Annotated in this window: 40 protein-coding genes (1 of these 40 only partly in view); 19 read left to right on the top strand and 21 right to left on the bottom strand. The window is 40.5% G+C overall.

What is annotated here, in order from left to right:
* Positions 1-109: 109 nt before the first annotated feature.
* Complete coding sequence (gene dacB / locus ACM5QX_RS09125; protein ID WP_414753260.1) at positions 110-1,573, bottom strand: D-alanyl-D-alanine carboxypeptidase/D-alanyl-D-alanine-endopeptidase; 1,464 nt, start codon at positions 1,571-1,573, stop codon at positions 110-112.
* A gap of 228 nt (positions 1,574-1,801) precedes the next feature.
* Positions 1,802-2,710, bottom strand: coding sequence for a ribonuclease D (locus ACM5QX_RS09120; RefSeq protein ID WP_414753259.1), 909 nt, complete (start codon positions 2,708-2,710; stop codon positions 1,802-1,804).
* A 280-nt stretch (positions 2,711-2,990) separates the two neighbouring features.
* Between ACM5QX_RS09120 and ACM5QX_RS09115 the strand changes: the two genes are divergently transcribed.
* Positions 2,991-3,620 (top strand): TMEM165/GDT1 family protein, encoded by a 630-nt coding sequence (locus ACM5QX_RS09115; protein ID WP_010995867.1) that lies wholly within the window; start codon positions 2,991-2,993, stop codon positions 3,618-3,620.
* 65 nt (positions 3,621-3,685) lie between these two features.
* On the opposite strand, the gene ACM5QX_RS09110 is transcribed toward ACM5QX_RS09115, so the two are convergent.
* Complete coding sequence (locus ACM5QX_RS09110) at positions 3,686-4,567, bottom strand: tetratricopeptide repeat protein (RefSeq protein WP_414753258.1); 882 nt, start codon at positions 4,565-4,567, stop codon at positions 3,686-3,688.
* 378 nt (positions 4,568-4,945) lie between these two features.
* On the opposite strand from ACM5QX_RS09110, the gene ACM5QX_RS09105 reads away from it, so the two are divergent.
* On the top strand, positions 4,946-5,941 hold the full coding sequence (locus ACM5QX_RS09105; RefSeq protein ID WP_011317536.1) for a hypothetical protein: 996 nt from the start codon (positions 4,946-4,948) through the stop codon (positions 5,939-5,941).
* Between the two features lie 144 nt (positions 5,942-6,085).
* On the opposite strand, the gene ACM5QX_RS09100 is transcribed toward ACM5QX_RS09105, so the two are convergent.
* The 4 genes from ACM5QX_RS09100 to ACM5QX_RS09085 form a co-directional block, all read right to left on the bottom strand.
* Positions 6,086-7,255 (bottom strand): homocysteine biosynthesis protein, encoded by a 1,170-nt coding sequence (locus tag ACM5QX_RS09100; RefSeq protein WP_414753257.1) that lies wholly within the window; start codon positions 7,253-7,255, stop codon positions 6,086-6,088.
* Positions 7,256-7,549: 294 nt separating this feature from the next.
* The gene (locus tag ACM5QX_RS09095) at positions 7,550-7,978 is read right to left on the bottom strand and encodes an ATP-binding protein (RefSeq protein WP_011317534.1); all 429 of its coding nucleotides are present in this window, start codon (positions 7,976-7,978) and stop codon (positions 7,550-7,552) included.
* 3 nt (positions 7,979-7,981) lie between these two features.
* Complete coding sequence (locus ACM5QX_RS09090) at positions 7,982-9,655, bottom strand: SpoIIE family protein phosphatase (protein WP_414753256.1); 1,674 nt, start codon at positions 9,653-9,655, stop codon at positions 7,982-7,984.
* A 169-nt stretch (positions 9,656-9,824) separates the two neighbouring features.
* Positions 9,825-10,544, bottom strand: coding sequence for a response regulator (locus tag ACM5QX_RS09085; RefSeq protein WP_414753254.1), 720 nt, complete (start codon positions 10,542-10,544; stop codon positions 9,825-9,827).
* A gap of 628 nt (positions 10,545-11,172) precedes the next feature.
* On the opposite strand from ACM5QX_RS09085, the gene ACM5QX_RS09080 reads away from it, so the two are divergent.
* Positions 11,173-11,925 carry a WecB/TagA/CpsF family glycosyltransferase gene (locus ACM5QX_RS09080; RefSeq protein ID WP_011317531.1) on the top strand — a complete coding sequence of 251 codons (753 nt, stop codon included), beginning with the start codon at positions 11,173-11,175 and terminating at the stop codon, positions 11,923-11,925.
* A gap of 371 nt (positions 11,926-12,296) precedes the next feature.
* Positions 12,297-13,043 carry a cell division ATP-binding protein FtsE gene (gene ftsE / locus ACM5QX_RS09075; protein ID WP_414753253.1) on the top strand — a complete coding sequence of 249 codons (747 nt, stop codon included), beginning with the start codon at positions 12,297-12,299 and terminating at the stop codon, positions 13,041-13,043.
* A 186-nt stretch (positions 13,044-13,229) separates the two neighbouring features.
* On the opposite strand, the gene ACM5QX_RS09070 is transcribed toward ftsE, so the two are convergent.
* Positions 13,230-14,000, bottom strand: a complete 771-nt coding sequence (locus tag ACM5QX_RS09070) for an armadillo-type fold-containing protein (RefSeq protein ID WP_414753252.1) — start codon at positions 13,998-14,000, stop codon at positions 13,230-13,232.
* Positions 14,001-14,275: 275 nt separating this feature from the next.
* Complete coding sequence (locus ACM5QX_RS09065) at positions 14,276-14,878, bottom strand: hypothetical protein (protein WP_414753251.1); 603 nt, start codon at positions 14,876-14,878, stop codon at positions 14,276-14,278.
* 428 nt (positions 14,879-15,306) lie between these two features.
* On the opposite strand from ACM5QX_RS09065, the gene ACM5QX_RS09060 reads away from it, so the two are divergent.
* Positions 15,307-16,206: an alpha/beta fold hydrolase gene (locus tag ACM5QX_RS09060; RefSeq protein WP_414753250.1), complete on the top strand. Its 900-nt coding sequence runs from the start codon at positions 15,307-15,309 to the stop codon at positions 16,204-16,206.
* A gap of 547 nt (positions 16,207-16,753) precedes the next feature.
* On the opposite strand, the gene ACM5QX_RS09055 is transcribed toward ACM5QX_RS09060, so the two are convergent.
* Both ACM5QX_RS09055 and ACM5QX_RS09050 read right to left on the bottom strand, forming a co-directional pair.
* Entirely contained in the window at positions 16,754-19,429 is a 2,676-nt protein-coding gene (locus ACM5QX_RS09055; RefSeq protein WP_414753249.1) for a hypothetical protein, read from the bottom strand.
* A 328-nt stretch (positions 19,430-19,757) separates the two neighbouring features.
* Positions 19,758-20,957 carry an MFS transporter gene (locus ACM5QX_RS09050; protein ID WP_414753248.1) on the bottom strand — a complete coding sequence of 400 codons (1,200 nt, stop codon included), beginning with the start codon at positions 20,955-20,957 and terminating at the stop codon, positions 19,758-19,760.
* 925 nt (positions 20,958-21,882) lie between these two features.
* Here ACM5QX_RS09050 and ACM5QX_RS09045 point away from each other — a divergent pair.
* From ACM5QX_RS09045 to ACM5QX_RS09035, 3 genes are all read left to right on the top strand, one after another.
* Complete coding sequence (locus ACM5QX_RS09045; RefSeq protein ID WP_414753247.1) at positions 21,883-24,420, top strand: type II CAAX prenyl endopeptidase Rce1 family protein; 2,538 nt, start codon at positions 21,883-21,885, stop codon at positions 24,418-24,420.
* Between the two features lie 676 nt (positions 24,421-25,096).
* Positions 25,097-25,444 (top strand): Mo-dependent nitrogenase C-terminal domain-containing protein, encoded by a 348-nt coding sequence (locus ACM5QX_RS09040; RefSeq protein ID WP_011317523.1) that lies wholly within the window; start codon positions 25,097-25,099, stop codon positions 25,442-25,444.
* Between the two features lie 22 nt (positions 25,445-25,466).
* Positions 25,467-25,739 (top strand): cupin domain-containing protein, encoded by a 273-nt coding sequence (locus ACM5QX_RS09035; RefSeq protein WP_011317522.1) that lies wholly within the window; start codon positions 25,467-25,469, stop codon positions 25,737-25,739.
* A gap of 358 nt (positions 25,740-26,097) precedes the next feature.
* Here the strand turns inward: ACM5QX_RS09035 and ACM5QX_RS09030 are convergent, their stop codons facing one another.
* The 4 genes from ACM5QX_RS09030 to ACM5QX_RS09015 form a co-directional block, all read right to left on the bottom strand.
* On the bottom strand, positions 26,098-28,503 hold the full coding sequence (locus tag ACM5QX_RS09030) for an NACHT domain-containing protein (protein WP_414753246.1): 2,406 nt from the start codon (positions 28,501-28,503) through the stop codon (positions 26,098-26,100).
* A gap of 545 nt (positions 28,504-29,048) precedes the next feature.
* Positions 29,049-30,212 (bottom strand): response regulator, encoded by a 1,164-nt coding sequence (locus ACM5QX_RS09025; protein ID WP_011317520.1) that lies wholly within the window; start codon positions 30,210-30,212, stop codon positions 29,049-29,051.
* 156 nt (positions 30,213-30,368) lie between these two features.
* Entirely contained in the window at positions 30,369-31,580 is a 1,212-nt protein-coding gene (locus ACM5QX_RS09020; RefSeq protein WP_011317519.1) for an EAL domain-containing response regulator, read from the bottom strand.
* A 15-nt stretch (positions 31,581-31,595) separates the two neighbouring features.
* Complete coding sequence (locus ACM5QX_RS09015; RefSeq protein WP_414753245.1) at positions 31,596-36,821, bottom strand: PAS domain S-box protein; 5,226 nt, start codon at positions 36,819-36,821, stop codon at positions 31,596-31,598.
* Between the two features lie 271 nt (positions 36,822-37,092).
* On the opposite strand from ACM5QX_RS09015, the gene ACM5QX_RS09010 reads away from it, so the two are divergent.
* The 4 genes from ACM5QX_RS09010 (at position 37,093) to ACM5QX_RS08995 (ending at position 40,483) form a co-directional block, all read left to right on the top strand.
* On the top strand, positions 37,093-37,245 hold the full coding sequence (locus tag ACM5QX_RS09010; RefSeq protein WP_414753244.1) for a hypothetical protein: 153 nt from the start codon (positions 37,093-37,095) through the stop codon (positions 37,243-37,245).
* 183 nt (positions 37,246-37,428) lie between these two features.
* On the top strand, positions 37,429-38,325 hold the full coding sequence (locus tag ACM5QX_RS09005) for an MBL fold metallo-hydrolase (RefSeq protein WP_414753243.1): 897 nt from the start codon (positions 37,429-37,431) through the stop codon (positions 38,323-38,325).
* Between the two features lie 28 nt (positions 38,326-38,353).
* Positions 38,354-39,406 carry a tRNA dihydrouridine synthase DusB gene (gene dusB / locus ACM5QX_RS09000; protein ID WP_414753242.1) on the top strand — a complete coding sequence of 351 codons (1,053 nt, stop codon included), beginning with the start codon at positions 38,354-38,356 and terminating at the stop codon, positions 39,404-39,406.
* A 129-nt stretch (positions 39,407-39,535) separates the two neighbouring features.
* Complete coding sequence (locus ACM5QX_RS08995; RefSeq protein ID WP_414753241.1) at positions 39,536-40,483, top strand: aldo/keto reductase; 948 nt, start codon at positions 39,536-39,538, stop codon at positions 40,481-40,483.
* A 240-nt stretch (positions 40,484-40,723) separates the two neighbouring features.
* On the opposite strand, the gene ACM5QX_RS08990 is transcribed toward ACM5QX_RS08995, so the two are convergent.
* The 3 genes from ACM5QX_RS08990 to rimO form a co-directional block, all read right to left on the bottom strand.
* Positions 40,724-41,302 (bottom strand): Uma2 family endonuclease, encoded by a 579-nt coding sequence (locus ACM5QX_RS08990; protein ID WP_414753240.1) that lies wholly within the window; start codon positions 41,300-41,302, stop codon positions 40,724-40,726.
* Positions 41,303-41,395: 93 nt separating this feature from the next.
* Complete coding sequence (locus ACM5QX_RS08985; RefSeq protein WP_414753239.1) at positions 41,396-42,937, bottom strand: DEAD/DEAH box helicase; 1,542 nt, start codon at positions 42,935-42,937, stop codon at positions 41,396-41,398.
* 69 nt (positions 42,938-43,006) lie between these two features.
* The gene (gene rimO / locus ACM5QX_RS08980; RefSeq protein ID WP_414753238.1) at positions 43,007-44,329 is read right to left on the bottom strand and encodes a 30S ribosomal protein S12 methylthiotransferase RimO; all 1,323 of its coding nucleotides are present in this window, start codon (positions 44,327-44,329) and stop codon (positions 43,007-43,009) included.
* Between the two features lie 730 nt (positions 44,330-45,059).
* Here rimO and btpA point away from each other — a divergent pair.
* The 4 genes from btpA to ACM5QX_RS08960 all read left to right on the top strand — a co-directional run bounded on the left by btpA (position 45,060) and on the right by ACM5QX_RS08960 (position 50,793).
* Positions 45,060-45,908: a photosystem I biogenesis protein BtpA gene (btpA, locus tag ACM5QX_RS08975; RefSeq protein WP_041456604.1), complete on the top strand. Its 849-nt coding sequence runs from the start codon at positions 45,060-45,062 to the stop codon at positions 45,906-45,908.
* Positions 45,909-45,985: 77 nt separating this feature from the next.
* On the top strand, positions 45,986-46,969 hold the full coding sequence (locus ACM5QX_RS08970) for a vitamin K epoxide reductase family protein (RefSeq protein WP_414753237.1): 984 nt from the start codon (positions 45,986-45,988) through the stop codon (positions 46,967-46,969).
* Positions 46,970-47,678: 709 nt separating this feature from the next.
* A complete protein-coding gene (locus ACM5QX_RS08965; RefSeq protein WP_414753236.1) occupies positions 47,679-49,892 on the top strand; it encodes a CHASE2 domain-containing protein in 2,214 nt (737 codons plus the stop codon).
* A 664-nt stretch (positions 49,893-50,556) separates the two neighbouring features.
* On the top strand, positions 50,557-50,793 hold the full coding sequence (locus ACM5QX_RS08960; protein ID WP_011317508.1) for a hypothetical protein: 237 nt from the start codon (positions 50,557-50,559) through the stop codon (positions 50,791-50,793).
* 221 nt (positions 50,794-51,014) lie between these two features.
* Here ACM5QX_RS08960 and nadB read toward each other — a convergent pair whose 3' ends face one another.
* From nadB to ACM5QX_RS08945, 3 genes are all read right to left on the bottom strand, one after another.
* Positions 51,015-52,694: an L-aspartate oxidase gene (gene nadB, locus ACM5QX_RS08955; protein WP_041456603.1), complete on the bottom strand. Its 1,680-nt coding sequence runs from the start codon at positions 52,692-52,694 to the stop codon at positions 51,015-51,017.
* 246 nt (positions 52,695-52,940) lie between these two features.
* Positions 52,941-53,369, bottom strand: coding sequence for a photosystem II complex extrinsic protein PsbU (gene psbU / locus ACM5QX_RS08950; protein ID WP_041456602.1), 429 nt, complete (start codon positions 53,367-53,369; stop codon positions 52,941-52,943).
* A 275-nt stretch (positions 53,370-53,644) separates the two neighbouring features.
* Entirely contained in the window at positions 53,645-54,424 is a 780-nt protein-coding gene (locus ACM5QX_RS08945) for a DUF3120 domain-containing protein (protein WP_414753235.1), read from the bottom strand.
* Between the two features lie 245 nt (positions 54,425-54,669).
* Between ACM5QX_RS08945 and ACM5QX_RS08940 the strand changes: the two genes are divergently transcribed.
* From ACM5QX_RS08940 to ACM5QX_RS08930, 3 genes are all read left to right on the top strand, one after another.
* Positions 54,670-55,632 carry an undecaprenyl-diphosphate phosphatase gene (locus ACM5QX_RS08940; protein WP_414753234.1) on the top strand — a complete coding sequence of 321 codons (963 nt, stop codon included), beginning with the start codon at positions 54,670-54,672 and terminating at the stop codon, positions 55,630-55,632.
* Positions 55,633-55,862: 230 nt separating this feature from the next.
* A complete protein-coding gene (locus ACM5QX_RS08935; protein ID WP_414753233.1) occupies positions 55,863-57,203 on the top strand; it encodes a TIGR03279 family radical SAM protein in 1,341 nt (446 codons plus the stop codon).
* A gap of 91 nt (positions 57,204-57,294) precedes the next feature.
* Positions 57,295-57,671: the start of a glycoside hydrolase family 10 protein gene (locus ACM5QX_RS08930; RefSeq protein WP_414753232.1), read on the top strand. The gene runs 2,344 nt beyond the window's last position; 377 of the gene's 2,721 nt are visible here — the first part of the coding sequence; it begins with the start codon at positions 57,295-57,297; its stop codon lies off the right edge, out of view.

The following is a 57,671-nucleotide window of genomic DNA, read 5'->3' as shown; positions in this document are numbered from 1 at the left end:
GTGTAATCGAGCAGTATTGGGGTGCGTCAGTGCGATGGAATCTAACTGTACCCAGAAATTATTTATACTCACATCCCCTACCAAACTTTCCATTTTCACCAAAGTCAAATTAACAACGCTTTATCTGTGCCAATAACACAACTATCTCATCAATGGCTTGGCGCAAAGCACTTGCAGGCTGCTCCGATTGATTCACCATAATACTAAATGCTAAAGGCTCATATTGAGGGCTATTCACGTATCCAGATAAAGATATTGCGCCGCTTAATGTACCAGTTTTAGCTTGTACGATGCCTTCAGCCGGAGTATTACGAAGGCGGTTGCTCAAAGTACCACTTTTCCCCGCGATAGGTAAGGAGGCACGATATACATTGGCGGCTGGTGTTTTGGCTATTCCTTGTAATGTTTGTACTAAAGCCTCAGGAGTGACTAAATTACGACGTGATAAACCAGAAGCATCTATCAAAACATAACCTGTTGGGTCAACTCCTAATTTATCTAAGGTCGCTTTAATAACATCTAAGCCAATATTAGCAGTACTTTTATTTTGCACTCTAGGTTGTTTGAAAGCCAATGCCCTTAACAATGCTTCAGCATACAGATTATTACTATTTTGATTAGTTTCAAACAGTAATTGTGATAAGGGTGGCGACTGTACCGCAGCTACTTCTTGTTGATTATTAGTACTACTAGCAACTAATGTTGTTCCCAAGTTAATTTTTGCCGTTGTGAAGATAGTACGTAAACGTCGCAAGAAATAATAATTAGGATCAACTACAGGTAGTTCTGCTAAATATGGTGTGGAATTGGCTGCTACTTGTCCTTGAATTCGCAGGACTTTTCCTGTTAAATCACGGGTAACTTCAATATAGCTTGGTTGGTTTGCTGCCACTGTTACAGATTTATTTATAACTAACCATTGTCTGCCTTCATTGGGATCATTCCATGATAATTGTGGAGTTTTACCTACAGTTTGAGGAGTCAGTTTTAAGCCAAAAACATTTTGATTGAGAATAAAGCTATTAACTGGCGCACCATAATCTGATTGCACATCTTCCCATTGCCAAGTCGAGTTAACAATATCCCCTTGAACATAAGTATCATCAGCAATTAACTGTCTAATTTGGGTGATACCCTTCTGTTTTAATTGTTCTGCCAATGCTTGCAGTTGAGTATCACTGAGGCTAGGGTCACCTCTACCCACAATAGTGAAGTTACCGTTGGCATTTTCATAAATTGAGGTACGAATGCGGAAGTCTGCACCTAGTTGTTGTAATGCAGCAGCTGTTGTGAGTAATTTCGCATTAGAAGCGGGAGTAAAATATTTCTGAGCGTCTCGGCTGTAGAGAGTCTGCACAGATGACAGAGGTTTGACTAAGATACCCCAGCGCACTCGATTGAAGAGGGGACGATTTACTATTGTATCTATGGCTGTTCCCAATTCCCCAGGGCAAATAGATTTTGTGGTGGGTGTAGGCGCAGTTGGAGTTTGGGCTTTAACTAGTTGTTGGGTAACACTAACTTGAACACTAATAAATAATGCCATCAAGCCAAGAGAAATTTTTCTGGGCATACAGAGTGTTTAAAACTACTTGATGATGATAACTTGCTTATGAATTGAACCAATAGGCGCGAGAGAGCATTATTCTCTAGTGAGAGGCTGTTCAACTGTGCAAAATCAGTATAATTGCGCTTTTATTTCACATTAGACGTAAATTCCTAAATTCTTGTTGTTTGTGCCTCACTGGGGTAAGAAAGCCTATACTGCTCAAAAATGCTTTAATTCTTAGGCTATTCATAGTTACAAATCATCCTGATTTTTCAGGGTTAGCCGTAAATAAGTGTTTTCCTCTATGTCTACAGACAGTCGTTCGAGATTTTCTCCTAAATCTTTTTGTAGCTTCTGAGTTAATGTAACTGGGAAATCTAAACTAATATCTTGGTTTTGTACTAGATTTGACAATTCAGAAAACTGTACTTTTACAACTTTGCGTTGATGACTTGTGAGCTTATAAGTAGAGGTTTCTGATATATTTTGAGCCTGCATAGCTTTTTTTAATTGCTCTTGTAGATGCTCATATTCAGAATTTAACAATTTCCATTGCTCCTCGATTTGGGAAAAGCGTGAGTTGATAGCTGTTATGTCTAGTGTCGCTGGATCAGGGTTACTTTCTATTTGCAAGTCTAATAAACGCCGATGAATTTGAGCGAGATAAATACAATCTAAATAAGCATATTCTATTTGTTCTTCGCTGAGAGGTCGCCGTCCCCAATTGCTACTCTGTTCTTGTTTATCAATATTGTTAAAATTACATAATAATGTAGCTAAACTTTGCAGTTGATAATTTTGCACTGGCAAGAGATGATAAGGTATTTTTTTAGCAATTTCTAAAGTGCAAGTAATATTTTTAGCTTGTTTATTGCCCAGAAGTTTAACATCAAAACTAGCATTGTGAAACACCTTTTCAATATTGGTGTTTACCATAATTTTCTCAACAAAATTAGTGACTAAATCAGGTTGATCAAGTACATCCAAAAGGTAAACGCGATCGCCACTCATATCGTCAGGATCATCTAATACCTGAATCAGCGATAATCGAGGATTACGACTTTTATAGTCAGCAACCTCAGTGTCTATCCATAAAGTAGTAGCTTGAGTATATCCAGCAACTATGGCACGAATTTCCCTGGCATCAGTTAAGTATGGCATCGGTGGATATGTCCTGATATTTGCACTCAACAGCTAAAAATATATTTACAATTCACGTAGGATTGCTATACAATCGTATTCTGATAAGAAGGGGAGTAGCTGCTGGCAAAAGCCAGTACATCTGGATCAACATACTGGCGATGAGCCTGGTTCAGATGACAACTAGAAAATATTTGGAAGCGAGACCTTCACTAAGTTCACATTCAAGATGTGGCTTGGTGGGGTCTTTTGGCATTCATCAAGCTTCACATCGGTAAACGTTTTTCAGGAGCTTGAGAGAGTGTTAACAGCTTTTACCGCAGGTTTATTACTAATTACAGTTTCAGAACTAGGCGATAAAACTTTTTTCATCGCCATGATTTTGGCAATGCACCATTCCCGAAGATGGGTATTTACAGGAGTAGTGGGCGCTTTAGCCGCAATGACAATACTCTCGGTGTTATTTGGCAAAGCTGCTTCTCTATTGCCACCAGTGTATATTTATTACGCTGAAATAACCTTATTTATTGCCTTTGGTCTGAAACTGTTGTATGACGCTAGTAAGATGTCGGCGGCGGCGGATAAAGCTGAGGTGATGGAAGAAATGGAAGAGGCCAAAGCAGCAGTAGAAAAAGCAGATTTACAGCTACCAAAACAAAAAACCCCCTTATCAATTATCTTAGAAGCCTTTGTCTTGACCTTTATGGCCGAGTGGGGCGATCGCACACAAATTGCTACCATAGCCTTAGCCGCCGGCAATAACATCATTGGTGTTACCATAGGAGCTATTTTAGGTCATGCCATTTGTGCGGCGATCGCCGTCATCGGAGGCAAAATGATTGCCGGAAAAATTTCTGAACGTCAACTCACCTTTGCCGGCGGATGCCTATTTTTGATTTTTGGTATTGTCGCCGCTATTGAAGGAGTGTAAAAATTCAACATTCAAAATTCTTATCCTACTCATCAATAACCCCCTGAAAATTGGGGGTTAGAGTTTTATTGCTTCGGAGTACTTTCAGGAGTAGGAACGGGAGGTGCAGTCGGCGTGGGAGTGGGAGATGCGGTTGCTGCTTTATTAATCTCATCTTTGTATTGAGCTGGCGCTAAAGCTAAAGCGCTATCAAACAAAGGTTTAGCCTCGCTTGCTTTTCCTTGTTGCTTCAACAGCATAGCCTTTGCCAAAACTGGGCGAAAATCCTTTGTATCTTTCTGAATTGCTTGGTCAAATGCCGAAATCGCTTGAGGATAACGTTTCTGAGCAGCATGAACATTACCCAGTAGCACCTGTACAGCCACTACATCCACACTCCCCGGCTGGATGGTGTTGGCTTGGTTAGCGTTAGTCAGGGTATCTTGCAACAAGCCAACAGCCGCTTCTGGACGTTGCTGATCTAATAACAGAACTACCATCCCCTGCAAAGCTTTTAAATCACCGGGTTTGGTATCCAAAATGGAGCGATAAGCTGTAGCTGCCCCTTCTTTGTCACCAATTTGCTGTTTGGCTTGGGCTAATAGCACTCCATACTCTGATTGATTAGGATTAAGCTTGGCTAGCTTTTCCAGAGGCTCTATCACCCCCTGGACATTACCTTGTTTTAACGCTAAAAGTTGCAGCCGTGCTTGTAATAAACCCTTCAATGCGGTTTGATTTTCTGGTTCCCGTTGTAAAACCAATTCATATCCACGTACTTCGTCTGCCAATTTGGATTGTTGATTAGAAGCGAGCGAGCTGCCTTGGTTACTAGCACTATTCTGGTTTGAGCGTGACGTATTATCATTCAGCGCCCCAATAATAGGAACAACTGAAACACCTACAAAAGCTAGAACTGCCAGCGCCAAGATAAGTTGAACTATCCACCGATTGCGCGGTTGAGACACGATTTAAATGCCCTCCATATCTATGATCACATTATTATCGATACAAATTAGAAAGTTAAAAATTTCCAAAGTTTGCGGAATACCGTCAAATACCTGTGAATTTTATAACAAACCACAAGTTAGCACTGCTAAAGTAAGTGATGACTTTAGGAGGAGCCATCAGAATAGAAGCTGTGATATGCTTCCGAAACTAGTGTAAAGGCGCTAAATTACAGATTTAGAGTAGAATGACGAGTCTAGCGTCTTTAAAATTATATAGAGCGTTTTCGTGTGATTTTGTGAAAAGCCAATATACTTTCATCAGCCACACAAGCGCTCTTTCTCGATGCTTTAGTAAAATCCCATAATTGGGATGTGTCTCCGCCGCAAGGAGTTTTTATGACTTCCGACCTGATGCCTTCGCCTGAATCTTCCAACTCTTTTGCCTCAGATCAGCCTCAAACTAAAACAGAGGCGGCCGCTAATATTCATATAGCAGCACCCCAGTCCTCTAAGCCTGAAAATTCATCACTCAACACTAGTGAGATTGCCTCAGATGAGAACTTAGCCGATCGCCAGCAACCAATTCCGCCTCCCAGTGAACCAATGCAATACCGAGCCATTGGTTTAGTCCGGGGTCGTTACCGTGCTAGCGATGAACAATTTACCCAAGGTATCTTACTGACTACAGATGGCGTAGAACTCAACGCCGTCCTCCTGGGTCGGATTATGAGCCTAGTCAAAAATCATCTAGACCTAGAACAAGACCATTTGTGGGTAGTTTATCCCCGCACAAGGCAAGAAAACGACACTCTGCATATCCAAATCGTCGGCGTTTGGGAACCAGAAAATCTGGCTAAACATTCGACAGAAGAAGATGAGCAAGATACGCTTTCACAAGAAACCATACCCGAAGAACCAGAAGCAGCTACAAAAGCCCCAGCGCCTTCATCGAATATTCCTGATGGTGGTTTTTCTGTTCGTGGTGAAGTCGTTTATCAGTCTTTCGATGCTAAAAGCTTAGTTGTCAAAATTAAGCAGGCCCCACGGAAACCAACTGATAAGCCCAAATATTTCAAATTGAAACTGCGTGGTGTGTTAACCACCAAAGCCGTAGGGAAGTTTTGGGACTTCCAAGCCAAGCGAGAAGGTGACGTTCTGGTAGTACAAACGGCAGAAGCGATCGCTGACTTGCCCAAAAAACGCCGACCACCGTTTAAAGGCGGCGGCGGTGGTGGCCCCCGTGGTGGTTTCCGAAAACCATTCCCCCCCAGAAGACCAGGAGAAACGCCCCGCCCAGTCAAGAAAGTCGGTGGCGAAACTTCTGCGGTTTCCAAACCCCAACCGAAAGCACCGATTCCCAAGCCGGTGAAGAAGCCCAAGCCGACGGAGTAGGGCAAGGGGCAGGGGGCAGGGGGCAGGGGAGGCAGGGGAGGCAGGGGAGGCAGGGGGAGAATTTACTTCAAAATTTTCACCCAGTACCCAATCCCCAATCACCCAGTACCCAGTCCCCAATCCCCAATCCCCAGTACCCAATCCCTAAAAATCCGTCCAACGGTCTTGAGGCAGAAACGAACGCTCTTGGGGAATCGGGGCTACTGGTTCCGTGAGAGTGAAACTACCTGCCTCAATCCACTGTTTTAACTCTAAGGCTACCTGTCGAGCTAGAAACATACTAGCCAAAGGAGCAGCTCTTACTGTTTTGCCCTCGATGGTGATACGCCCAGATTTGAGTTGGGCGTAACTCACCAAACCAAATGTAGGACGAACACGCCGAGGAATGGAAAAGTCTACTATTGGCGCTACTAAATCTTGGTCTTGAACTGCACAGTGTTCTACAACCTCTTCATTTAACACCGGCAGTGGGATACCTACACCCAACATCAACGAGGGGCCATAGCCTTTGAAATAACAACCCCGCACCCAACGAGCATCCATCTGTTTGGCATCGCCAATTAAAGCTAAAGTTGCAGCCGGGCCAATGGGTGTTTGATTAGCTAAACGCTTTTGTAAGGGAAAGTGTTGAGTCCCTTCCCAAGCCACATAACCAATCCCACCACCTAAGAAAATTCTTGTGCCAATACCAACGAGTTGTAAGTTGGGGTCATTGAACAGGGGAGAAATTGCCCCTGGGTTGGAGTAAACAGCATTACCCAAACGTGGTTGTAAAGGGCCTAGATAAGTATGAAGTGGGCGATCGCCTCCATTCACGCCTACGATAAAATTTTGATAGAGATTACGCGGATTGAATAAATAAAACTGATTTATCGTGTCGCGGGTAATTGTTGTTTCAAAACTCGCTCGCGGATAACAATCAGTCACTTGTCCTTGCGCTCTGACGTGTATAGGTTTACCCGCAATTAAATCTTCGATCACATGACCACCGCCACGTTCTCGGACTTCTTCACCGTCCATCACATCTACAGCACAGCTAGCACCCAGGTATAAATCAACAGCCCCAAAACCACTGTATGCTGGAACACCATCTAACCAGCAACGGCGAATTTTGATTGGTGGATCAGTGTGTCCCAGATTGAGAATAGCGCCAGTTGATTCCATCGGCTCAAAAGTGCCAGTAGTAACTACGTCAACTTCTTGAGCAACTTGACTCACACCAACTTCTAAAACTCTTGCCTTTAATTCCTCAACCGTTAGGACTATCGCCGTTTTACGGTTAATTTTCTCATTAATTTCCGCAATAGTTCGCATTTTAAATGTAGCGGATAGACATTTCAATTATGATGCAGTATGCCTGCCAGATAACTGATTAAATCAGTTTGGCAAGAAAAATCCAATAACCTTCATCAGAAATGTACATCAGCTAGTTATAGATTTACCAATATTACTATTAATGGCAAGGAGTAGAGTTTGGCCTTAGTATTCAGCCAAATTTAAATATAGGAATTGTATTTGATTTTCATTGGTATAGCCTGCACTATGGGCTGACAATTCCCAGTAAATAAGTCAGTTTACAAATCAGATTTTCAAATTACCAAACCAACCTTAATTGTTTGCTAATTCCGGTATAGTAGCTTCTAACTTGAGACAATTAGCCCCATCAACTTGCAACTGATATTCTACTTTATCCATTAAACGATTCATAATTAGCCAACCATAGCCACCTTCTTGCCTATCACCAGGGTTGGGTGGGAAGTAGGTAGACATATCAAAACCTGTGCCGTAGTCCCAAATTTCCAAAGCAATATCTCGTTCTTTAAATTCCAAGCGTAGTAATACTGGCAAATTTGGTTGCTCTTTATGGGCATGACGTACAACATTAGAATAGGCTTCTACTAAAGCTAAACGTAAGCGGCTGGACTGTCTTGACCAATCAACAGATTCTCCTAACTGGATTTTCAAGCATCCCAATAACCAGTGTTCCACTATGTTTAAATAGTTCAAGTCGCTTGGTACATGAAGCTCACTTTTCATAACTTACAAAACCTCCAGAGAGAGTATAGTTTGATCGTCTTCTTGGACGTGATTATCTGCCTGAATACGTGATAGTAAATGGTTGAGAGACAATGGTTGAGGCTCTTTTTGTAAGAGTTGCCACAGACCATCTTGATTCAGCATAGAATGACTTGCTGGCTGAACGCCACCCACGGTTTTTACAGTTTCTAATAAACTATTTGATACCATTGCTTCCGTGATACCATCGCTGGCTAACAGCAGTGTATCTCCGGGTGCCAGAATCAAACTACCCGACTTAGCCTGCCATTTCGGTAAAATGCCTAAAGGTATGCCTCTCACTGTAAGATAGTTAGGTTTTTCTGGTGCGGTTTGATTTGACCAAACCAGGGGATAAATGTGTCCAGCATTTGCATAGACTAACTCTCTAGTAATAGGTGTATAACGAGCTAGCACAAAAGTAATAAAGCAATTGTTACTAATTAAGTCATCACACAAAGCATGATTGAGATTATGTATAACTACATTGGGTTCGGCTGGGATTTCTTGGGCTAATTCTCGTCTTAATACAGAAATTGCACTAGCCATAAATAAAGCAGCAGGTACGCCTTTACCGGAAACATCGCCCACTGCTAACCACACATCACCTTTGGTGGGGTGAACAAAGATTTCAAAAAAATCGCCTCCTACTTCTCTTGCAGGATAGCAGCAAGCTTGTAATTTTGCGCTTTTGATATCCGGTAGAGTTTGGCGTAGTAGATTATTTTGAATTTGCCGCGCCACTTCTAATTCAGCACTAATTTGCTGTTGTTTTTCTTGCAGGCGTTGGTAGAGTTTTGCTTGGGAAACGGCTAAAGCTGCTTGTTCAGCCACACCCGTAATTAATTGAATATCTTCGTCTTGCCAAGGATGCTTTCGTCCCCACTGGTAAAGAGCCAAGACAGCTAATAAGTGCTGTTGGTAAGATAGAGGGACAACCAAGTAGTTACAGGGATTGTCACCGTATATATCTTGGGCAATTTGATAATGGCCGGTTTCGAGTACTTGGGCAATTAAAGTAGCAGGATCAAAGGCGCTATCAGGTAAGTTGTATGCTGGATTTTGATAATAAAACTGATTTGCAGTGAGGCGGTTGTTTTCTACTGGTTTGAGTAAACAACAAGTAGCTTCAAAGGTTTGTCCAATAGTGGCTGCGATTTTTTGCAGCATACTCTCATAATCTAATGACTCTCGAATTGCTGTAGTGACGGCGTTAAATAAAGATTCCCGCCGCAAAGACCGACGCAATTCGTGGGTGCGCTTTTTGACCAACCGATATGTATCAGTAGCTTGCTCAACTAAATTTTTCAGGCGTTCAGGGTTCCAAGGTTTGGTGATGTATTTAAAAACTTGACCAGAGTTAATGGCTTCTACCAAATCTTCCACATCTGTAAAACCTGTAAGTAAAATCCGAATGGTGTCGGGAAATTTTTCTACTGTCAGGCTGAGAAATTCGGTACCGTTCATTTCAGGCATTCTTTGGTCTGAAATAATTACGGCCATTTCGCCTTCTTGAGCTAGAATTTCCAAAGCTTTCCGGGCATGATTAGCTTTATATACGTGAAAGTCTCGCCTAAAAGTACGGTAGAGTAAATCTAAGTTATCTGGCTCATCGTCTACTACCATGAGCTTCAGTCTTTCTACCTTAGTTTCCGTCATATTTGACTTGCTTTTTCGGATACTAAAAATTAGCGAGATATGGCAACTGTTATCTCACTGAGTCGTCAAAAGGCATTCTCAAAAGTAATCTTTGATAAAAAGCTTACTTTCCAGACAAGTATAACTTTACTCTTAGAGTTATTGGTAAATCTTTAAGTCGCTAGTAAATTTAACCTACTAATCCAGAGCGCAAGGCGCGGACAGCCGCCTGGGTGCGGTCATCGGCGCAGAGTTTATTGAGAATATTGCGAACGTGGGTTTTTACAGTGCCGACTGTAATGTAAAGGCGTTCAGCAATAACCGCATTGCTACAGCCTTCGACGATTAGCTGTAATACTTCTAACTCTCTTTCCGTCAGGGTATAGGAGTCGATAGTCTCTAAGTTATCTTCGGTTTCTGAGTTGATGAAAGAATTTTTTGCTTCTGTTATGGTGGTTACTGGTTTTGGAGACTGTTGTTGTGCTTGTTGTAGTACAATTCTGGCGATCGCTGGATCAATCCAAGCGTTGCCATTATAAGTTACCCTAACTGCTTCCAGTAGATTATCAAACCTAATATCCTTCATACAGTAGGAATCAGCCCCAGCTGCGAAAGCTGCCAAAACTGCTTCTTTATTATCACGCAAGGTTAAAATCAATACTTTTGTTGGTAAGTCTGCGCCATTACTGGTTGATTTTAATTCCTTTGTTAGCTCAATTCCGTCTTTATCTGGCAAACCGATATCGACGATCGCAATATCTGGTTGTACCTTTTTTAACATATTTAGTCCTTCTGTCGCATTGGCAGCTTCTCCTACCACTTCAATTTCTTCTTTTTGTAGCAGTGCTGTCCGAATACCCACACGGGTGAGATCATGATCTTCAATCAGCGCAATCCGAATTTTATTCATAGCCAATTTCTACCCGTCACGCTAGCTTAACTTCAAAATCGTATTTATCGAAAATTTTTCATAGATACAGTTTTCAGCAGTTACCCAACAATAAATATAGAATTTTTCGTCATGTAGTCTTGTGCATGGGTGTATGACTAATACACGCTCTCATGAAAACCTTACACTTAAATCATCAAATCGGATAGCTGTACCTCAAATATCAGCAATCTGTCTAAATCGACACATTTAATCTGGTTTCTATTTTGGCAGGTGTCAGACTCAAGATAAACAAACCCTCAGCTAGCTCTGGAGTTGTTGATTGCAGCAAAAAATTTTCATCTTTCAGATATTTTCACGGAAGCTAGCTTGTTTTGTTTGTTAACTATCTTATGTAGTTTTTTCATTAATAATAAAGAACAAAGTTAATTTTTTTAGCGATTTGTCAAAAATCAATGATAAAAGCTTACTTAAGCAGTATAAGCTGTTTTTATCATCCAAAATAAGCAAAATTAGGGTTTTATTTTGCATCTGGAGTTGTCTTAGAAGGCTTATCTGGATAAATTTCCCCCCCTATCAGCCTAGAGGCAACCTATTAAAAAATTTGATAAACTATCGTCGAGAGAATCTGGTGTGAGGCTAAAGGGCTATGTTTCCATCATCTAAAGTGTTTTTAGTACTGGGAATTCCAGTTCATGTAATGAGTGACTATCCGAGTTGGTTACTGGAATGCCTGCGACATGGGAAAGGCGCTCATGTAGTGACACTCAATGCAGAAATGACGATGCAGGCACAACAAAATACATCCTTGAACAACATAATTCAGAATGCTGAGTTGGTAATTCCTGATGGTGCAGGAGTGGTGATGTATTTGCGGTGGCTTTGTTGGCAAAAAGTCCAACGCTGTCCGGGAATTGAACTGGCGGAAACGCTGTTAAAAGCAATCGGTCAAGAGCAAGCCGATAAAACTGTGTTCTTTTATGGAGGAGCGCCAGGAGTAACCGCACAAGCGGCGAATGATTGGCAGCAAAAAATACCTAGTTTGAATATAGTAGGTACTCATTCCGGTTACCATTCTGGGGAAGAAGAAAAACAACTACAACAAACTCTCGCCCAATTACAACCACAAGTAATTTTGGTTGGTTTGGGTGTTCCACGGCAAGAATTATGGATTGCCCAAAATCGTCATTTGTGTCCTCAAGCCATTTGGATTGGTGTTGGCGGTAGTTTTGATATTTGGTCAGGAAGTAAAGATCGCGCACCCGCTTGGTTGGCTAATAATAATTTGGAATGGCTATATCGTTTATATAAAGAGCCTTGGCGTTGGCGGCGAATGTTGGCTCTGCCTCAGTTTGCGGTGAAAGCCTTTGTTTACCGTTTGACTATGAAGGGTGCGATTTAGTACTTCTCTCACCTAGATGATAGTACTTATGCCATTTTGAAGATTACAAGATTTTTAATTTTGAGTTTCGGTTTTGGGATTCCCAGGCATGATTTGGGAATCCTTATTTTTAAGTTAACGTGAGTTCGATAAATTCGGAAGAACCCCTCTCCAAACCTCTCCCCGACGCGGGGAGAGGCTTAAAACTCTGATTATTTGGTACTCAGTTATAGATTTTCAGCCCCTTCCCTTGTAGGGAAGGGATTGGGGTTAGGTTCCGTCGAGTTCACGTTAAGTTAATACTGTTCAGAAAAGGGTAAACCTGCCGAGCTAGGCGGGAGAGAATGAACATTACAGTGAACAGTTGCCCATTGCCTAAGGAAAATTTAGTAATGCCCGTATTAACGAATCCAGTCTCTGCCGAACAGACTATTCATGAAAAAGCAAGTCCAGCCCAAGAGGAAAGTGTTACTACCAGTAATATGGTGCAGTTAAATGGGGTGACCAAAACCTATGCTAATGGTTGCCATGCTTTGCTGGATATTAACTTAGAGATCAAAAAGAAAGAATTTTTATTTATTACAGGGCCTAGTGGTTCAGGTAAGTCAACTCTGTTAAAACTTTTGTATGGACAGGAGTCACCCACCCAAGGAGAGGTGATTGTTAATGACTGTAGTGTCACAAATTTACGGGGCGATCGCTTATCATTATTACGCCGACGTATTGGCATTGTTTTTCAAGACTACAAACTAATTCCCCAACGAACAGTGGCGGAAAATGTCACTTTTGTCTTGCAAGCTCAAGGTTACACCCGCAAAGAAATTCATAGGCGCTTAGAACCTACACTCAAATTAGTGGGTTTGCTTTCTAAGGCTGATTGTTTTCCTGATCAACTTTCTGGAGGAGAACAACAACGGGTAAGTATTGCACGGGCGATAGTGGGAACACCGCCCTTAATATTAGCTGATGAACCTACAGGCAATCTCGATCCCGATAACTCTTGGCAAGTAATGCAGATTCTACAAAAGTTAAATGGTTTTGGGGCAACTGTCATTGTTACTACTCACGACGAGCAATTGGTACGTCGGTGTAATCGGCCTATAGTTCAGGTTCGGGATGGTAGATTGTATCGTAAATAGTCAGACTTTGTATACAACTAGGACTTACGAAGTGTTTTTCTGGCTTTTGTGTCAATAGTCAATAGTCAAAATCAAGGTTTTTGGACTGTGGACTATGGACTATTGACCACCCTCAGAAGGTTTTTTTAGTTCAGTGCGTAAGTCTTAACAACGTCTATAAATTAATTTTGCCCCCTGTCTAATTGATTACAAATTAGAAACTCTTGCCTTAACTTTGGTTGATAAAGGTATGAGAGTTGGCAAAGGACTAGATTGTAATGGTTGTGATTGCTCTAAGGCTTGCCAGCTATCTAAAGCCGCCGCTCGAACTATTGGCTCTTCTTCACGAGCCAGTAGTAACTGTAAGCATTGGCTAATTTCTCGTTGCAGTCCTGAATCAATTTGTTGAGTGGTGATGATTTTAGTTAATCGGCGTAAAGTAACCAACCGCTTTAAGGAGTCTGTTTCTGTAAGATTGAGGAACAACTGCTCCAAGTTTTGTTCTTCTTTACCTGCATAAGATTTGACAAGCTGCCATATGAGTAAAATTATAGTTAACAATGTCCCTAATCCTTGAGCGATCGCCCCAGTAGCTATCCAAGGACTAGGAGAGTCAGCCAAAATCGAAGCGGCCATATAAGTACTGACAGTACTTAGTCCACCAGCGCCTACAGCTATGACTAATCGCCGATTTGGGCCACTAAAAAACTTTTGAATTTCTACCCAATGTAATTGCCAGTCCCATTTTTGCATTGAGTAGACTAATAACATTACGCCAATACCAACCAGCAGAGCTAATAGTAGTTTCCAGTTCCACAACAGCATCGCTACAGTAATTATCAGCAAGCCTAGAAGACTGCTTGGCTCTGAGAGATGCTGAAAAGTCCGCCGCTTGGTGGCTTTAGTCTTAAGCTCTGGAAGCAGCCAGTTGAGAATCTGGTTGATTAATTGCTGCCAAGAAGACAAAGCCTTTACCACAGTGTTTACCTACCTAACATTACAAGATTGTCTAATGTATAAGTTGTACTTGGTATGAGGACAGGATGACTTAGGCTGTTTACTAGTGGTGAGGCTGAATTTTCGCTCCTTACTCAGGACTTATAACGTTTTACCAGCTCACAGTCTTACACACTAAGCATTCGTGCTTTCCCAATACCAAATACTGTAAATCGACAATCAATAATACTCTATAAGAATACCTGGGTTGAAGTGGATCAAGCTATTTTGCTACTAAAAATTGTTCTGGGTTGTTTTTAAACGAAGAAATGAAATTCACTGAGAGTAAATTGACCATCAAATGCACAAAAGGTCACAGAGTGGATGTTCTCAACTGTGATCGATAATAAAGTATTAGGAGGTAAGGCCGAGTCTGAGTTGGCAAGATTGGCGCTGGGAAGTATACTTTGGGCTAATAACTGGCGATCGCGATCGTAAGCAGAAAGTACTAGCCTCTGTGAACTAGTCACACAAGCGCTTACTTGGTTAACAGGACGCAAGAATGTCGCTTCCAAAAATCCACTTTTGGGCGCACCCATCAATACTGTTAAGCCAGAATTAGTTGGAAAAGCTGGGTTTGATGGTTGTATAGCTAGTGAATTATGAAAAATCACTCCCCAACGTTCGTACTGATGCTCTACGACTTCAAAGCACTTTAAGTCTTCTAAGTTCAGACATAGACAGGTTTGTGCATCTATCGTACTAACATCAATTCCTTCTTCCGACTGGCTCCGTTTAACTGAAGCTACAATTTGTTTCTGCACATCAAATTGATTACGTGCAAATTTAATATCTTCAAATCTTGGTACTTTATCTGTTTGAAGAGTAGCCTGCTTGACCACAACACCCCGCCTTACCATTACCTAGAGAATCACAAAACTAATGATAGTTATTTGTTTTATGTGTTAACAAATAAAACATAACTATTGTGTATGAGCGTTGCAGATAGTTTTACACACTCATGATTTATCCGTAAGTTTTCTGTAGACTACCACAAAAAATTGATCCCCAAATATTACCTAAGTGATCCTCGCTACCAGAAGGAAATTTCAGTAAACCTTGCTATCCGGTAGTTATAGGCAAAAAATGTTGTGAGTGATGAAAAAAAAATTACTGAATCTTTACAAGTAAGCCAGTGATTTTACATCTACTTAATCTGACGCTGGCTAGAGGTGTCATCATCCTTGGTTCATCGATAATAGCAATTGTCAGAGACAGAAGGCAGGAGAGCAGGGGGAGGAAAAACTAATGGCAACTGACCAATGACTAATAACTAATAACTAACACTATGTTTCAAGCACCGGGATTTGAGCAACGCTCTATAATTACTTCACTGGGTAAGATGGTGTATTACACTGCCACTGGGTCGCTTTGGCAGGACAATAAGAAGACTGATGACCAAGAAACTTTGGTGTTTCTGCATGGCTTTGGAGGCGGGTCTTCTGCTTATGAGTGGTCGAAAGTATATCCTGCTTTTGCTTCAAGGTATCGCGTATTAGCGCCAGATTTAATTGGTTGGGGTCAATCGGAACATCCAGAACGCAATTATCTAATTGAAGATTATTTAACGACTATTAGAGAGTTTTTTGAGCGGACTTGTACGGGGCCAGTGACGGCGATCGCCTCTTCTCTCACCGCAGCATTTACAATTAGAGTAGCGATCGCACATCCCGATTTATTTAAGTCACTCATTCTTGTCACACCAGCCGGACTATCTGACTTTGGCGAAAACTATTCTCGCAGTATTTTTGCTCAAATAGTCGGTATTCCTCTTCTGGATCGCTTACTATACAGTACTGGAATTGCTACTAGTGCAGGTATTCGTAGTTTCTTAGAACAACGTCAATTCGCCCAAGCTAACCGAGTATATGACGAAATTGTCGAAGCTTATCTAAAATCTGCCCAACAGCCCAACGCTGAGTATGCAGCATTATCATTCGTTCGGGGTGACTTATGCTTTGATTTATCCCTCTACATTCAACAGTTAAACACCCCCACAGCCATTATTTGGGGGCAAAAGTCTCAATTCACTGGACCAGAAATTGGCAGACGTTTGTCCGAACAGAACCCCCTAGCAATTCGAGTGTTTCAACAATTGGAAAATGTAGGATTAACCCCACAATTGGAACTACCAGCAGTGACAATCGGACTCATTGAGAAATTCTTACCTCTACTCAATAGCCATTAAAGGCTGCTCCCTGCTCCCTACCTCTTCATCTCCCCCCATTGACATTTTTGAAATATTCTGAAAGATAGAGGCTGATTACCTTCAGGTATATCTTTTTTCGGTAAATTTTTTCAAAAAAACTGTGTTGCCTGTTACAATATTGTTAAGAAAAGTTGCCCGTTGCATTTTGGGAATACGCAGCCGGGTTTTAACTCTATATGAGAAGACAACGCTAAAAGAATAAACTAGGCCAGCTGTGGGAAGCTGGTCTTTTTTTCCGTAGGTAGAAGTTAGACCTATGGTCGTTTTGCGTGGTGTCTCTCAAAAATTAAATCACCAAACCCTAACAATCATACAGGAAATTTTCAGTAATTTCCACATATTTTCTGATTTTATTCATTTGAATAGACTATGGTTTGTCAAAACTAGTATGTTTTTATTCTGTGGTAAAACACTCAAAAAAGCTCGACCCATAAGAGGATAGAGTTTTTCTCGATTGCCTACAAGGAAGGTGTTAAACCAGAAGTAAAACAACTGACAACTGACACACAGCATAATAAACTCAATATCAAAATCGAAAGCCTCCTTCAAAACGAACCTCAAATCTGTCTCCACTCATTCCAATTCGAGACTCCCAAAAGTTATTACTACCAGGAGTATTATGCTGAATGACCAAGCCATAAGAAAAATTAGAAACTCGATTTCTTATGCCTTTGTCAATATTTCTAAAATTTTGTAAATAACTGCCAACAGACCAATGAGGATTTATTCTTTTTAGTCCATCAAATGTATAGAATAATTCATCCCTGATTTCTACGGAAGTGTTAAACTCTAAACCTGTATTGAACCCCAATTTTCCCTGAATAAATCCTAGCGGTGTAAGACTAGATTGATTATTTAAAAGTAGAAGGGCTGTAGATAGAGAATAGTTTAAGTTTCTATTTTGGTGAGAGAAAAAGTAGCTTAAATTTAGGTAAGCCGGATTCTGAGAATTGGCTGCACTATTCCAGGAAAATTGCAAAGATGGAATGTGGTTAGTAATACTTCGGGTTTTTCCATCTGCATCTAATTCTATATTAGTGTTGATAAAATTCAACACTCCATTAGTGTAAATACCTAGTATTGGTTCTTGAATACCAAAATTATTAGTGATATTAAATGCACTATCCGCCTGCAAATTAAACCAGATTCCAGAACTAAGACTGTAATTCCATTTCCCAGAAGAACCAGCCCATAGAGCTTCTATGGCAGGTAAATATAAATATCCCCCAAAAGTCTGTAAATAAGTATTAATTTGACCATCTTGGCTTAATTCAATGCGGTCAAAAGCAATATCAAACGCACGAATATCAATAGGAACAGATGTTATATTGGCTGAGTTCCAATCTTGAACATATTGCTGACCGTCAGGAGCAGTTAAAGTTACTCGCGTAGCCAAGGAGCGGTTAGGTGTTTGTTGTGAAGAAAAAGGTACGTTAACTGATGTTAAACGACCAAAACTATTATTAGACACGTCGGCTTTAGAAATGAAAGTTTTACCCTCATTCCAAGTACGCTTTCCATCAATTAATTGAACTGCTCGCTGATGATTACCAGTCCGAATTTGCCATAAACTCGAACTATTAGGTGTGATAGTACTAGGAAAAGTCAATTTTCCTGAAACTTGCTCTAAACCACTAGTACGGTTACTTAAAAATAAGGTTATATTCAGTACTTGGTTAATTTTTCGTCTTTGTTCTGGGGTGGATTTTGAGTCTAGATTTGCAAAATTCTCTTGCCTAGATAATCTTTCTTGGGCTTCTTGCAAACTTGCATTTAGATGGGGAAAGTCAATCCAGTTAAAAACACCACCGATTAACATCCCTAGTGTAGAGTTAGCTGTTTGCAATTCGTCTATTTTTATTTCAGAGAATGACAAAGATAAGGAAACTCCAGGATTACTAGAAATATTAGTATAAGTCGCCTTAGGCTCTAAAGAGTCATATTCTAACAGTGTCCGACTATGAGAACGGCTAAAATAAAGTCTGTGCCAGTCATGTTTATTAATTGTATTCCTGATTCCTAAATTACTGCGTCTTTCGCCTAAAGAGACCCAATATAAAGAATTTAAGTAATATAAATTTCGCTGATTTTCACTGATGGAGCTATTGAGTAAAATATTGAATAAATCAAAGTTACCGAATTGCTCTCTGTTACCAACTTTAATCCCCGGATTAGATGTGATTGAAGGTATAAATCTAGTTCTTTGTCGAGTTAGAGGATTTCCCCAAACAAAGCCTGCTTTTTTCAAAGTTTCTTCAGGAATTACGGTTCCGCGAGTCAGACCTACTTCTCCTAATAATGGCTGTAAATCACTTGTAGGAAAATTTTGTAATATTAGAGGATATTTTTCTGTCGTCACTGATGAAATGCTGGGAACAATAGAAGTTATAGAATTATTTGCACTACTTCTATTAATATTAATAGGAGCAGCAGTCACACCCACAGGATTATTAACCTCTGCCGCAACTGATTCGACAGCAAATTGGTTAATCCCAATTTCTTCTATGAGTTCTTGAACACCTTGGGGAAGTGAAAAAACTGCCTGCATCCCCCAAAGTCTTTGAGTTAATCTAATTGTTTGTCTCGTGACACTATCTGTTGATTCTCCTTGATATACGATTCCACTCTGCCAACCTTTAGTTTCTACAACGACCCGATTACCTGGTAATATCCAATAAAGTTGATCTTGTTTAGGAAACTCAGCAAAGGTAAATCTGTTAATTACAGGGTCTTCCGAAGAAAATTTAGTTGATAAATCAATATATCTCGTATCTTTTAGAGGATTAAAAGTCGAGGAATAAAAACTAAAGTTATCTCTAGGATCAATTATCCAAGGGTATTTAGTGGCGCTATTACTCAGTGCATTTAATATAAATAACTCTAAATCTTTTTTAGGTAAAGTTGGAGTTATATTTAATTGAATAGGAATGTCATCTTGAGCAGAGTTATTATCTGGTTTTGGGAGTGGATTAATTGGAGTAGGAAGATTTATTTCATTGGGATTAGGAAAAACTTTTACTGGCTCGTTAGCTAGGGTTGGTGTAATGTTTTTATTCTCCCGAATATCTTGGGCGGAGTTGAGTGAATAATTAACAGCTATTGCTTTTGACTGTCTTTTATAATTGTTACTATATACGATTAAATCAATATTTTTTCGAGTTTTAGCATTGACTCTATTTACTAATAAATAGTTTATCAACAAAGATATGAATATTACTAAATTAATGGGTATTTTTCTATAATTAAGTATGATATCCACCTATTTAACATACTCTATTTCAATAATTACTTTTAAGGTAATTATGAGTATGTTTATACGAAACTTCAATAGAAAAAACTGAAATATACTTGTAACTATTCTGAAGTTGTCGAATGTATGAAAAAACAAATTATCTGTAGTATCTAACTTGTGAGAGATGATACTCTGCCTATGAAGGGTTATTTAAAAATAGTATTCCCATCTTGCTAAAATTATGAAATATATGCAGGAAGAAGATTATCAAATATGAGTTTGTGGCTTTTTCAAATAATTAATCAGGTAATATACGAAATCTTCTGCTTAAAAGAATACAGACACCTACTAATACAAAAGCAAATTCAGCTAATAAAAAAGCACCTATAGATGTGTTCCCTAGTTCTTTGATGAGGAAAGAAACTATGGCTGTACCGCCTGCACTACCACCAAAATATAGTCCTGTACCTAAACCTGCACGACTGGGGTGAACCTTACTTAACACCAAAGGAATCATACTGATAAAAACTAAACTGAAGCTAATACCAAAGGCTAGTATGAAAGCGATCGCCAGTTTATCGCTGTCATTTAATAAGACTAGCCCCATTAAGGCTGTCATTGCACCCAAACCCAGTAGCATAGATTTATTTGCTCCTAGTTGTGCTGTCAAATCACCCAAAGGAACAGAAACGATCGCCGAAACTAACAACATCGCAGAAGCAATAAATTCTACTCTCAGGTTGGGTAGTTGTATTTGTAATTCCTGGGGAAATATTGATAAAAGCAGGTTAAGTTCGATTCCTGTTCCTAAGCCAATGATGAAAATCAGGATAAACATCTGCACAGGAGTTTTAGCTGTTGGTTCTAGGTTGAAGCTAGAGATGTGCAGCGAATGTTTAGGTGTGAATAATTGCAGAATATATGCTGCCAAAATTAAAGCGATCGCCCCCACAAGAAAGGTGATAGATGCACCCATGTTGTCAAGGAGGGTGTTCAAAACTGGACTGATAGCGCCTATTAGCCCCAAGACGAACACTAATACTGCATTCGCTTGGGGTAACTCGCTTTTAGGGGCAAATTGCGTTAAAAGTGCGATCGCCGGGGCGCGGAAAATAATTATGGCGATGACCCAAACAGTCATCAACATCGGCACAACCCAACGTATACCTATCGGTAAATTTTGTTGAACTAACAGTGATACAGCTACAAAAATGACACCAGCTAGGACTACCCCTAGACTAATCATGGGTAAACGACTACCCAAACGCTGCTGAATGCGATCGGACAACCCACCAATCATCGGTTCGATCACAGCTATTAGTAACCCTTGCCATATCCCCAACCAGCCAACCAGTCCGACAAATTCCAATTCCTCTAAAATTCTCGGTTGATAAAACTTGTAAGCCATCCAACTGAAGATGATGGCAGCTAATAAAGCGGCTAATCCCCAAACTTGTCGCCATAAAATTTCGGGGCGGGTATTGACAGAGTTAACCATGATTTTGCCGAAATTTTCTAGATTGGTTGTGGAATTGTATGACAAATTCCCTGATTAAAATCGCATTCAAAAATGCAGAATTTTCTGCTATTTGTACAATTACTCATTAATCCGTATAACATACTAATGCTCAGACCGCTAGTAAGAATGTAGTAAATAATTCACTCAATGACTCATACCATCAATGGAATTTATCTAATAAATCTCTAATGGGAACTTGACTGCTTACAGTAATTTCATTTTTATGACTAGTGACAAAAAATACTCTTATTTTTATGAAAAACATTGATAAACATAGTTTTTACGTAGAAGCGGCTGTTTTTATTTAGGCATTATTTTCCACACAAGCACCTAAATTGGTTATCTTTTTTAAGTTATATCTGTATGAAAAATAACTGACAGTGTCGTTGCAACTACTATTAATAATATTGTCGAAAATTTAATTACATTTTTATATCTGAGGTTTTTATGTTTCAGCATTTCCTTATATGCTTAAGTACTAATCTATAGACATCTGATCATTCTTGATATATAAGACACTTAGAATTCTGAATAAATTCAGTATTTGTAGTTTTTCAATATCACAAATAAAAATTTTATCGAAAGTAGCTTTGTTAACAGTTAATAGTCCATAGGAATTACGCATGAAAACGAAAGATCAAGGGTTTGGAGAAGGGTATAGGGGTGTAAGAGTTTCAAACATTTATACCCCTACACCCCTATACCCTTACACCCTTGCATCCAGTCTCAACAGACAACCTGTGTGCGTAAGTCCTAGTCCAATTAGCCATGACCAAAATACCTATGCCCTTGCGGGTGCGGATTTGGTAATTTTGGTATCATAACTGCCAGGAAAGCTTGAGTATCGTCTTACACTTGCGGCTATATCTGATATAACCAATCTCCAAGGTATGATTTGACAGCAATGCAAAACGAAAAACCGTCGAACAAACAACGGTTGCAACAGAAGACGAAATTACGATTTGGGATGTTCGTTGTTTTATTAATACTGAGTGCGATCGCTGTCTTGCTGTTTTACCCGCGAACATCGACGGTGGAACATATACCATCAAGCAATTACGCCATTCACAAACAGCAAGACTTCAATCAATCACAGTTTTATCCCGCAAATCAAACCGTCAACCCCGACCTTTATCAACCTGTGGACAAATGGGTAGGTAGATTAGTATTGCCAAATCAGCAGCAAATACAGCCGGGATCAGATTGGGTATGGATGGAAATCCAACACGCGCCACCAGAAGCACAAAATTTAGTAGGTAAAGTTGTGCGTTTGGAATGGCTAAACCAGCCAGAGTCACAGTCTTATGTACAAGCTGTGCAGCAAGATATAAGTTTTACTGATGAAACAAGGGAAAGCCAAGCCAAGGGGATTATTCACCCATTTCGCCTGAATGGTCGTCTGCAAGTAGGGCCTTTGCAATCCCTCGCTGGTGCTAGGCCGAAGGATGATGTCGTCGTCACCTTAGATGATGGTGAGTTAGTGAAAGGGAGTGATAATCAGCTACGTCTGCAAATTGCCCACGAACCTGTAATGGCTACTGGCAGATTTTATGGTTTAGTAAAAATCCTCAATCCAGAACCAGCCAGTAGTCAATATCCTGCGTCACCGGTTTGTCCTGGGACTTCCTCCTGTCCCAGTGATTTTTTTCGCGTGCGTCATTACAATCGAGTTTCTGGTAACTTCGATGGGGTGGAGGAAACTGTGCGGATTCCCCAACAAGTAATTGATACACGCAATATTCCACCCTCTACTCCCAGGGAAATAGAAAAATCCCCAGCCGGGCAAGCAGGTTGGTATATTTATGGCGCAAAGAATACTCAAGGAATTTTTGTGGTTCAGGGGATAGTACCGCGATCGCTCTTAAAAATCCAGCCGCAACACGTAGTTTTAGGACAACAACCGGGGTTAACCTACATAAAAAACCAGAATTGGCAGATTGCACCCCAAGATAAAGGTACAATCCGCACTGTTTTACTTGATCCCACCACCAGCCAATCCCAAATAACCGCATCTAATTGGCAAGAAGGCGATCGCGCCATAGTCTTGCATAACTTTGGTGGTATTGGTGGTAAAAAGAGTGAAGGTAGCACAGCATATACAATCACCGGACACTTCGCCTTTGGACTAGCGCAAGTAGTTCGTGATCCCATCACCAAAGAATTACAATTTGCCATTGAGTATCAACAAATTTACGCCAATAACTCAGACGGGATCATTGCGGGGAGACATTCTTGGGCGGACTACATGGGGAACTTACAATGGGGATGGGCAGCCACAAGACCCATTTCTGATGTATTAATTAAGTTTGCACCAGTTACCCAAGACTACAATTTTGACGGGATCAAGCTTTCTCCCGTGACAGAATTTCAGCGACAATTGCAGATTATGATGGCACGCTATCGCACAGGTGATGGCACTGGTAGCGCCACGGTTACCCCGGCGACTTCTTGCGTCCAAGATGCCAGCCAAGCACTATATATCGCCATTCAAGTAATTACTCAGCAAGTAGCCTCAAACCCAACTATTCAGCAGTGGTTGAGTAATCATCCTCATGATCCCCAAACTGAACGTTTTGGGCAACTAGTGAGATTGAGTTCAGACTTGCAACGCCAATTAACTCCCTTGGGGATCGTCCGCGCAGACTGGAAAAGCCATGCAGATTATCTCACGGGCATTGGAGATGGGACAGAACCTTTTCAAGATCGCAGTCCTTGGGCCGCCTTGACAAGTTGGCGGACAATGGTACCCAGACAAGCACACGATGAAATAGCCGCCTTATTTTTCAGACATGGTGCCAAACTTTGGTTTTTACGTACCAATCAAATCGGCGGTGAAAATCCCGATATTGCCCCCGTAGCACCGACATTGGGTTTAGGAGAAATTACCATACCCTTTACCAACATTGCACCTATACCCATTTTGTTAAACCGCTTACTGGCATCTTTGGTTGTGCCAGAAATACGAGATTGGCTAGTTGCGGGGATCACTGTCTTCATATATAGTGCGATCGCCTTACCTTTAGGCTGGTGTTCTGGTTTTTTGTCTTGGTGTTTTACCTCTACCAATCCTCTCCACCAACTAGCGATCGCATTACGAGTAATTATCACACCTGCGATCGTCGAGGAATTAGTCTTTCGCGTATTACTGCTTCCCCATCCCCTAGAAGTAATCAACTGGTATGGATGGACATTGTGGGCAGGATTTATCTTACTGCTGTTTATTCTCTACCATCCCCTCAACGCCAAAACCCTTTACCAAGTTGGATTTCCGACCTTTTTCCACCCCATATTCCTAACCTTAACCGGACTTTTAGGATTGTGCTGTACAATAGCCTATGCTTTGACAGGTTCTCTATGGGCGATCGTCCTCATCCACTGGATTGTAGTACTAGTATGGCTACTAGCCTTGGGAGGCAAAGAAAAGTTGTTAATTAGTCATTAGTCAACCGTTCTCTTCTCCCTTTGCACCCCATTCCCCTAAAACATATTTTGTCCCTTTTAATTTTCAAGTTTTCTTGTGTTTGGTTGTTAGTTTTACTCTCAAAAAGGGTATTTTCTGGTATGGAGGATGTCAGTTTATTCAGGTTTTGATAAAAAATAGACACAAGTACATTAGCTTATGCTTATCAGACGATCACTGGGAACTTATTAAATAATATTCAGGTCAGTTTATGTAACCGATAAGACATTTTATTTGATACCTAATACTCTAAAATCAGGTATCCGTATAGTTTAACCCTTAGGAAATATAGCCATAGCATCAGCAAAGAGTATTTTTGCTAGTAAACGTACATCTTAGGGTACTGTGTAGTTTCAGAACTGGAGATTTAAATTTAAGATATGAGATTGCTATCTCAAACATTAGCAATCAATAAGTTAAAGAAATCCCACTTTTATATTTTCTTTGTTATTTTGTATTTAACGGGACAGTTCTTACTAATCTAGTTAAGTTTAAATAACAATCAGTCCCCCCTATTTACCTACAAAATCCCTGAAAATTAGCTCCTTAAATGCTTTAATTGTCAATCCTCACACATTCCTCATAATTTCAGGTTAAAGATTGTATGGTAAGTTGCAAAATGGCAAATAGTTGATTCTCTCAAAGGAGATTAAATATTATGACTGTGCTAAAAACAAAAGAGCAACATATTGTCCTGTCTGCTGTTATTCAGCCTATTGGTAATCAGCAAAAAAATACTCAATCTAAAATTGATCCACTACAACCTTTACGTCAGTGGATTGATGCACTAGAAATACAAAATCGTAAGCTAGCTCACTTCATCGCAAAATTGATTCCTGCTCAGTGTCCTTTTGAGCGTGACATCGTAGTATTTGGTCGGATTATTGCCCACATTCCCCCCATGTGTAAGCTCAATCCCCTGTATGATCAATTTGTTGGTTTACGTTTTCGTGCTTTGTGTTATTTAGTAGATAAGTGTGGAGAAGACATCCAGTCCTACTGCTAATTGTGAACCGAGAAAAAACTACATGGAAATCAAAATTGAGCATCAACCTAGTCCAGAAATACTCCAAAAATTGGGTGTTTTCCAATGGGGAATTTGGCAAAAAGAAGTCTCAAAATTTCCTTGGACTTATGATACTCAAGAAACTTGTTACTTTTTAGAAGGTGATGTCATTGTTACGCCTCATGGTGGACAACCAGTACAAATGGGTAAAGGCGATTTAGTAACCTTCCCTGTTGGAATGTCCTGTATATGGGAAATTAAAAGCGGCGTGAAAAAACATTATTCCTTTAATTAGCCAAAAGTCAAGCATTAAAGTTGGTTCCCTTCTATTCTCATCTCCTCTAATCTGAAGAATTTTTGGATTTCATCGTTCCATTTCAGAGATTATATGGAGTTGCAGCGAGTGTTATAAGCTAGAATGGCAGAATTGATAAATTGCTTATATCCGTATTTCTCAGAACTCGTAGCGACTCCATAGCCTAAACAGTATTTTTAAAAATAAATAGTTTCATCTTCCAAGGCTAACAAGCTTACCGTAAGCGGGACCCGTTCGCGCTAGCATTTCCGACAGGAGAAGGAGAAAGCTAGAATCAATATTCTACTTTGTATAAAAGTCTACCGCATCCAAAAGATTCTCTTTACCCATACTTGGCCTACGTAATTACATTTAATTGACATTGTTTAGCTAAAAATAAACTTGTCTCTAATTCATAACGTAAAGTAGGTGAAACATCTCTAGCAAATTTTAGACAATTTATTAGTAATTTGTTGGCATTCCAATACTGTTGTAAATCCTGTAAATCTTGTTGTGCGAACTGCCAATTAAGTCCAATCTTACGCTCATTAATCATCATATCTCGTAATTCTTCAGTCCATGCTTGCCCATTTGCTAGCCACCAAGCTTTTAAGTATTCTCTCCCTTGAGTAGAAGAGGGTAACTGGTTTTTAATATTTTGCAGTGATTTACTTAACGATACCTGATTGACTAATAGGTGCTTCAGGTCTAGAGCTAAATTTAAAGTAGATAATCTAGCAAAAAATATATCAGCCGTCATGGTCATACTGACTGTTAGTGCATTAGTTAAAGCCAAGTCCAATGCTAAGTCTATAGACAAACTACCAGTAAACTGATGCTCTAAGGAGATTGCTAAATCTTGGTTACAAGCTAAGGGATGTTCTGGAGGTAAAGCTATACTAAAATAAAAAGCACGTACACTGGCAGGATGGTAGATATAACTTACTTGAGCAGACTTGTGTTCTACCCATTGCATAAAATGATATAACTTGCCATTCCTAAGAGCTATACTATCAATCTTTTCTTTGATTAATTTTAATAAATCATCTACTGGTTGTAGCATCCACACAACTAGTAAAAATACTTCATTCCAGCGTTGATCAGATAAATGGCTTACTAATTCTTGCAGCGTTTGATTATTGGCATTAGCTACGATTTCTCTAGCTATAAAATACTCTTGAAATATGAGATGAGAAAAAGAGTAAATGCCTTTTGCTCTTTCAACTAATAAACCATGCTGTAATTCAATTGTTTTGATGATTGCGGTACTCTCCAGTTCTAAAGCATCTGTATCAGTTATGGTATTGCTTTGATGCAGTAGATATTCAGTTACTACTTGCTGGAGTTTTGTTTCAGTGAGAAAATAATCCCCTTGATGAAAGCTAATTGCTGCTATGTGACTAAGTAACTTGATTTTGTGCAGCAGAGATAAATTAATCACACTGTGACTGGATTGAATTCCTTTTACGTCATCGTAGCGTACTAAAAGCAGATCCAATGCTTGTTTATAAATTTCAAAATGATGAAAAGGGAAATCTGTCACAGACTGGAATGCCAAACAACAAAGAATCAATAAGGCTGGTCTTTTAGCTAACTCCAGAAGACGATGATTTTCTTCTAGTTCGAGTCTTTGTATAAATTTTTGTGCTAAGAATTTCGATTTTTCTGGAGAATTATTGGCGACTATCAAGAACCATTTATTAGCAAATTCGGTAATTTTTGTTTTATCAAAATCAGTAATTTCTACTTCTGTAAAACCATGAAAATTAGAATAGTTCGTACCTGTACGGCAAGTAATAAATATTTGATTTTTATAAAATTTTTGGATGAAACCGTTAATTCTATTAATATTTTTTTCATAGTTGTGGCTGATAAATTCATTTAATCCATCTAACAGAATTAAAGCTCTACCATGAGATAATACAGTTTTCAATTCTCCTTCAGTAATGCCAAAATTTATCACCTGGTCGAGTATATACTTAAATAAGCTAAGTTGCCGAGAGTCTTTAGCATCTTCCGCAAAGTTTTTGAGATTGACAAAAATAGGTAAGTAATCTGGCAGAAATATTCCTTGACTGCAACTAAGAGCAACTGATTGTAAAAATGTAGTCTTACCTGAGCCTAATTTTCCCAATAATATCAGTTTAGAATATTTTTTCAGAGCTTCTAAACCCCCGATTAATTTTTGCTCTTGTTGTGCAAAAATAGGAGGAATAATTGTATAAGAACCTAATTTTTGTAAATCTTGAATATCTAACCATCTTTTACTAGAAATTTCCTCGCTGATGTTGACATCAATATAAATATCATTAAGTGAAATTGGTCTAGCAATATCTAAAAGATGTAATGTGCTACATTGAGCCTGAATTTTTTCGTGATGAATAGAGCGTAATTTTTGCACCAGAAAATTAATATCTATTAGGCTATATTCATCACCTTCTAAATATAAAGAATTTTCGACAGATTGTTGGGAAATTTCTGCTGTCTCCAGTTCCAGCGCAAAGCAAATATCATTAAAGACGTGACGATCTATAGGTTTACCAGTAAAAAATTTCCATATTGACTGGCGTGTTTCTAAACCAACTTCCGCCGCCAGATATTCTTGTGTCCATCCTTTACGCTTAAAAGCCTGCTTTGCTTTTCTAATACCTTCAGCAGAGGCTTGGAGCGATCGCTTTGCCATGACAACAATTTGTCCGTTATTATACAAATTATACAAGTTATATACTAACTTATACAAAAACCCCAACGCGATCGCAAACATCCGTTGTACATAATAGAACTTGAGTCAGCCAAATCTACATACCCAACTAGCTTACGGCATTGCCCAAAGAGCCAATCGCAATCTGAGCAATGCTTAAGCTTTTACTACAGATAGTAGGGAGTAGCTAATTGGCTAGTGCAGTTTTCCCTAAAGTCCAGATTATGCAGTGTAAGGCTCCTGCCGTAAGCATATTAGCCTCTAATCTTGTGTTCGCTGCAAATACTTAACTAAAATCAAATTCATACTTAATTTCTGAAGTACACGTAGGGAAGCAACGGGCAATAACCACCCCACAGATAAGGTAATGCGCGTCTAAATTGCATAACTACATAATCGGTGCTGTTGACTGTCAACGGTCAACCCTCCGGGTGAGGCAGTTCGCATACCCTACGGGAAGGCATTCCGCCTACGACGGAAACCGCCTTGGCGCAGCCTCTGTCTCCGACACGCTCCGCGAACGTAGAGAAGACAGCGACTGCCTCACAGTCAACAGATATCACTATGGACTATGCAAATTAAAAGCAAAATATTTTACTTAAATTTTTTCAATGATCAAGTCGGATGCCTATAATTGATGATTTTTGATAGTACGTATTGTCACAGTAGTCTTCTTTTCGCTGGCTACATGGTAGTGCTACTTGCACAATAGTCTTTTCTTGTGGCTTGCTGTGAATTTTTAATTTACCGCCATGTAGTTCAGCTATGCGTTTAGCAATAGTTAAACCTAATCCAGAACCTTGCTGCTCATAAAGTTTACGCTCAAATTGCTGATACGCTCCTAATTCAGCAATTTGTGCTGCTGTAATTCCTCGTCCATGATCGATAAATGACAAGATTAAGCAATTATTAATAACCTGATTTTTGATTTGAACTAGGCTACCTGGAGGGGAAAATTTGAAAGCATTATCTAATAATTCTTCTATAATTTTAGCAATCTTAGCTGTGGAAATTCTTACATTACAAGGATGTAATTCTAACCGTAAATCGGCTTCTCTTCCTGCTTTTTTAGCTTTTTCACTAATGATTTCCATTAGTGTTAGATTAGGAAATATGGTAGTTTGACTTTGCAGCAATTTAATTTGCTGTGGATCAGTTCCCATAACTTCTAACTCTGCGTACATTAAAAAGTTCTGAATCAAGCTAAATAGACGTTCACCAGATAGATAGATGGATTCTGCCATTTCCTGAATTGCTTGCGAATCAAGACTATCACTCTCTTCCATCAAAATTTGAGAAAAGCCTAATATCCCGTTTAAAGGTGTTCGCATTTCGTGAGGCAAAGATAAAGCAATACTGTTACGCAGATTATCTAGTTTTCTTTGATTCTCTTGTTTAATTGTGATATGTTTCTCTAATCGACAGGCAATAGCTGCTAATAGCTCTGCTCTTGTAAAAGGTTTAATGATATAGTCATCTGCTCCCATCTCCATACCTTGACGGAAGTCATTTTTATCAGACTTAGCAGTTAGAAAAATTAAAGGAATTATTGCTGTTTCTGGACATTGACGTAATACCTTTAAGACTTCATATCCATCTAGTTCCGGCATCATGACATCACAAATAATTAAGTCAGGAATTTCTTCTTGAGCTAATTGCACACCAAGGAGTCCATTATGCGCTTCAAGTATATTAAATCCTTCACCTTCTAACAAATCTAAGATATTTTGGCGTACATGGATATCATCTTCAATAACCAAAATTTTATTCATATTGGCCAATAAAATAAATTTTTAATAATCGCATAAGGTTGTATGGATGATTACTGATCTTTAGTTTATGAAAAATTACCAAAGAGCAACTATTACTATATTTTAGTAATTATCCAGTTAACTTTTGGTTAACAGTGGTAATCATTTGGCTATCTTTTATACAGACAAATGTTTATTATTCCACAGAAAATTTTCGAATTCTACTGCTGGTAATGGACGACTAAAGAGAAATCCTTGCATGGCATCACATTTATTTTGTTTTAAAAAGTATAGTTCTGATTCTGTTTCTACACCTTCAGCCACTACCTGCATATTCATATTGTGTGCCATTTCTACTAAAGCTTTGGTAATAGCAGATTTTTGTTTATCTTTAGCAACATTATGAATGAAGTATCTGTCAATTTTCAGTGTATTAACTGGCAGATTCTTGAGATAAATTAAAGAAGAATAACCTGTGCCAAAATCATCAATAGCGAGCCTAACACCTAGAGATTGCAATTTGTTCATGGTAAAAATTGCACTATTTAGGTCTTGCATAATCATGCTTTCAGTTAATTCTATTTCCAAATAATGTGGTGCTATATTATTGGTTTTTAAAGATTCAGTAATTCTCTGAATTAAATCTGGTTTATTAAATTCCATTGCTGATAAATTCACAGAAATGGTTAAGAAATCTACTCCGGAATCATGCCAACTTTTAATTTGGTGACAAACATTAGCTATTACCCATTGACCAATTGGCACAATTAAACCTGTAGACTCTGCTAATGGAATAAATTCTGAAGGAGAAACAAAGCCTAATTCGGGACTATGCCAACGTAATAAACTTTCTGCCGCGACTATTTTCCCTGAAGCAATATCAACGATAGGCTGATATTGCACCTCAAACTCTTGAAATTTCTGTTGTTGAATAACTTTATGTAGACTCATCTCTAACAACTGCGTTTTTGGAGATGAGATTTTGATACCATTTTGATTTATTAAGTACTTTTTTAAAGTGGCTTGCCTTTCTAAACGATTCATCACCGCACTGAGTAATTCCGCCCTGGTAAATGGTTTAGTTAGGTAGTCATCTGCACCCATATCCATACCTTGGCGGAAATCTGCCTTGGCAGATTTTGCCGTTAGGAAAATGAAAGGAATAGTTGCCGTTAATGGTTCTTGGCGTAATGCTGACAATACACCATATCCATCAACTTCCGGCATCATCATATCGCACAAGATTAAATCAGGAAATTCTGCCAGTGCCAAATTTATGCCAATGCGTCCATTAGCAGCAGACACGGTATGAAAATCTTCAGCTTGTAGCAAATCTAAAATATTTTCTCTGACCGACTCTTCATCTTCAATTACTAAAATTTTAATCATTTTTGACCTCTTTTTTTATTGTTGTTTTAAAGGAATATTCACAGTAAATAAAGTACCAACTTCTGAGTTACTAGAAACAGATATTTCACCTTCGTGAATATCTACACATTTTTTAACGATTGCTAATCCTAACCCTGTACCTAAGATATTGCCAACATTCTTTGCTCGATAAAATGATTCAAATAAGTGCGTAATATCTTCTGCTGGAATACCAATACCCCAATCGCGAACTTCAAATACTGCACATTGATCTCGACAATAAAATTTAACTTGAACATTACTATGGGCTGGAGAATATTTAATAGCATTGGAGATTAAGTTAATAAGAATATGTCCTAATAATTTTTCATCCATGCAACATGACATAGATTGATATTCACTGATAAAATCAACTTGCTTATTATTCAGGTTTAGCTGGATTTCTTCTACTAAATTTCGACAATAGGCGACGACATCGAGGGGTTTAGGCATAAACTCTAGTTTCCCCGCTTCTGCCTTTCCAATGATTAAAATGTCATTTAACATTTCCGTCATCCGCTTGACGGCAGTTTGAATACGATGTAAGTGGGTGAGTTGTTTTTCCTCTGTCCATTTGTGGCGGTAGTGTTCTAGTAATTCAGAAGAAGATAAAATGGTACTTAAGGGCGTGCGGAATTCGTGGGAAGTCATGGATACGAAACGAGATTTAAGTTCGCTCAATTCTTTCTCTTTTTCGAGTGCTACTTTTAAGTATTCTTCGAGTTGTTTGCGGTCTGTAATATCTATTAAGTAACCGACCATTTCCACTGGATTCTTTGTGTCATCTTTCACCACCCTTCTTTGGTCATATAGCCAATGATATGTCCCATCTTTGTGTAAAAATCGATATTCCAATTTGTAAGTTTCCGCTTCCAAGACATTAGAAAGTTTGTTAAGGACTGATGGTGCGTCTTCCGGATGGATATGATTGAACCAAAAGTCGGAATTTTCTATAAATTCTTGGGCTTCATAACCAGTTATGGTGGTGATGTTGTCACTAACAAAAATACTGCCAAAATCTCCACAGGTTTTGCAGGTATAAATCACAGCCGGGCTAGATGTCAGTAAATATTGTAGTCGCTGTTGGCTGACAAGTAGTGCTGTTTCTGCTTGTTTACGTTCTGTGATATCTGTTTGAATGCCTATGTAGTGGGTAAGTTGACCAGTTTGATCATAAACAGGGGAGATGTTTAACTCATTCCATAAGAGGCTGCCATCTTTGCGATAGTTGCGTAGAACTACAGTGCAAGCCTTACCTGCCTGCATGGCCGTACTCAGTTCTCGTAATCCTAGTTGATCGATATCTGCGCTTTGGAATAAACGGAAGTTTTGTCCTATCACTTCGTCTGAAGAGTAGCCAGTCATGCGCTCAAAGGCAGGATTCACATAGATAATGGGTCTGTTGGGAGTGCTAGCATCAGCAATAATGATGCCATTACTGCTAGCATCGATCGCCCGATCGCGCAATTTTAAACCTTCTTCTACCTGCTGGCGTTTGGTTATGTCTGTATGGATACATACAGTGCCTATGATTTTACCATTGCTGTCTCTAATGGCATCTGCCCTAAGATCAACTTGTAATAAATGGCCATCGCGCGATCGCATGGCCACTTCACCCCGCCAAGATTCCCCTTTCATCACCCTAGCCATGATTTCTCGTTGCTTTTGAGGCTCCTGGAAAATTGTGCATACCCCCCCTGCCGCTTGTAATTGCTCTAGATTATAACCGTATAATTCCTGAAAACTTGGGTTAGCATAATTACTGATATTCAAAATATCACCAAAGATAATAGCATCACTTGTACTTTCCATCGCTTTGTGGAAACGGAGAAGTGAATCTTCTGCCAATTTACGCTCTGTAATGTCTGTAGAAATGCCACACATTGCATAAATGATGCCATTACGGTCTTTTAAAGGAAACTTAATACTTAAATATGTATGTAGACCATCTTCTTGGGGAACCATTTCTTCAACTTCTATCGCCATACCAGTGGTAATAACTTGACGGTTGTTAATGGCATATTGATAAGCAATATCATCAGGCCAAGTCTCATATACACTTTTGCCTACAATTTCAGATTGAGTGGTGTGGAATAGTTTTTCATATTGTTGATTCACCAAGATAAATCGGTTTTGCAAATCCATGACATAAATTATGGCTGGGGAGTTATCCAAAATTACTTGTAACTGTTGTTGAGTTTGATATAAGTTCGTTTCTACTTCCTTACGAGCAGTAATATCTCGATCCACCCCGCGATAACCACAAAATTTCCCCACCGCATCAAAAATCGGCACTCCACTAGTTTCGAGAACCACTAAATGACCATCTTGATGAACATTGGTGTTCTCAAGACATTTAAAGGGCTGTTGTGCTGCGATAATGGAATTAAAAATCTTCATGACACGTTCTGCTTCTGTTGGTGGCATCATGTCTAATGGAGTTCTACCCAATAATTCTTGTGGTTCGTAACCTAAAATATCTTTGGCTTTAGGACTAACGTAAGTATAGATAGCGTTTTCATCAACTTCCCACACCCAATCACTACTAGTTTCAACTAAGTTGCGGAACCTTTCTTCGCTATGCCTGAGAGCTGCTTCCGTTTGTTGACGCTTGATACCAATAGCGATCTGATTAGCTGCAATTCCCAAAGCTTGGAAATGAGATTCACTGAGTGCTTGGCAAGAAAACATGGCAATTACTCCTAATGTCTCATTCTCCACAATTAGGGGATAACCGGCAAAGGCAACTATTCCTTCTTGCTTGGCCCAATCTGGGTTACTGATAAGCGGATCTGTTTGTACAGAATTGGTGAGGTGAGGCTTTCCTATTTGGGCAATTAAACCGATTTTGCATTGACCGACTGGTATACATCTATGAGATCCATCTAGGTGGGTGTATCTTCCCGAACTAACTTGTAATTCCAGTAAATTTTCTTGTTTATTGAGTATCCAGATTCTAGCAAAGGCGGCATTGAGATGTTTAACTACTGCATCAGCAGAGCCGTGCATTAAATCCTGTAGGGTGTAACTTTGAGTGAGAATTGTATCAACTGCTGAGCGAAAGTCTGACAATTTTACCCTTTCTGCCAGGGCTTCTTCTGTCCTTTTGCGATCATCTATATCTGTATTTGTCCCGAACCAATTGATGATATTACCTTGAGAATCGCGTAGTGCTAAGGCGCGTCCTATGTGCCAGCGATAGGTTTGATCTGTTGTCCTTAACCAGCGAAATTCTACATCTAAGGGTTCACCAGTGGCTACACAATGCTGCCAAATTTCCAAGCAACGGGTGCGATCATCAGGATGTATCCATTGCTGCCATTGCCAGCCTAGTATGGCTTCTGGTACATTACCAAAGTATTCAAGGGTGCGTCGGTTAACATATTCAAGGTAGCCATCTGGTCGAGCTATCCATACCTGTTGGGGGATAGATTCAGCTAAAAATCGAAAGCGCTCTTCACTTTTTTCTAAAGCTTCTTGTACTTGCTTGCGTTCAGTAATATCTTCCAAAGTGCTAAGAATTCCTACAACGTTACCTTCAGGATCATGGAGCGGAATTTTATTTTTTTCTAGCCACATTTTTTGTCCATTTGGTTTCAGTAGGGGTTCTACTATGTGATACTCAGGGGTATTCGTTTCTAGGACCCTAACATCGCTTTGGCGGTGTAAGTCTGCATCATGAAGATTGGCGAGAAAATCGTGGGCTGTTTTTCCTATGATATTTTCTGGATACTCAAAACCTAACATTTTGGCAAAGTTACGATTACAGCCCAAAAAGACGGAATTTCTATCTTTCCAAAAAACACAATGGGGAATCGTATCTATAACTAACTGCAACATTTGTTGAGATTGCCGTAGTTGCTCTTGAGCGATTTGGCGATCGCCAATTTCCGCCAGCAGTTGTCTATTTGCTTTCTGCAAGGCTAAGGTGCGCTCTGCTACTCGCCTTTCTAGCTCTTGGTTGGCTTGTTCTAGTGCATCTTGTGCTTCTACTCGGTCGGTAATATCCATCGAAATGCCAATCATCCGAGTGGGTTTACCTGTTGTGTCCGTGAGAATTGTAGATTTTGAAAGAAACCATTTATATTTAGACGGTTGCCCTGCTACTGGCAGCCGATGTTCTATTTCTAAACAACTACAATTGGCGATCGCTTCTTGTGCAGCCATATCCACTTTTTCCCTGTCATCTGGATGGAAAAAAGACATAACCTCGCTATGAGTTAATTCCTCACGATCTCCGAATTCAATAACAGGATTTAGAAAGAATAACTGGTCATTACTAAGATTTCGCTCCCAGTAAATTGTGTTGGTCGCCTCTAGCGCTAGTTTGAGCCTGTTTGTACTCTCCTCTAATGCAGCAAAGTATTGCTTGTGTTCAGTAATATCTATACAAGAATTAATATAACCAGCGAAATCACCATTAGATGTAAATCTGGGAACCCCAATATTTAGTAGCCAAAGGTACTCTCCATTCACTCCTAGTAGTCGATATTCCACCAAGAAAAACTGATGAGTATGAAAAGCTGACAAGTAAGCATCTAAAAAACCTTGTAAATCTTCTGGATGCAACTTTTCTGACCAACTTTTACCTATTTCTTGCTCTAGGGTACTGCCAGTCAACTCTAACCAGGCTTTGTTGAAAAAAATACATGACGTATCTGTAGCGGATATCCAAATTAATATTGGCGCAGTATTAGCCACACGCCAAAGGCTCTCGTCACTAGCCCCAATTGCATCGAGAGGATTAACTACTGCTGACTTTAGCAACTGAAAATCTTGTTGCGAGGTTTCTAGTTCTTCTTGGCTATTCAACTCCGTTGCTGCTCCCAGAGCTTGATAAATACTTTCAGAGGTAATTGTTCCCATTAGTTGCTCTTGTTCATCAACCACTAACAAGCAACTCGATTGATGTTGACGTAACAGAGAAATAATTGCCCCAATATCCTCAAATTGTGCAACCTGGAAAAATATGATTGAGGTGTTCATCACCTGCGAAATTGTGGTTGTTTGCAAGTCAACACCCAAGGCTACCAGCTTTACCACATCTCTTTCTGATAACCACCCTAATATCTGAGTATTGGCAACCACAACAATAGCAGCACCTTGCTTTGCCATTTGGGAAACTGCATCTGACAATGGCATTTCCGGCTCAACCGTCAGTGGCGAAAGGTCAATAACTGACTCTAAGCATGGTGGCCAGAGAAGTTGAGGTAGAGATTGCATAGAGCATTAAAATGGTTACTATCAGATAATCATTAATTACAACAGATACTGTTGTTATCTTCTAATATTTTTATGCTAAATACTAATATCTGGAGTATATCTACTAAATAGCTTGTATTCCAAAATTCCTGTAAGGTGCGTTAAATACCAAATATCTGCGGAAAATCGCGAAAAACTGTAGTCTGACGAACCCTACGAATATGCTGCATGAGAATCGGAACTTCTTCAATGAATTCTTGATACTTGTGGATGAGACGCGCTAGTAAGTTGGGTGAAGGAACGGAACACAAAATTTATTAAGATCACAGGTAGAGCGATCGCTCTACCCATACGACAAATAATTGTCTCTCTCCACTTGGCTAATAACTTCTGGGGACTTCCAGAAATTAAGTTATTCAATTTGGAAAACGAAGATGATGAATAAACTCTTTCTCCCCCGAAGTTCGCCCGGAAGGAAACCCTCCTTACGACTTCTCTTCCTACTCCCCCTGCTTTTCAGGCTGCCAAACTACTAGTGATGCTGATAGTTAGAGGTGGTTTTTGTTAGGCTGGTAAAATCAGGGTTAATTACTCACCTAGTAATTAGGTTGGCAAACAGAGGTGTACTATGGCTCATGTAAATCTTCGTCGCCCCCAAAATACTAACGGCGATTTTTATGTAGATACTACCTGCATTGATTGTGATACCTGTCGCTGGATGACACCAGAGGTTTTTCATCGTGTTGATGAAATGTCGGCAGTATATCATCAACCAACAAACGAAACAGAAAGATTAGCAGCATTGCAAGCACTTTTATCTTGTCCTACAAGTTCTATTGGCACCGTTGAAAAACCCAAAGATATCAAAGTTGCCCAGGAAAGTTTTCCCCTTTTAGTGGCTGAGAATATTTATCACTGTGGCTATCATTCGGAAAAATCATATGGTGCTGCTAGCTATTTAATTCAACTCCCAGAGGGAAATATTTTAGTGGATTCCCCACGATTTACACCGCCTTTAGTGAAGCAGATCAAGGAGATGGGGGGACTTAAATATATGTATTTAACTCATCAGGATGATGTGGCAGATCATCAAAAGTTTGCTGAACATTTTCAGTGTCAGCGTATCTTGCACGCTGATGAAATTTCTGAGGGAACTCGGAATGTAGAAATCCAATTAACTGGTTCTGAACCATTCACTTTACAAGGAGATGTATTAATTATTCCCGTTCCTGGACACACTAAAGGACACACAGTTTTACTATACAAAAACAAGTTCTTGTTTACGGGTGATCATCTTGCATGGTCGGAAACTCGGCAACAATTAACCGCATTTCATGATGTATGCTGGTATTCTTGGGCAGAACAAATTAAGTCGATGATCCGATTAGCTGATTACTCCTTTGAGTGGGTATTACCAGGGCATGGACGACGCTTTCATACTGACGTTGATACAATGCGTCAGCAGATGCACAAGTGTATTGAGCTAATGACTGATGAGCGTCAACTTTTAACATTCAACAGTTAAGATTGATTTGGTATTTTCAATTGCCTCTATGGTTACTCTGTCCCCCAACCTCAAAGCTAGACTTTCCCAACCCCTAAACATCGGCTCGTTTGTAGTTAAAAGCCGTGTTCTTCAGTCGCCTTTGTCGGGGGTGACAGATATGGTGTTTCGTCGCCTAGTCCGTCGCTATGCACCCGATTCAATGATGTATACAGAAATGGTAAATGCTACGGGTTTACACTACGTCCAGCAGTTACCAAAAATCATGGAAGTAGACCCCAACGAGCGACCAATCAGTATTCAGTTGTTTGACTGTCGTCCCGATTTTTTGGCAGAAGCAGCAATCAAAGCCGTTGCGGAAGGCGCTGATACGATTGATATCAATATGGGGTGTCCGGTAAATAAAATTACCAAAAACGGGGGCGGTTCTTCTTTACTACGACAGCCGGAAGTTGCAGAAGCGATTGTGCGGGAAGTAGTAAAAGCTGTTAATGTGCCGGTCACTGTCAAAACCCGGATTGGTTGGAATGACAGAGAAATTACCATTCTCGATTTTGCCAAGCGCATGGAAGACGCTGGAGCGCAAATGATTACGGTGCATGGACGCACCCGCGCTCAAGGTTACAATGGCAATGCCCGTTGGGAATGGATAGCCCGTGTCAAAGAAATACTTTCCATCCCGGTGATTGGTAATGGCGATATATTCTCTGTAGAATCGGCGGTGAAATGTTTAGAAGAAACGGGTGCTGATGGTGTGATGTGTTCCCGTGGGACTTTGGGTTATCCGTTTTTGGTGGGGGAAATTGACCATTTCTTAAAGACTGGTGAACTTTTACCAGCACCAACCCCAATTCAACGTTTGGAATGTGCTAGAGATCATTTACAAGCCTTATGGGAATATAAAGGCGATCGCGGTGTCCGTCAAGCCCGCAAGCACATGACTTGGTATGCTAAAGGTTTTGTCGGTGCGGCTGAGTTGCGTGGACAATTAAGCGTAATTGAAACAGTCCAACAAGGTTTAGATTTGATTGACAAAGCCACTGAAAAGCTAACTCATGGTTATGAGCTAGTGGAGGAAGCTGATAATTTTCAGGTAGCTTAAGGCCAAAGGGTGCAAGAGTAATAGCCTCATCACCCCTAAACCCTTACACCCCTAAACCCCCACACCTTTGACTTTGCCAGCGTTACACTAAAACAGTAAAGAAATGTAACTAAATTAAATCTGGCGATCGTGGAAACAATTACCTTAGGGAAAAATGGCCCTACCGTTACACCACTTTGTATTGGAACTTGGGCTTGGGGTGATAAACTGTTTTGGAATTATGGCAATGGCTACGGCTCCGAACAGTTACAAGAAGCATTCACCGCCGCTTTAGAAGCTGGTGTTACCTTTTTTGACACAGCAGAAGTTTACGGACTAGGACTATCAGAAGAATTATTAGGGCAATTTGTAAAACAGGTAAAACAACCTGTACAAATTGCCACAAAATTTGGCCCCTTGCCTTGGCGATTTTCAGGTCAGTCTGTCTCTGATGCCATCACAGACAGCCTCAAACGCCTGCAACTTGAGCGTGTGGAATTGTATCAAGTGCATTGGCCATTTACTTTTTTGTTAAGTCAAGAAACTTTAATGAACACCCTAGCCGATGAAGTGAAGCGGGGGAGAATTGCTGCTGTGGGTGTGAGTAATTACTCAGCATCACAAATGCGCCAAGCTCACCAAATATTAGCGGCTAGGGGTGTGCCTTTGGCGGTAAACCAAGTCCGCTATTCTTTACTAAGTCGCCAAATAGAAACTGAGGGCATTGTAGCAACTGCCCGTGAACTAGATGTAACTATTTTGGCATATAGCCCTTTAGCGCAAGGTTTACTTACAGGAAAATATTCTGCTGAAAGTGCTGAAGTTCCGACTGGTGCTAGAAGTATAGACCCAAGATTTAAAAAAGAGGGATTGCAAAAAATCGCACCAGTAATATCTTTACTACGCAGCTTAGGGGAAAAATACGATCGCACTCCTGCCCAAGTTGCCCTAAACTGGTTAATCGCTCAAGGTAATGTGATTCCCATTGCTGGAGTCAAAACCGCCCAGCAGGTAAGGCAAAATGCAGGCGCTTTGGGTTGGAGATTAAATGATGAGGAAGTTCAGGAGTTAGAAAAAGTTAGTCGTCCTTGGAAATAGTGGTTGGGGATTGGGGAGAAAAAAGTAAAAAGTAAAAAGTAAAAAGGTAAAAGATTTTTTCTTTTGCCTTGAACTAGGGATTGGGTGGAATTTCTTCCCATCGGCTGCTACTTCTAGCCTCTAACCTCTAGTCTCTTACTCAAACACATTGTGATAAGTCATATCCCCGACTTTTTTAAAAAAGTCGGGGATATAAACATCCGCAACCTGTCCCAATAAGCTGAGTTGACTACTAGCATCTCACTCAAACACAGGCGGCCAAATTTCTGATACTGTTAGCTCCCAACCTGGAAGTAAATCAGGTAATGTCAATTTATCGTTATTTTGTAAAATTACAGGCTCTTGATTAATTCTGTAAACGGTTAATGTTAATTTATCTGGGTCGATGAGAATTCCCACCGTACATCCTAGTTGTAAAAATAATTGAATTTTTTCTTCCAGTGGCTTGATGCGATCTGATTTAGATTTAATTTCTACCATCAAGTCAGGGACTAATTCTACAAAATCACGCTTGCTAATTTTTAGTCTCTCCGCACGCACAAAAGATACATCAGGAGCGCGGAGATTTCGCTTTTCTATATCAGCTTCGATGCCATTTTCCGCTTCCAGTCTAGGCAGAATAAAACCAGCGCTAGAACCAGTTACCCGTCCTAACTTACGTGGGCGAACCCAGTTGCCAAGCAATCGAATTAACTCAGCGCCGATTTCTTCTGAAATATAATCTGATGGCCCCATAACCAGAATACTTCCGTCCACCAGTTCCATCTGCCATTCTGGATGTTCAGCTTGTAGCTGCTCTAAGTCTGAGATTGTGAACATAAGATGAGAAATAATCCATTTATATCTATGTTCCTACAAGCTGATCAAAACAGTTAGCTATCTTAGCTAAGTTCAAAGTCTGATGACTAATGACTAAGAAGCTGATTCTCTTGCAGCAGGTGAACCCAATTTAGGATTGCTAGGTGTAGCGGAAGTTTCACGACGGCCAGTCCGCAATTTTGGTTTGGGAGTACCGCGTCTTTCGTCGTCGCTGTTGTTATTGTCTGATTTGTTCCAGTTGGAACGACCTCTGTCACCGGAAAACTCACGACGTTTGCCGCCTAGTTTAGGTTTGGGAGTGGATGCGACTTCTTCAGGGATTTCGGCATCCGTGCTTAACCAAGCGGGACGAGTTTGATCGTAAGCGATTTGTAGTGCGGCTGCGGCGATCGCTTGAGCGTCATATTTTTCGATCAATTCGCTGACAATGGGCAAGAAGGAAGCTAAACGCTCACCAGCTAAGGCTTCTCTGACTTGCTCTTGCAATTTCAGGATGTGGCGTGCTTCGATTTGCGCCCGTGTGGGAATGGAAAGCAATTGCCAATTTTGGCGGACATGGCGTTCAAAAATTTGCTGTTTGCGACGCTCAAATGGTTGTACTAAGGTAATTGCTGTACCTTCTTTACCAGCACGACCAGTACGACCGATCCGGTGGACGTAGGTTTCGACGCTATCGGGTAGGTCGTAGTTAATTACGTGAGATAGTTGATCGACATCTAAGCCCCGTGCAGCAATGTCGGTTGCTACTACCCAGCGCACTTGACGACTACGGAACCGAGTTAATAACCGTTCCCGTGCTTGTTGGGACAAGTCGCCATGATATTCATCTACACTGTGACCGGCTGCTTGCAGTTGGCTGGTGAGTTCGGCGGCTGTACGTCTGGTGCGGACAAAGATTAAAGCTGTTTCTGGGTCTTCCATTTCCAGAATTGGCTGTAAGGCTCTGGCTTTTGTCCAGTGACGGGGGATGAGATAAGCTACCTGATTGATTTTATTGGGGGTGGCTTTTGGCTGCTCGACGGTGACTGTGACGGGCGATCGCAAAAACTTGTTAACCAACATCCGAATTGATGGTGGCATGGTAGCTGAGAATAAAGCTGTCTGACGCTCTTGGGGTGCTTGAGAAAGAATTTTCTCTACATCGTCGATAAAGCCCATGCTCAACATTTCATCGGCTTCATCTAAGACAAACCACTTGACTTGATCTAGCTTCAGGTTACCCCGTTCTAGCAAGTCAATTACCCGCCCTGGTGTACCGACAACGATATGCACGCCGCGTTTGAGTTGTAGCATTTGACGGTCAATTGATTGACCACCGTAAATTGCTAAAGTCCGTAATCCACTGTTACCAATGAATTGAGCCATTGCATCGTGGACTTGAATTGCTAATTCGCGGGTTGGGGTTAAAACTATGGCTTGTACTGCTTTTTGTTGAGGATCTAACCGCTCTAAAATTGGCAGTGAAAATGCTGCTGTTTTACCTGTACCTGTTTGTGATTGACCAACTACATCACGTCCTGACAACAGTTGGGGGATGGCTTGGGCTTGAATGTTTGTTGGTGCTGTAAAACCAAGTTTTTCTAAGTGTTCTACGCGTTCTTGGGAAATTCCTAGTTCGGGAAACGATAAGTTCATCAACTCTCCTAGATTTTGCTTTTTTGCTTTTAGACTTGTAAACCGAAACGTTGTACTACTGATCAGCTATCAGTTATGACTGACAACTTGACCAAACAGGTCATACTCATCAGCACTGTGAATTTTCACAGGGATAATGGTTCCTAGCTTCGCCTCGCCATCAACGTAGACCTGACCATCAACTTCTGGAGAAAATCTGCCAGAACGACCAATTAATTTCCCACTTTCAGGATTTTCTTGCTCAATCAGGACTTCAACTGTTTTGCCGACTTCCTGCTGATTTTTTCGCCAAGAAATGGGTTGCTGGAGTGCCATGAGGCGATCGCGGCGTTCATCCATCACCTCTTGGGGCAGTTGATTTGATAACTTGTAAGCGGGGGTTCCCTCTTCTGCGGAAAAGGTGAAAACACCTACATGATCAAACTCATGCCGTTGGACGAACTGTAGTAAATGCTCAAACTGTGCTTCTGTTTCTCCAGGGAAGCCCACTATAAATGTTGTCCGTAACACAGCACCTGGAATGGCTATCTTGAGGCGCTCGATGATTTCATCGTTGACTCGCCCTTGCCAGGGACGGTTCATGCTACGAAGAACTTCACTATGAGAGTGTTGTAGAGGCAAATCTAGATATGGTAAGACGTTTGGTGTTTCTTGAATTGCCGCTATCACATCCGGGGTTAATCCAGTGGGATAGGCGTAGTGCATCCTAATCCACGGTACATTAATTTTCCCTAAAGCACGCAATAGTTCGGCTAATTTGGGCTTACCATAAATATCCAACCCATAGTTGGTAGTGATTTGGGAAATAAGAATGATCTCTTGCACCCCTTGGGCTACTAGTTGCTCGGCTTCAGCAACTATAGATTCTATAGTACGCGATCGCTGGTTCCCGCGTAAGTGGGGAATTATGCAAAATGCACAACGGTAATCACACCCTTCGGCTACTCGCAGGTAGGCTACACCTTCGGTAGTAGTTCGATAGCGTGGGGTAGTTTCATCGGCGATATAGGTTGGCTCGGCGCTAACTAGTGTAACCCGTTCGCCTTGCTCTGCTCGCTCAATGACGTTAACTATTTTATGGTAGTCTCCTGTACCAACTACAGCCACTGCTTCGGGTAACTCTTCCAATAATTGTGTTTGGAAGTGCTGCGCCATACAGCCCGTAATGACAATTTTTTTGTTGGCTTCTGCGAGTTCTACTAAGGTTTTAACAGATTCTTCCCTAGCTGATTCTATAAAACTACAAGTGTTGACTATTACGTAGTCGGCTAATTCTTCATTTGTATCTACACCATAACCTGCTTTTACCAGCAGGCCTAACATATGTTCTGTATCAATTCGATTTTTCTCACAGCCCAAGTGAGAAATTGCTATTGTCGGCTTTTCACCCATATTTTGAAAAAAACTTCCAGTCTTTTCTTGTTATTAAACACAAAACGCGATAGTTTTGCTTTTTTCCTCCGCACCCTTGACTGACAGCGATCTGGTGGGGTACATCCACGGTCAACAACTGCCCTTTAACCCTGAGTTTGACTATTTCAGGTCGTGTTATGATGTTTTTATTAGTTTGTTTCCCAGGGTAATTTTTAGTGTCTTGAGATAAATCTGACACTTTTAAGTTTTTTAACAATTCGCCTATTGGTATTTTACATTACCGCAGCGTATGCGTTGTTAATTTACCCATCGGGAAGCCGCCCAAAGGGCTGGTTGTGAGAAGTCGCTACCCTCAGGGAAATCGCACTTGCGACTACGCCCAATAAAGCAGTAATGCTACCCTAACGATCAGGCTTGACCTACATGAATCGCAGGTGATGTGCCTAAACCACGGGAAGCTGCCTTGCGTGTTGTGAGTGGCAAACTCCTCTTGTAGCCAGGTTTTATCTTAACATATCTTATGGTAAGTTTTGCGCCAAATTCTGTCTTCAGGAGGAGGTAGTAAAATATCCTGCATAAAACGAAATTTAATGATGTGGGCTGGGGATGAGGGAGATCAGGAAGATGGGGGAGATAAGAAAGATGAGGGAAATGAGGGAAAATTTTTTTGAATACCCAATCCCCATTACCCAATCCCCATTACCCAACCCCCAGTACCAATCCCCAATCCCTGACAATAGTTAAAGACGTGGACTTATATCAACTATTTAAAACTCGCACACCGATTATTGGCGTGGTTCATTTGCTCCCACTGCCTACCTCACCCCGTTGGGGAGGCAGCCTCAAAGCAGTGATTGATCGGGCAGAACAAGAAGCCACAGCACTGGCTAGTGGCGGAGTGGACGGTATTATTGTAGAGAATTTTTTTGATGCGCCGTTTACTAAAAATCAGGTTGATCCAGCCGTTGTTAGCGCCATGACTGTTGTCGTGCAAAGAATACAGAATTTGGTGACATTACCGATCGGTTTAAATGTGTTGCGAAATGATGGCAAAAGTGCGATGGCGATCGCCAGCTGTGTCCGCGCCCAGTTTATTCGCGTCAACGTCCTCACTGGGGTGATGGCGACAGACCAAGGATTAATCGAGGGAGAAGCCCATGAATTATTGCGCTATCGGCGAGAATTGGGTAGTGATGTGCAAATCCTGGCTGATGTCTTAGTCAAGCACGCTAGACCACTGAGTTCACCCAATCTGACTGTGGCGGTCAAAGACACTATCGAGAGGGGTTTAGCAGATGCGGTGATTTTGTCTGGCTGGGCTACTGGTAGTCCCCCCAATCAAGAAGATTTAGAATTAGCTTGTGATGCTGCCAATGGCACACCCGTATTTATTGGTAGTGGGGCGAGTTGGGAAAATATTGCTACACTGTTGCAGGCTGCCAACGGTGTAATTGTTTCTAGTTCACTCAAACGCCACGGTCGAATCGAGCAACCAATCGACCCGATTCGCGTCAGTCAATTTGTGGAAGCTGCTCATCGGAGTTGGAACTCTAAAGGTGAGAGCAAATCGGTTTCCTCAATCACTATACATTCGTAAGTGCTGGGGACTGGTGACTGGGAATTCTTTTAGTCTCCAATCCCTAATCCCCAATCCCTAATACCCAATCGCAATTTATGATTCGCCGCCGTTCTACTCCTTGGATTCATAAATGGTCGCGTCTAATAATTGCCGCGATCGCCGGATTTGGCGCTCTCAATACCGGTTATCTAACTATAGAAAAGTTAACAGGAGGTAGCCCAGCTTGTGTAGCACAGGCTGGTGCGAAGGGTTGTACTGACGTACTTTCCAGCCCCTGGGCAACAATTTTAGGACAGCCATTAGCCTTGTTTGGGTTTTTAGCGTACACCAGTATGTTGGTGTTAGCATTAGCACCTGTTGTTTGGAAAGGTGGAGAAAACAACAACCGCAAACAACTAGAAAATGTGACATGGTGGCTACTGCTGGTAGGTGCGATCGCCATGTCTGTTTTTAGTGGCTATTTAATGTATTTACTGGCATTTGAAATTAAAGCTCTGTGCCTTTATTGTATTAGTTCGGCTTTATTCTCCCTTAGCCTTTTGGTACTAACAATTGTTGGGCGTTCTTGGGAAGATATCGGACAAATCTTATTTACTGCTTTGATCGTGGGTATGGTAACCCTGATTGGTACTCTAGGAGTTTACGCAGGTATTAATAAACCGGATGTTACCTCTGCCAACATACCTCCTGGACAACTAGCACCTTTTGTTCCCAAAACCAATCCTAACCCAGAATTTGGTTGGGAAATTAATACTACTTCCGGTGAGGCAGAAATTGCCTTAGCACAGCATTTAGTTAAGGTAGGTGCTAAGGAATATGTGGCTTATTGGTGTCCTCACTGCCATGACCAGAAACTACTTTTTGGGAAAGAAGCCTACCAAATCATCAGTGACCAAATTAAGATAGAGTGTGCTGATGATAGTCCCAAGGGTCAGCCAGAATTGTGTCGAGCCGCAAAAATACAAGGTTTCCCCACTTGGATTATTAATGGTCAAACCTATAGTGGAGTGCAGAACCTCTCGGAATTAGCCAAAATCACAGGTTATACAGGGCCAAGCAACTTCAAGTACTTTAAGTAACTTCTACAAATCATTTCCACCCAGTCCAGACACCAATAAATATGACAAATAAAACAGTCAACTGGTTGATGAGCATAAATCACCTGTTGACTTTTTTATTTATGCGATGAGAACTGAGGGGTTTATAGTTGTATATCTTGGAAAATAAGGATTTTTGCTCTGACTTTCCCTGTGAGATACTGAGGCATATCTTGCTTCCCTAAAGATTTACATCCACTGAACATAGCTTTTTTTCAGAAAAAAATATGGCAGTTTTAAGTAAGTGAAAATATACTATTGACAAACAGTACTTAGATTGGGCTTGTGTCTATGAATAATACAATATCAATCATACAATTAATTGTTATCTATACCAGTCGATATTATCTGGAGAAATATTATCTAGATATATATAGGAACCCGACGCTCAGACTACTCTTCTTCCCACGCAGTGGCTCCCCTACGTATATTTCAAAAATCAAGTATGATTTCTAATATATTTCTCCAGATCAATCAATCTAGTTTATCAAAATTTATTGCTCGATAGTTACTTGATTTGTAACAAGTCAATATTCAGGTTACTTCATTCATAATTATAAAGAAATGAGTGCCTAAAATTATGTTTTTTCTCCCGATGATAAAACTTGAATATTAGGATTTTTCTGACTTGGGAAATTTTGGGTTAATATTTATCAGCAATCAAGAAAATTATCCCACTTAGGTATTGGGAATGAGTAAGCAACTAGGGAATCCTATTGTGAGGTTAATTCTGGGACTAAAGCAATGGCTGAGTCGAGGACGAAGAGAATTAATTACTGCTTCCATCGTTTTAGTTTGTGTCCTGATGCTGCGTTCTATAGGATTACTGCAATCCTTAGAATTGGCTGCATTAGACCAATTTTTTCGCCTCAGACCAACCGAACAGCCTGATAATCGCATTACTATAGTAGCCATTGATGAAGCTTCCTTACATAAAGGATTTCCCATTCCTGACGGCATCATTGCTAATTTATTAAAAAAATTACAAGCCAATCAACCTCGTGTTATTGGTTTAGATATTTATCGAGATTTGCCAACCAAAGATGGCCATGAAAATTTAGTTGATACTTATAAAACAATACCAAATTTAGTCGGTACGCAATTATTATCAAATGATAAAAGTTATAAAGTTGCGCCACCACCACAATTAAATTCCCAACAAATAGGTTTTAATAACTTACTCTATGACCCAGACGGCAAAGTACGCCGAATTTTGTTGTACTGGCATATTGGTGAAAATTATTATGAAAGCTTTGCTTTAAAGTTAGCTTTATTGTATTTAAAATCAGAGAAAGTTCTTCCTAGAAAAGCAGCTAATAACCCGGAGTATTTACAGCTAGGTAAGTCAGTTTTTCCTCGATTTGAACAAAATGATGGTGCTTACGTTAGAGCTGATGACAAGGGTACTCAAATTCTGTCTAATTTTCCTAAACCAGGTTGTCGAAATTCGTCTGTAGATTCCTGCGGTTTCCGAAAGGTTAGTATGCTAGATGTGCTAGATGATAAAGTGCCGCGCAGTTGGATAGAGGATCGCATTGTCTTAATTGGCTCTACTGCTCCTAGCCTCCAAGATTTTGTATTTATTCCCTATTCAAGTCGTTGGATGAGAGCAGCAAAACCTGTGGCTGGGATTGAACTGCAAGCTTATTTTATTAGTCAGTTAATTTCTGCGGCTTTGGAAGGAAGACCTGTATTAAAAGTTTGGTCTGATTTTTGGGAATACTTGTGGATTTTTGCGTGGTCATATTTAGGAGCAGTAGCAGCATGGCGAATACGGGGAACAATTCCCAATATAGTGGCAATATTTTTTGCTTGCTGCTTGCTTTTTTTAAGTGCTTATCTAGCTTTTTTATCAGGGTGGTGGATACCATTAGTTCCAGCACTGCTGACCTTGGTTGGTTCAGTAATTTGGATGATTAATTATCTTGCTCATATGCAGGAAGAGTTAAAGCGTTCCAAAGAATTTTTACAGCAAGTAATTGATACGATCGCTGACCCAATTTTTGTAAAAAATGAGCAACATCAGTGGATTGTTTTAAATAAGGCTTACTGTCGATTTATTGGTTATCCTGAGAGTTTTTTAGTCGAAAAGTCAGATGTTGATTTTTTCCCTAAACATGAAGCTGATGTTTTTCGACAGCAAGATGAGTTAGTGTTTGACACTCAAAAACCTCAGGAAAATGAGGAAGAATTTACTGATGCTTATGGAAAAACTCATTTAATTGCTACTAAGCGATCGCTCCACAAGGATGCAGCCGGTAATTTATTTTTAGTTGGGGTGATCAGAGATATTACTCAGCGCAAATTGATGGAGGAAGAACTCAAGCGCACGGCAGCTGAGTTGTTTCGCTCTAATAATGAATTAAAACTGAAGGAAGACCATTTGCGTTATTTGGCTTATCACGACGCTTTGACCGGTCTTCCAAACCGTAAATATTTTGCGGAACAACTTTACGAGTCCATTAATTGGGCAAAAGATAACAATTTCTCCCTTGGACTTCTATTTATTGACTTAGACGGCTTTAAGCAGGTTAATGATAGCCTTGGTCACGAAATGGGCGATCGCTTGTTGGTGGTGATAGCTCAAAGACTCAGCAATTCTTTACGCGCTAGCGATACAGTGGCTCGCTTAGGTGGCGACGAATTTACCGTTATTCTACAGGCGATACCTAACGTGCAAGTAGCAGCCAAAGTCGCTGAAAAAATTCTAGCGAACATCACTGAGCCAATTGTTTTGAACGGATGTACTACTAAAGTTTCTGTCAGCATTGGTATTAGTATTTACCCAGAAACCAGTTTAGATCCTGATACATTGCTAAAAAAAGCGGATGCAGCCATGTACCGCGCCAAACATTTAGGGAAAAATCGCTTTGAGTTGGCAGATAGGGGAAATACTGAGTCCTGAGCAAGGAACTTCCAAATCATGTTGGAGTTTTGTTGGCGTAGCCTTTCCTCCGAAATGCCATACAGGCGTAGAACTACTCATAGAGTATTTCGTATTTTGAATTTAACTGCTATCAGTTGTTCATGATAGTTACTTAGATATTGAACGACACAACTAGTCTTGGTCGGACATATTATGAAATTTTACTGATATTTCTCAAACCAATTTTTAAAAAGAATGATTATAATGGTCGTTCTCTCCCTAAACTTTACACATTCTTAAGATCATGAATTGATGAAATTTAGATGAATCTGCGTAATGTTACGTAAATTACTACTGATAGTGTGAGTATTTACACCATGAATTATTAAAAAATAATTAAAAAAACATGATGTTGATATTTCTCTTGTGGTAATTAATGAACATATATAACTTTTGACGTAGAAATAACTATAACCAAAGACCGGTGTAAATAACCGGCTGTAGGTTATATTGCTTAACTATTGAGTACCTCTTGGCGTCAATTCTTGAAGGGATGCGACTCTTGATGGTCTTTTAGTTAAGTATTTCTCTGTCTCACCAATAAGATTAGCCAACGTTTGATTCTTGGGAAAAGCTTTTTTCCTGTTTGTAAAAAATAAACAGCCTGTAGATAAATCAGAAATTTAAAAAATTGCCCAAACCTATGAAAACCAACTGGACAATCATCGGTGTTGTGATATTTTGCATTAGTGCCAGCCTGATTATTCCCAAGGTAGCGGATGCTAATGGAAATCAGAATCATGTTTCCTTCGCTAGCAGTTCTAGGGATATAAGCACGATGCCTAGCCAATCTGAGCAAAAAGCACAAGATTTGGAAGAATCTTATGTTCCACCAAATTATGGTGGGCCAGATAGCCAACACGGTAGCGGTACTCGCTAAATATTCATTTTTTGTAGGGTTTTATAAGCAAATAAGCACGTTACTTACTATTTGACTAAGTAGTCTCGTAGGGGCAGTAATTTGCGTGTGATACAGGGAGAAACTTAAATCCAGAGTGATTACCTGGAGATAAATATCAATTTACTATCAGTATTTTTTTGTGCCTATTGGAAGTCAATATATGGAACTTAAACACTTAGTTGAATATACTTAAGCATTATTTAAGATTTCATGATCAGAGATTGCCACCATTGGTGCTTTTGTACTAGGGTGTGGACTTGCCAATCAGGATTTGAGTCGGGATAGTCTAAACGGAAGTGTCCGCCACGGCTTTCAGTTCTAAAAGCAGCGCTTTTGAGAATTAAATAGGCAACATCGAGTAAATTGCCTGTTTCTGCCCAAAGTCGTAGTTGTTGGTCGGTATCTGAGAAATTAAAGCTAACTGGCTCGTTGGGTTGTAGAGATAAGAAAAATTGGCTTAAAGGCAACGCAGCAAAATCCTGTTGCCAAGATTCCACAGTAGCGATCGCCACAGATAAAGTAGACTGTTCTCGACAAATACCAGCGCTTTGCCAAACTAGACGCGGTAACTTTTCTCGCAGTATGGTTAATTGTGATTGCTGGTTTTGCCACTCGCTGGCATCAATCTTAAATTCTTTTGTGGGTAAGGCTGGTGTTTCTGTGTGCTGTGTCAAATCTGCTGGCGTGAGATTTGCTAACTGCGCCCCAAAGACAATACACTCCAACAATGAATTACTCGCTAAACGATTCGCTCCATGTACACCCGTACTAGCGGTTTCTCCCACTGCATACAATCCAGGTATATTAGTTTGATTGTTTAAATCTGTGGCAATACCACCCATCCAATAATGGGCGGCTGGGGCTACAGGAATCGGTTCATGAAAAACATCTATACCCCAACGTTGACAAACCTTAACAATATTGGGAAACCGCAGACGAATCTTTTCTTCCGGGATGGGGCGCATATCCAACCAGACATAGGCTGTAGCAGGATCGACCGCAGTGCGTTGTAGATGACTAAATATAGCCCGACTCACCACATCTCTGGGTGCTAATTCTCCAGCCGGGTGATAATCAAAGGCAAATCGCCGCCCTTCATCATCTACAAGGTGTGCGCCTTCACCACGGACTGCTTCACTGATTAAGAAACGGTCTGCACCTGATTTAGTTAAGGCTGTGGGGTGGAATTGGACAAATTCTAAGTCACGGAGAATAGCCCCAGCCCGCCATGCAATTGCGACTCCATCACCTGTACTTACCGCCGGGTTCGTGGTTTGGGCAAATACTTGACCACCGCCACCAGTCGCCAAGACTACAGCCCCAGCCCTGACCCATGTAATTGCACCTTGATAAAAGAGGCTGATTCCCTGACAATGACCGGTTTCTGGTTCCAGCCAAAGACTCAAAGCCAAAGCTTGCTGAATTACTTGGATATTTGGACGACGTAATACTTGGGTGGTGAGAGTGGTTGTGACTTCCCTACCTGTAGTGTCGGCGGCGTGAAGAACACGGTTACGAGAATGGGCGGCTTCTAAAGTTAACGCTAAAGCTTGTCCATGTCGGTCAAAAGCCACTCCCAAGTCCACCAACGATTTGATACATTTGGGGGCTTGTTGAGCCAAAAATTCTACGGCTGTAACATCACACAAGCCCGCTCCTGCGTGAATTGTATCTTCAATATGTAGAGAAGGAGAATCATTAGGGGCGATCGCAGCAGCTATACCACCCTGCGCCCAATCACTAGCAGATAAAGCAACAGTTTCTTTGGTAATCAAGCCGACTCGTAAGGATTCTGGCAGACACAATGCTGTATACAGTCCAGCCGCACCAGCACCGACCACTAAAACATCAAATTGGCTAGGAAACTCTATTTGTGACAAGGTTAGAAATCTGGGTAATGGGTAATGGGTGAGTCCAGTCCTGTAGGAGGGTTTCCCTCCGTAGGGAACTGGCGTTAGCGTAGCGGTAGCGACGTAAGGAGCGTCACCCGAAGGGTAATGGGTAATGAATAACGGGTAATCACCAATCACCAATCACCTATTACCTATCCCCTGATTTAATAATAAGACTCCCACCCCCTGGGATAGAGAGTGGGTTAGTCTTGTTGACGGGAAATACAAATTGGGTTATCTGTAAATACCGTTGTTAAAGCGATCGTCTCCTTCGTTGAAGGCAGGTTCTAGTTCTGTTACGGTGAATTTGTCAAAATTAGACTGTAAGAGTTGTTTTTGACCATCGCTTAATCCTGGTAGATCCAAGACATCTTCTACCTTGCTGTAAGGAGCATTTTGGATAATTTTCCGAGCCAGAGTGGGATATAACCCTGGATATTGTTGAAAAGCTCTTACGTTGGTATTGTTCAAATCGATTTTCTTACCGAATTCTGTTGCTAGTTTGGCATCTGCCCGATTTTGCGATTCAATCGCCAAAACTGGGACTTGAGGAACCAAAAAACTTTGTAAACTGCCAGCTTGGGCAATTTGAGTTGTTCCCAACCATCCCCAGCAGCCTAGCAACAAACTAAATACTGTTAATAAACGCACCAATCCTTTCACGATTTTTTTACCTCTTTCCATCAAACTGAAACAACAGCTTTAAGCAAACAGCCTTCAACAATATATAGTAGAGACTTTGCGTACAAGGTTTCTACTGTTTATGAGAAGCCAATGACTTAATCAACACACAGCAGCCATCAGAAACTAATATACAGCTTATTAATGCTCACAATATTTGGTGTTAGTCATTAGTCAGTTGTCAGTTGCCAGTTGTCAGTTGCCAGTTGTCCATTTTCTTCTTTCTGCTCTCTGGCTCTTAGACCCCACTCTCATTTTTATGCCGTGAGGGCGGCTATTAAAAATAAGCTATCTACCAGAATTGTACTTAGGACTGCTCCGCCGAAAGCATACCAGTGTCGCTGCTTTTTAGTTAGGGGTAAAGTTCCTGCTATTAGTAGCACCAAACCTAGAATAACTGCCCACGATATACCCCAAGGTGTTTGCACTTGGCTAACGGCTGCTTGTAAAATGGGCGACACATTTTCAGGTTCTATTACCATGATTTGCCGCCAGTAGGGCATTAAATCTACTACATAAAAATACACATCTGTTAAAACCGTGCCGAGTAAGGAACCTAAATAAAACCAGTTACCTACTTTGCCCCAGTTGCGTAACAAACACCAACAAGCAAATGGTAGTCCTATAGACTCTACTGGTAAATGCCACAAAGGTTCCCAACGTAGCCAACCCCAATAAATTCCCCCTGCTAGCCAACTCCAGCTAAAGCCTAAAAGTAAATCTCCCCATACATAAGTTGCTGGACGGGACATTAAAGTAAAACTGAGCCACACCCAAAATCCTGTGAGCGCTAAACTCAACGTGGGTAGCGATCGCACTAATGGCGCTTCTATAAATACTGGTACTGATACTAAAAATACTGCTGCTGCAAACACTAGCCAGGTTTGTTTAGACACTAAAGCTAAAGGTAATGAGGGAGATGCTTGTAGTGTCGATTCCAATTCTTGAATATTCTTCTGTCCAGTTTCGCTTTGCGGTAATTCCGTAATCCCTGGAGTGGTAGAAGTTGCGTAAGATGCCAAAGTATTATTAATCAAAGTTTTAATAATTGTTACTAATCTTTATATTACTCAAAATACCATACTCAATAATCCCCCCTGGGGGCATATTTATACTACCACGGTTGGGGAGGAGAGAACTGTTGACTGTTGGCTGTTGACTAATGACTATTGCACCGCAGGCTGGAACATGAGATGCTTTGTTGGGTTATTTTCCTGGGAGCTTATCTAGTTAGCTGTTTGTTTATTTAATTGTTTGTAATACAGCGATCGCAGGTAAAGTAATGACTTTATTCAAACGTCAATGGTTCGTGCTTGTTAGTGCAGTATCGGCGGCTGTGTCGGTAGTGCTGTTTCCTTTGGAAGTTTTTAGCGCCTCACCTAACTCAGTAGGTGGCGGGGTGCAGCAAATGAATATTTTGCAGGCGATTGTTTTAGGTTTTGTGCAAGGAATGACTGAATTCCTACCCATTAGTAGTACCGCACACCTGAAAGTTGTACCAGTCGCCCTTGGTTGGGGTGATCCAGGGGTAGCTTTCACGGCTATCATCCAGTTGGGGAGTATTGCGGCTGTGCTGTGGTACTTCTGGGGCGATTTGACAAGAATTATTAAGGGCGCGACAAGAGCGATCGCCTTGAAAGATTACGCTGATTATGATTTACGTTTATCTTTAGGAATTATTTTAGGAACCATACCCATTGTCTTTTTTGGGTTGCTGATTAAAAAACTTATCCCCGATTTTGATAGTTCACCTATCAGAAGTTTAGGAGCGATCGCTGTTGCCTCGATAGTCATGTCCTTGTTACTAGGGGTGGGAGAAAAATTAGGCAAACGTGAGCGAGATTTTGAACATCTGACAATGCAGGATGGGCTGTTGATGGGTTTAGCCCAAGCACTAGCATTAATTCCCGGTGTTTCCCGTTCCGGTTCCACCCTCACAAGCGGGTTATTTATGGGCTTACAACGAGAAACCGCCGCCAGATTCTCATTTTTGCTAGGGATTCCCGCTATTACCTTGGCGGGATTAGTCGAATTAAAAGATGTTTTCGCTGAAGGTATAGCCGACGGTGCAGCGCTTCCTTTAATTGTGGGAGTAATTTCTGCCGCTATTTTTTCATATATGGCGATCGCTGGCTTACTGAGTTTTCTTAAAACTCAAAGTACTTGGGTGTTTATTTGGTATCGGTTAGTGTTTGGTATAGCGATTTTGGGGGCAATTAGCGCCGGAATTTTGCAAAATAGTTAGGGATTGGGGACAAAGAAGTAAAAAGGTGCTTCATTCTGAACTGTAGAGACGTTGCATGCAACGTCTCTACATCATTTATTTGGTGCAACAAAGCATACAAGTTATTAGGGTGCGTCAGTATGAATCATTTTTGTAAGATTGTTTGCAAGGAGTTGTCTGTGTTCTGAATCTTACTGCCATTAGTCTATATTCATTAGTAGTGACTCTAATGAGATATTGGCTTTTGATTCATGGCTGCTATTCTTCCCGCCCGTATCACCAAAGTACTACCTGATTCTATAGCTGCTGAGATTGGCTTTGAAGCGGGGGATGCGCTTGTAGCTATTAATGGTGTACAGCCCCGCGATTTAATTGATTATAAATTTTTATGCTCTGATGAGTTCCTGGAATTGGAAGTTTTGGACGCTTCTGGCAAAACTCATCATATCGAAATTGAGAAGGACTACGACGAAGACCTGGGGTTAGAGTTTGAAACGGCCTTGTTTGATGGTCTAATTCAATGCAATAATCGTTGCCCGTTTTGTTTTATCGACCAGCAACCCCCAGGTAAGCGTTCTAGCCTGTATTTAAAAGATGACGATTATCGATTAAGTTTTTTATACGGCTCTTATCTAACTCTCACCAATTTACCGGAAAGGGAATGGCAACGGATTGAACAGATGCGCCTGTCTCCCTTATATGTGTCTGTTCATGCGACGGAACCGGAAGTAAGAATTAGACTGCTGAAAAATCAACGTGCAGCACAGATATTAGACCAGTTGCGGTGGTTTCAAGCCAGAAGGCTACAAATCCATGCCCAAGTAGTAGTATGTCCTAGTATAAATGATGGCAAACATCTGGAACAAACACTACGGGATTTAGCGTCATTTCATGATGGGGATGTGCCTACCGTTGCCTCAGTGGCAGTTGTACCAGTCGGGTTAACAAGATTTCGCCCTGAAGAAGACGAACTTATACCTGTAACAAGAGAAAAAGCCCAAGAAGTGATTGCACAGGTGCGATCGCTAACCCAGGAATTTCGCCGACAATTTGGTTCTAATGTTGCTTGGTTAGCCGATGAGTGGTTTTTGATTGCGGGTGAGGAATTACCTAGCGAGGCTGAGTACGAAGAATACCCCCAAATTGATAACGGTGTAGGTTCAATTAGGTTATTTCTCAAACAATTTACTAAGGCTGCGGCGGAATTATTACCAGCAAAAATCAACCATCCCAAAAAGTTAACTTGGGTTGTTGGTAATGCTGTAGAAAAAGCCTTTCAACCAATTCTCAAAAGCTTAAATGCGGTGGAAGGATTAGAAATAAATATGCGTGCTTTATCTAGTGATTACTGGGGACAAACTATTAGTGTTACTGGGTTAATTACTGGACACGATTTACTTTTACACTTAAAAGAACAGGATTTAGGTGGAGGCATTTTGCTACCTAATGTCATGCTCAAACATGGAGAATTAGTTTTTTTAGATGATATGAGTGTTGAGGAAGTAGCCCAAAAATTACACACCAAAATCATACCAATAGCGGGGGTTGAAGAACTGATAAAGACCTGTATTACTGATAGTGTTAGCGTTTAAATAGGCAATATCAGTTGTTTTCCTGATGTAAATCAGAGTTGATTTAATTCATAAATAATAAATAATAATTAATTAGTGGTAAGGAGAAGTAGTGAAGAATCACAAAAAAATCAATCAAGATCATCACAGATTACAAATTAAAAAAACTGGATTCTTCATTTTTACTCTGCAATTAGTTATTTTTAATTGTGTTGATATTTTGACAGCAAAGGCGGTAGAAAAACCCGTTTTGAGTGTAGTTCAAAGTCCAGACAATACACAGCATTGGGCAGGAATTACCAAACGCTTGCAGAATATTGGGGTGGAATATTGTGTGATTCCCCTAGCAAGTGTGAGTAATGCAGCAGATTGGGGCGATCGCCGCGTGTTATTTTTACCGAATATCGAAACCCTTACACCAACCCAAGCGATCGCCTTGGAAGAATGGAAGAGCAAAGGCGGTAATATCATTGCTAGCGGCCCCGTTGG

It is taken from the genome of Anabaena sp. CCY 9910 (assembly GCF_963920875.1).
In the GTDB taxonomy this organism is placed as follows: Bacteria; Cyanobacteriota; Cyanobacteriia; order Cyanobacteriales; family Nostocaceae; genus Trichormus; species Trichormus variabilis.
This window is presented reverse-complemented; position numbering and strand designations above follow the sequence as displayed.

Bases quoted from the DNA above. Each gene is read 5' to 3' on its own strand.
- ACM5QX_RS09090 (WP_414753256.1), bottom strand. From the start codon at position 9,655: ATGACGGAAACTAAGGTAGAAAGACTGAAGCTCATGGTAGTAGACGAT.
- ACM5QX_RS09045 (WP_414753247.1), top strand. From the start codon at position 21,883: ATGCAAAACGAAAAACCGTCGAACAAACAACGGTTGCAACAGAAGACG.
- ACM5QX_RS08935 (WP_414753233.1), top strand. From the start codon at position 55,863: ATGGCTGCTATTCTTCCCGCCCGTATCACCAAAGTACTACCTGATTCT.
- ACM5QX_RS09065 (WP_414753251.1), bottom strand. From the start codon at position 14,878: ATGGTAAGGCGGGGTGTTGTGGTCAAGCAGGCTACTCTTCAAACAGAT.
- ACM5QX_RS09105 (WP_011317536.1), top strand. From the start codon at position 4,946: ATGACTTCCGACCTGATGCCTTCGCCTGAATCTTCCAACTCTTTTGCC.
- ACM5QX_RS09020 (WP_011317519.1), bottom strand. From the start codon at position 31,580: ATGATTAAAATTTTAGTAATTGAAGATGAAGAGTCGGTCAGAGAAAAT.
- ACM5QX_RS09080 (WP_011317531.1), top strand. From the start codon at position 11,173: ATGTTTCCATCATCTAAAGTGTTTTTAGTACTGGGAATTCCAGTTCAT.
- ACM5QX_RS09035 (WP_011317522.1), top strand. From the start codon at position 25,467: ATGGAAATCAAAATTGAGCATCAACCTAGTCCAGAAATACTCCAAAAA.
- ACM5QX_RS08985 (WP_414753239.1), bottom strand. From the start codon at position 42,937: ATGAACTTATCGTTTCCCGAACTAGGAATTTCCCAAGAACGCGTAGAA.
- ACM5QX_RS08940 (WP_414753234.1), top strand. From the start codon at position 54,670: ATGACTTTATTCAAACGTCAATGGTTCGTGCTTGTTAGTGCAGTATCG.
- rimO (WP_414753238.1), bottom strand. From the start codon at position 44,329: ATGGGTGAAAAGCCGACAATAGCAATTTCTCACTTGGGCTGTGAGAAA.
- ACM5QX_RS09100 (WP_414753257.1), bottom strand. From the start codon at position 7,255: ATGCGAACTATTGCGGAAATTAATGAGAAAATTAACCGTAAAACGGCG.
- ACM5QX_RS09120 (WP_414753259.1), bottom strand. From the start codon at position 2,710: ATGCCATACTTAACTGATGCCAGGGAAATTCGTGCCATAGTTGCTGGA.
- ACM5QX_RS08970 (WP_414753237.1), top strand. From the start codon at position 45,986: ATGATTCGCCGCCGTTCTACTCCTTGGATTCATAAATGGTCGCGTCTA.
- ACM5QX_RS09015 (WP_414753245.1), bottom strand. From the start codon at position 36,821: ATGCAATCTCTACCTCAACTTCTCTGGCCACCATGCTTAGAGTCAGTT.
- dacB (WP_414753260.1), bottom strand. From the start codon at position 1,573: ATGCCCAGAAAAATTTCTCTTGGCTTGATGGCATTATTTATTAGTGTT.
- ACM5QX_RS08965 (WP_414753236.1), top strand. From the start codon at position 47,679: ATGAGTAAGCAACTAGGGAATCCTATTGTGAGGTTAATTCTGGGACTA.
- ftsE (WP_414753253.1), top strand. From the start codon at position 12,297: ATGCCCGTATTAACGAATCCAGTCTCTGCCGAACAGACTATTCATGAA.
- ACM5QX_RS08960 (WP_011317508.1), top strand. From the start codon at position 50,557: ATGAAAACCAACTGGACAATCATCGGTGTTGTGATATTTTGCATTAGT.
- ACM5QX_RS09005 (WP_414753243.1), top strand. From the start codon at position 37,429: ATGGCTCATGTAAATCTTCGTCGCCCCCAAAATACTAACGGCGATTTT.
- dusB (WP_414753242.1), top strand. From the start codon at position 38,354: ATGGTTACTCTGTCCCCCAACCTCAAAGCTAGACTTTCCCAACCCCTA.
- ACM5QX_RS09030 (WP_414753246.1), bottom strand. From the start codon at position 28,503: ATGTTTGCGATCGCGTTGGGGTTTTTGTATAAGTTAGTATATAACTTG.
- ACM5QX_RS09085 (WP_414753254.1), bottom strand. From the start codon at position 10,544: ATGAATAAAATTCGGATTGCGCTGATTGAAGATCATGATCTCACCCGT.
- ACM5QX_RS08990 (WP_414753240.1), bottom strand. From the start codon at position 41,302: ATGTTCACAATCTCAGACTTAGAGCAGCTACAAGCTGAACATCCAGAA.
- ACM5QX_RS09025 (WP_011317520.1), bottom strand. From the start codon at position 30,212: ATGAATAAAATTTTGGTTATTGAAGATGATATCCATGTACGCCAAAAT.
- ACM5QX_RS09060 (WP_414753250.1), top strand. From the start codon at position 15,307: ATGTTTCAAGCACCGGGATTTGAGCAACGCTCTATAATTACTTCACTG.
- ACM5QX_RS09040 (WP_011317523.1), top strand. From the start codon at position 25,097: ATGACTGTGCTAAAAACAAAAGAGCAACATATTGTCCTGTCTGCTGTT.
- ACM5QX_RS09095 (WP_011317534.1), bottom strand. From the start codon at position 7,978: ATGAAAAGTGAGCTTCATGTACCAAGCGACTTGAACTATTTAAACATA.
- ACM5QX_RS09050 (WP_414753248.1), bottom strand. From the start codon at position 20,957: ATGGTTAACTCTGTCAATACCCGCCCCGAAATTTTATGGCGACAAGTT.